Raw genomic sequence first — 55,869 nt, 5'->3', positions numbered from 1 at the left:
CTGCGACGTCACCTGGACCACGAAGCCGCCGGCGGACGGCCGCGGCTGCGCGGCGGCGCCCGCCGGAGCCGCGGCGCGCGGCGCCACCGCCGCGACCTGCTGAGGATCAGCGCGCTGAGGAGCGGGAGCCGGAGCCGGAGCCGCCGTCGAGCGGCTGACCGGAGCCGGCTGCTGCTGGGGTGGCGTCGCCGGCCGGGCCGCCGGGGTCGGCTGCGGCGCGGGACGGCTCGGGGCGGCGGCGAGACGCGGCGAGTCGCCGTCGGCGATGATGCCGTTGTCGAACTCGCTGCCGCGTGGAGCCTCACCGGTGCGGGCCGTCTCGGCGATCGGATCGCGCGAGGCGAGCTGCTGCGGCGCCGGGATCTGCGGGGTGGCGGGCTGGGGAGCGGCCACCGGCTGGTCGGGACGGATCGCGACCGTCTTCACGCGGCGCGGCTCGGATCCGTTGGTCGAGGGCGCGGTGGTCTCCGTCGAAGCGGTTCCGCCCGGCAGGATGATGCGGGAGCCGTCAGGACGCGGCTCGCTTGCGGGAGCGCGCGGCAGGTCCACCGGCTCCTCCTCGCGCGACACGACCTTGGACTTCGCCGGAGCGCCGCCCTCGACCCGGTCGTAGATCGCCTTGTTCTGCTGCTGCGACTCGGCGGACTTATCCGGCACGCTCTTGACCGGCTCGGTGTCGGCCTTGATCAGCGGCGGCTCGCCGCCGAACCCGCTCGAACCCATCATCTTGTAGCCGACCGCGCCGGCGCCGCCGACGATGGCGACCGCGAGCACCGCGCCGACCATCAACATGCCGCTGCGGCCGCCGCTTTTCAGGCTGCGGGGCTCCGGCTGATAGTAAAGCGGCTGGCCGGAATCGTCGAAGCCGTAGGGCTCTTCGGGGTTCGGCGCATAGGCGCGCGGATCGTAATCAGGCTCGGGCTCGCCCTGGGCGTGGCCGTAGCGCTGGCGATCGTAGTCGTCGCCATAGTGGTGGCCGGGACGCAGCTCGTAGCCGTCCTCCGCCCACTGGCCCTGCTGATCGTCGTAGCGTTGATCGTTCCGGCCGCCGGCCATCTCGCCGCGCCTCACCGCTTGGTTACGCATCCCGCAGGCCTCCCGCGGGCCCGTCCGACGGCCGGCGGAACGCCGGACGCCGTTGAGACAGAACCCGTAAACTCATCGCATCTCGTCAGGGGCCGAGACCCCCAGAATAGCAAGACCTGCCGCGAGCACCAGAGCGACGGCGTCCACCAAGCGAAGTCGAGCCTGAGACAACAATTCATTATTTTCCATAATGAAGCGTAAATCCGGCGAATCCTTGCCGCGGTTCCAGTGCGAATGCAGGTCGCTCGCGAGATCGTGCAGGAAGAACGCGATCCTGTGAGGCTGACGGGCGGCGGCCGCCTGCTCGACGGCGCGCGGCCAGGCCGCGATCCGCCGGATGAGGTCGAGCTCGCCCGGGTCCTGAAGCAACGAGAGATCCGGCTCGGACTTCGGGCTCCCGTGCATTTCGAGCCCGTTGCGAAGAATCGACTGGCAGCGCGCATGCGCATACTGGACGTAAAACACCGGATTGTCGCGGGACTGCTCGGCGACCTTGACGAAGTCGAAGTCGAGCACGGCGTCGTTCGAGCGGAACAGCATCATGAAGCGCACCGCGTCGCGGCCGACCTCGTCGACGACGTCGCGCAGCGTGACGAAGTCGCCCGCCCGCTTCGACATGCGCACCGGCTCGCCGCCGCGGAACAGGCGCACGAGCTGGCAAAGCTCGACGGTGACCTTGGCGGAGCCGCCGGACAGCGCCCGCCCGACGGCCTCCAGGCGCTTCACGTAGCCGCCGTGGTCGGCGCCGAGAACGAACACCATCTCCTTGAAGCCACGCTCATATTTGGAGCGGAAGTAGGCGACGTCAGCCGCGAAGTAGGTGTAGGAGCCGTCCGACTTCATGAGCGGCCGGTCGACGTCGTCGCCGAAGGCGGTGGCGCGGAACAGGGTCTGCTCGCGGTCCTCCCAATCTTCCGGAAGCTGGCCCTTGGGCGGGGACAGCCTGCCCTCGTAAATCAGAGCCTGACTCTTCAACGCCTCGACGGCCTCGACGATCGGGCCGCCGGGACCATGGAGGGTCGACTCAGAGAAAAAGACGTCATGGCGCACGCCGAGGCTCGCGAGGTCCTGGCGGATCATCTCCATCATGGCGGCGATGGTGGCGGCCTTGACGACCGGCAGCCACTGCGCCTCCGGCTTGTCCCGAAGTTCGGCGCCGTGCAGCGCGGCGAGCGCCTGCCCGACCGGCTTCAGATAGTCGCCAGGATAGAGGCCGTCGGGAATGGCGCCGATGTCCTCGCCCAGCGCCTCGCGGTAGCGCAGATGCGCCGAGCGGGCGAGCACGTCGACCTGGGCGCCGGCGTCGTTGATGTAATATTCGCGCGTGACGTCCTCGCCCGCGAAGACGAGGAGGTTGGCGAGCGCGTCGCCGAACACGGCGCCGCGGCAATGGCCGACATGCATCGGGCCGGTGGGGTTGGCGGAGACATATTCGACGTTTATCGGAGTCCGCTCGGCGGCGACCGGCTTGCCGAAGTCCTTTCCAGCCGCGAGAGCGGCGGCGAGCGCGCCGCGCCAATAGTCGCCCGAGAGCCGCATGTTGACGAAGCCCGGCCCGGCCACGGAAGCCGCCTCGACGTCCGGGTCGGCCTCGAGCTTCTTCGCGATCGCCTCGGCGAGGTCGCGCGGCCTCAGGCCGAGCTCCTTGGCCAGCACCATGGCGGCGTTGGTCGCAAGATCGCCGTGGCTGGCGTCGCGGGGAGGCTCCACCACCACGCGCGCGAGATCCGGCAGGCGGGCGATCGCGCCCTCCGCGCTGAGGCTGACGAGGATCGCGCGCAGCCGCGCGGCGAAGTCGGCGAAAACGTTTGAGACGTTCGAGTTCATGATTTTTCCGGGCGGGGGAACGTCCGGCGGCTAAAGCAAATCAGGGGTGAGGTCAAACAGCCGGCGGTGCTCGTCGATCGCGTAGCGGTCGGTCATGCCGGCGATGAAATCGGCGACGGCGCGGGCGTGGCTGGTCTCTCCGCCCATGCCCGCCTCACGCGCCCAGTCGGCCGGCAGCGCCGACGGATCGGCGAAATAGCGCCCGAACAGATCCGACACGATGCCCGCCGCGTCCTTCATCACCCGGTCGACGCGCGGATGACGGTACATCCGGGCGCGCAAGAAGCGCTTCACCTCGCGCTCTTGCTCCGCCATCGGCTTGGAGAAAGCGATCACGGGTTCGGCGGAGGCGCGGACGTCTTCGAGCGAGGCCGGCGCGAGCGCGTCGATCCGGCGCGCGCCTTCCGCGATCGCGTCCTCGACCAGCCGGGTGATGACGCGGCGCACGACCTCGTGGCCGGCCCGATGGTCGTCGAGGGCCGGATAGCGTCCGCGCACCTCGGAGAGGATGTCGCCGAGCAGCGGCGCGTCGGCGACATCGTCGAGAACGAACAGGCGCGCGCGCAGGCCGTCGTCGACGTCATGGGCGTCGTAGGCGATGTCGTCGGCGATGGCGGCGGCCTGCGCTTCGCCGCTCGCATGGCCGGCGAACGGCGCGCCAAGCCGCTCGGCGGCGTCCGCGATCGCGGCCTTCGGCGCGCCGAAGGCGTCGAGCGGGCCATTGTGCTTCAGCACGCCTTCTAGCGACTCGAAGGTGAGGTTCAGCCCGTCGAATTCGGCGTAGCGCCGCTCGAGCCGCATCAGCACGCGCAGCGTCTGGGCGTTGTGGTCGAAGCCGCCATAGGGCTCCATCAGGCCGTCGAGGGCGCGCTCGCCCGCGTGGCCGAAGGGCGGATGCCCGATGTCGTGGGCGAGCGCGATCGTCTCCGCCAGATCCTCGTCGAGGCCGAGCGCGCGGGCGATCGAGCGCGCGATCTGCGCGACTTCGAGCGTATGGGTGAGGCGCGTCCGGTAGTGGTCGCCCTCGTGATAGACGAAGACCTGCGTCTTGTGCTTCAGGCGCCGGAACGCGGTGGAGTGCAGCACGCGGTCCCGGTCGCGCTGGAAGTCGGTGCGCGTGGGGCTTGCGGATTCGGCCACGAGGCGTCCGCGGCTTTTCTTCGGATCGGCGGCGTAAGGGGCTCGCCGTCGTTCGATCCAGGCGGCGACGTCCACGGGGATGCGCTCCGGCAAGACGCCGTTTCGTTGACCGGCGCCGCGAGCGTGCTTACCTCTTCAACAAGACGAAAGGCAACGGCCGCAAACGACAGGCCGCGCCCGACATCATCTGGACAGGTTCGACATGACCACCGAAATTCCCGTCGTCGTCACCGACCGCGCCGTGGCCCGCATTCGCGAGATCCTCGCGACGGAGACGCCCGAGACCAAACTGCGCGTCAGCGTGCTCGGCGGCGGCTGCTCGGGCTTCCAATACGACTTCGGCTTCGACACCAGCGCCCAGCCCGACGATCTCGTCATCGCCAACGACGGCGCCACGGTGCTGATCGATCCCGTGTCCCTGCCCTTCCTCGCCGGCTCCCAGATCGACTTCGTCGACGAATTGATCGGCGCATCGTTCAAGATCACCAATCCGAACGCCACGGCGTCGTGCGGCTGCGGGACGAGCTTCTCGGTCTGATCGCGCTCTCGAAAGCGTGACAGCCGCCGGCGGCGGATTGTCCGCGGCCGACGCGAAATCGCGTCTGGCGGCCTCAAGTCATTACGACGCCCGTGATCGACGGGAACATCCTGATGGAGCGCCGCATGACCCGGAAGCCGTTGGCCCTCGCCTTGCTCGTCGCTCTGGCTGCGACCGAGGCGATGGCTCAGACCCCCTCCCCTTACGCGTCACGGCGCGTCGGGCCGGCCGCCGAACTCAAAGAGGGCGAGATCCTCGTCCAGGCCCGGCGCAGCGTCACGCTTCCCGTCGAACGCCTGGAGGACGCCGGAACGCGCCAGGACGATGCGGTGCGGATGATCTACCGGATGATCGATCGCGATTGCGGCCTCCTGCTCGAGACCATCGCTGAAACGTGCGAGCTCGCGAGCCTCAGCGTCACGTCCAGCTACGCCGACCGGACGACGATGCGGATCGGAGCGCAGCCGACGACCGGAGCCAGCGCCAACTTCGCGATGAAAGTCCGGCTGAAAGCCGCGACGGGCTCCGCGCGCTAAAGTCCCGCCGGGCGGTCTGACAGATCTATCATATGCAAGCCCCCCTTAAGTCCGTGGGCCCCGCGACACAGAGTCCCTGAAAGCGCGCGCATGGCGGTCATGCGTATTCGGCGCCTAGGAAAGTCCGCATTTTTAGACCAAGTGTTTCCTCGTGACGGCGCGCCCTTGGCCGCCGTTGCTGCCCTCTCGGGCGTTTCCTCCCTAGACTTGGGCCGCTCGATTTTCGGGCGGCCCTTTTTTCTTGCCCGGCTTTCCTCGCAAAGTCCGCGGGCCTAGGGTCGCGCGTCCATCGCCCGGAGCGCCCGCCTGTGCTGATCGCCACCTGGAACGTCAACTCGATCAAGTCGCGCATCGACCTGGCGGTCCGATGGCTCGAGGAGGCGCGCCCCGACGTCGTCTGCCTCCAGGAACTCAAATGCGTCGACGAGGCCTTTCCGCGCGAGGCGATCGAGGCGCTCGGCTACAACGTCGCGGTTCACGGACAGAAGACCTACAACGGCGTCGCGATCCTCTCGCGCTTTCCGATCGAGGACGTGACGGTCGGACTGCCCGGCGACGACGCCGACGAGCAGGCGAGATTCGTCGAGGCGGTCGTGTCGACCGGAGAAGGCGCGGTGCGGGTCGGCGGGCTTTACCTGCCGAACGGCAATCCCGCGCCCGGACCGAAATACGACTACAAGCTCGCCTGGATGGAGCGGCTGATCGCGCACGCCCGCGGCCGGCTCGCGCTGGAGGAGCCTTTCGTGCTCGCCGGCGACTACAACGTCATCCCGGCCAAGCAGGACGCCAAGCGTCCGGAGGTCTGGGTCAAGGACGCGCTGTTCCTGCCCCAGACCCGCGCGGCGTGGCGGCGGCTGCTGGCGCTCGGCTTCACCGAAGCGCTGCGCGCGACCGACGAGGCCGACGGCGTCTACACCTTCTGGGACTATCAGGCCGGCGCCTGGCAGAAGAACGACGGCATCCGGATCGACCACCTGCTGCTTTCGCCGCAGGCCGCCGACCGGCTGCTCGCAGTCCGGGTCGACAGACATGTGCGGAGCTGGGAGCGCCCCTCGGACCACGTGCCGGTGGTGATCGAACTCGCGGCCTGATCCGGCGTTGTCGCCGACCGTCTGCCGGACGGTCGAAAACGCGATCGTGACAAGCCCCCATGAAGATGATCGACCGCTCCGGAGGCCGACGCCCCTACCATCTTAGGGTTGCGTCGAGCCGGAGGGACGGACGTGCGGAAAATGATTGTGACGGCGTGCTACGCGCTGATGATCGGCGCGGGGCCCGCCTCCGCCGTCGAGCTGAAGGCGCTGACCGCCCAGGTCAATCCGAAGGCTGATGAGGACTACACGGTCTCGCAGCCAACCCTCACTGCGGATGGGTCGGGCGGCTTCGCCGTGGTCTGGCGCAAAGTCTCAAGCCCGGCTCCGGCAAGCGAGGTCTACGCTCGCTTCTATTCGTCGAAGGCGAAGCCCGTTGGCGGCCCGATCCGCGCCGACGGCCGCGTCGGCGACAGGACGCCCTCTTCCGCCAGCCTGCTCAGCGCCGCAGCGATCGGCGGAGCAGAATGTTGGCGACGTGGTCGGCCTCGGGGTTTCCCGACGGTTCTCCGTCCGAAGGCGTCGGCCGGTTCTTCGAGGGCGGCGAGCCCGCGGCGAAGATCACGCGGCTCGAAAATGAGGCGCAGGTGTCATTCGCCCGAACGACCGAAATCGCCGGCGGGCGGGCGATCGTCGGCTGGTCGCGGTCGACCGCCCCGACGTCCCTGATCGGACGCTTCGTCGAGCCGAACGGAACGCTCGGGAAGCCCAAGCTCGCCTTCGACGTCGCCGGAGCGAGCTCACGGCCGATTCTCTATCCGTTCGAAGACGGCGTGATCGCGGTCGCCTTCCGCACGGTCTTCGGTTCTCAGGTCGAGGTCGTGGGTCAGATCTACGACGGCGACGGGAAAACGCGAGGCGGCGTCATCGTGTTGATGGAGGCGTCGGCGACCCCGTCCTACAACACGCTGCCCATCGACCTTTCAAACGGCGAATTCGCCTTGCTGAACTGCTTCCCGCCGACGGGCCTGTCCGTCTGCGACGTCACCGCGCAGCGGTTCAACGAAAAGGGCAAGAAGGTCGGCAAGCCGAAGGTTTTGGCGCGCGGCGCCGAAAACCAATCGCTTATGGCGGTCGCCCTTGACGGAGCGGGCTTCCTGCTCGCGCTCGAAGAATACGACGCCGACCGCGTCAGCCGGATCGTCTATCGCCGTTTCAACAGCAAGTTCAAAGCGGCTGGCGCGTCGGCCCAGACAAAGTGGATCTCGGGCCAGCGGCGCGGACCGATGAAGCGGCTGGCCAACGGCGACGTGGCTGCGCTCGTCTCGGTGAACGACGGCGACCTGTTCGTCCAGACGCTCAAGCCGTAACCGGCGCGGCGTCTGGCGAAGAGGTCGCCGCGCAAGTCAGTCCCTGTCCTTGCTCCAGGCCTCGACATAGTCGGCGGCCTTGGTCTGCTCTTCGGGCGTCGCGGCCGCCGCGGCTTCGGCGTAGAGGTCGCGGATCCACTTGTCGCCCGAACCCGCGGCGGAATTGGCGAGCGTCAGCCACATCAGCCCGCGGGCCGACTGCTTCGGGATGTCGATCCCGTTGAACAGCATGTGGCCGAGCACGGCCTGCGCCTCGCGCTGGCCCTTGTTGGCCGCAAGGCCGAGCCACCGCGCGCCCTGACGGGCGTCCTTGGGCCCGCCGCCGTCGAGATACATCCGGGCGAGATTGTACTGCGCGTCCGGATCGCCGAAGTACGACGCGGCGTAGGAGAACATCTCCTTGGCGCGCGCCTGGTCTGCGCGGATCGGGCTGCCGGGAACGCCCTCGAGATAATAGTTCCCGAGAGCCACGAAGGCGTTGGCGACGAAGCGGGCCTGCACCGTGTCCGGCGCGTCGTCGGCGTGGGCGTTGGCGATCTGGCTGAAATAGTCGAACGCCTTGACGTCGTCCTTCTCGACGCCGTCGCCCTCGGCGTACATCCGGCCGAGCTTCCACTGGGCCATGGCGTGCCCGCGCTTGGCGGCGTCGAGCAGCGAATTGACCGCGCTCGCCTTGTCGCCCGCGATGTAGGCGCGGGCGCCGGCCCGGAACGCCTGATAGGGCGACTCCTGGTCCTTCTTCGAGGTCGTGCCCTCGAAGGCGAAGGCGACGCTGGCGAGGGTGAGCCCCGCCAGCGTGACCACCGCGAAGGCTCCGAGACGATCAGACGTCCGCATAGGTGCGCTGCTCGCCCTTGCCGCCGGGATGGGTGACGGCGCCGTAGCGGGCCGGACCGACCCCTTGCGCGAATTTCCAGATGGCGCCCGAGCCGAAGCCGTGGTCGCGCGGCGTCCAGTCCTTTGCGCGGGCGGCGAACTCCTCCTCGCTCACCGCGGCCTCGATCACGCCTTCGACGGCGTCGATCGTGATCATGTCGCCGTCCTTCAGGAGGGCGATCGGGCCGCCGACCGCCGCCTCCGGCCCGACATGGCCGATGCAGAAGCCGCGCGTCGCGCCCGAGAAGCGCCCGTCGGTGATGAGCGCGACCTTGTCGCCCGCGCCCTGCCCGTAGAGCGCGGCGGTGGTCGCGAGCATCTCGCGCATGCCGGGTCCGCCGCGCGGGCCCTCGTAGCGGATGACCAGGACTTCGCCGTCCTTGTAGTCGCGCTTCTGGACCGCCGCGAAGCACTCCTCCTCATTGTCGAAGCAGCGCGCCGGACCGGTGAACTTCAGGTTCTTGAGCCCCGCGACCTTCACGATCGCGCCGTCCGGGGCGAGGTTGCCCTTGAGACCGACGACGCCGCCGGTCCGGGTGATGGGCTTGTCGGCCGGATAGACGACGTCCTGATCCGGGTTCCAGCGCACCTTCTCGAGGTTCTCGGCGATGGTGCGGCCGGTGACGGTCAGGCAGTCGCCGTGCAGGAAGCCGTGGTCGAGCAGCGTCTTCATCAGCAGCGGGATGCCGCCGACCTCGAACATGTCCTTGGCGACGTATTTTCCGCCCGGCTTCAGGTCGGCGATGTAGGGCGTGCGCTTGAAGATCTCGGCGACGTCGAACAGGTCGAACTCGATGCCGCACTCATGGGCGATGGCCGGCAGGTGCAGCGCGGCGTTGGTCGAGCCGCCGGAAGCGGCGACGACCGTCGCGGCGTTTTCGAGCGCCTTGCGGGTGACGATGTCGCGCGGGCGGATGTTGCGGGCGATCAGCTCCATGATCTGCTCGCCGGCGGCGGCGCAGAACTTGTCGCGGAGCTCGTAAGGCGCGGGCGCGCCGGCCGAGTAGGGCAGCGCGAGGCCGATCGCCTCGGAGACGGTCGCCATGGTGTTGGCGGTGAACTGCGCGCCGCAGGCGCCGGCCGAGGGGCACGCGACCTGCTCGATCTCGTCGAGGTCCTCGTCGGACATCTCGCCGACCGAGTGCTTGCCGACCGCCTCGAACATGTCCTGCACGGTGACCTGCTGGCCGCGGAAGGTGCCGGGCAGGATCGAGCCGCCATAGATGAAGATCGACGGCACGTTGAGGCGCACCATCGCCATCATCATGCCGGGCAGCGACTTGTCGCAGCCGGCGAGGCCGACCAGCGCGTCGTAGCAGTGGCCGCGCATGGTGAGCTCGACAGAGTCGGCGATGACCTCGCGCGAGGCCAGCGAGGACTTCATGCCCTCGTGGCCCATGGCGATGCCGTCGGTGACCGTGATGGTGCAAAATTCACGGGGCGTGCCGTTGGCGGAGGCGACGCCCTTCTTCACCGCCTGCGCCTGGCGCATCAGCGAGATGTTGCAGGGCGCGGCCTCGTTCCAGCACGAGGCGACGCCGACCAGCGGCTGGTGGATCTGGGACTTGGTCAGCCCCATGGCGTAGAGATACGAGCGGTGCGGCGCGCGCGCCGGCCCTTCCGTCACATGACGGCTCGGAAGTTTCGTCTTGTCGAAGACCTTGGCGTCCATCCGCTTACGCACCCCTCGGAGGCGAACCGCCTCCATGACGGACGTTCCGGCGGACGCTTGGGCGAGCCGCCTCCGACCCCCCGGTCGACAGACGCCCAGACACGTTCGCAACCCGCTGACTTCGGAACGTCCCCGGCCCCCCGGCCGGCGTTAACCAAACTCGCGTTTTCTTTCAGCGGGTTACAGACGTTCTAGCCTCTCCTTTGTGGCGTAATGGCGGCGATTTGGTCGCAGTCTGAGGCGGAACGCGCTCCATTCCGAGGCTGTTGCGTTTGCGCCACTGGCCTTTCGGGGCGGGAAGTCAACCGGCCGCGGCGCCGCTCACGAGCTGGTCGAACAGCGACATCTGCTTTGGAAGACAAACGCTTGCAAGGTCGTAGCGCGAGACCGCGAAGTCGCGCGCAGCGCGGCGCATGGGCCCGAGCGTTTCGCGGTCCTGCAATGTCCGGCAAACGGCCTCGGCCAGCCCCGCGACGTCGAAGAAATCGAACAGGCGCCCGGTCACGCCGTCCTCCACCGCCTCGCGAACGGGCGCGGTGCCCGAGGCCACGATCGGCGCGCCGGCCGCCATCGCCTCGAGCAGCGACCACGACAGGACGAAGGGATAGGTCAGATAGACATGGGCGGTCGACACCTGGAGCATGGCGAGGAAATCGGGCTTCGGGATCTGGCCGAGGAAATGGACGCGGCTCATGTCGAGCCGGTCGCGCACCTCGTCGAGGAAGATGTCCTTCCAGCTCTTACCGTCCGGCGCCTTGCGCCCGTAGGAGACGCCGTCGCCGCCCACGATTAGGGCCTGGGCCTCCGGCCGCCGCCTGAGAATCTCCGGCAAAGCGCGCATGAAGACGTGATAGCCGCGATAGGGCTCGAGCTGGCGGTTGACGAAGGTGATCACCTCGTCGCGCGGACGCAGCTCCCGGCCGTCGGGAAGGCGGAAGCGGGCGTTCGCCTTCGGGGCGGCGGCGCGGGTGTCGATCCCGTCATGGGCGACCGCGATGCGGTCCCACAGGAAGCGGGGGTGCTGGCTCTTCTGCCATTCGGTCGGCGACAGGCCGAGATCGGCGGCCGCAAGCGCCGTCAGCATTCCGGCGTTCTTTGCCCGGATGCGCAGCGCCGTGCGCAGCCCCTGCTCCGGAAACTCGGGGTCGAAACCGACGTCGGCGCCCGACGCGTTGTAGAAAAACTCGCAGAAGGCGACGTGCCTTGCGTTCGGGAAGAGGTCGCGGGCGAACAGGGTCTCGCCCCAGCCCGTATGGCCGACGACGAGCGCGGGATCGCAGCCCATCTCCTTCTTCAGCCTCTGCATGGCGCCGGCGGCGAGCTCGCCGCGGATGACGTCTGAATTGAAGCGCTCGCCGAGCGGATGCCCGCCGCTCGGCGGCTTCTCGGGGATGCGGTAGGCGGCGAGCCCGACATGGGGCCGCGGCCGCGCGGTCGGACCGCCGACGCCGAACACCCTCACCCCCGGACGCCGCGCGAAGGCCTGCGCGGCGTGCACGAACTGGCCGGGGAAGTTGTTGTGAACGAACAGGACGTCCAAACGGCCCCTCCCCGCATCGCCCGCAGTCCGCAAGGACTCGCTACGCGCTCCGCGCGACCGGTATCCCGCCTTCGCCGTCCGGCCGCCATCGGACTTCGGTAGCGTGCCGCGCAGCTTGGACCGCCAACCTCAGCCCTCGCGCTTCCACGGAAACACCCAGGTTTCGGTGAGCGCCTTGTCTCCGACCTTCAGCACCGCGCGCAGCTGCGCCTCCTGGCCGGGCTGCTCGATGCGATGGTCGAGGAACAGGCGGAAGCCGCCGATCTCGCGGTTCGGGACCACATAGGCGGCCTCGATCTTGCCGAGGCTCGCGCCGGTGTCAGTGACGACGCGCTTCGGCTCGTCGAGCCAGTAGTCGAGCTCGCCGCCCTCGAAGTCCACGATGAAGCGGCGGACGTCCTGCGGGCCGGCGTTGGGATCGCCGGATGCGCGCGCTTCAGTGACGAAGGTGTGGATCGCCCTCGCCTTCGGCGTGAGTCGCTCGGCGAGCTTCAGCGAGCGGATCTTGTAGGAATAGCGCAGCGTCTCGCCGGCCTTCGGCGCAGCGTCCGGCGTCCAGTAGGCGACGACGTTGTCGAAGGTCTCGTTGTCGGTCGGCAGCTCCAGGAGCCTGACGCTCCCGGCGCCCCAGTCGCCCTCGCGCTCGATCCAGTAGCTCGGGCGCAGGTCGTAGCGGACCTCGAGATCCTGATAGTGTTCGAACAGCCGGTCGCGCTGCAGCAGGCCGAAGGCCTGGACGGCGGGCTCGGGATAGACCGAATTCTGCAGCGCCTTCGGGTTCGTCAGCGGCCGCCAGGTCCACTCGCCGACGCTGGTCCGGATGAGCAGGCCGTCGGAGTCATGCACCTCGGGGCGGAAGCCGCGATAATGCTCGCGGTCGTTCTCGCCATAGAAGAACATCGAGGTCAGCGGCGCGACGCCGAGCTTCGGCAAGTCGACGCGCGGGAACAGCGTGGAGCCCACCGCGACCGTGCTCTCCTCGCCCGGCCGGATCACCATGCGATAGGCGCCGGTGAGCGAGTGCCCGTCGAGCAGGGCGTGCACCACGATCTCGCTCGCGCCCGCCTGCGGCTCCTCCACCCAGAGCTCGCGGAAATCCGGAAACTCCTCCGGGGTCTGCTCGCCGGTGTTGACGCCGATTCCCCGCGCCGAGATGCCGTAATGCTGGCCTGCCCCGAGGAAGCGGAAATAGCTCGCGCCGAGGAAGACGGCAAGTTCGTCCATCACGCTTGGCTTGTTGAGCGGGAACAGGATGCGGATCCCGGCGAAGCCGAAGTCGATCGGCATGCGGCCGGGGATCTTGGTCGGCCCGAAATCGAAGAACGACGGATCGTAGGGGATCGGGGCCGGATTGCCCTCGCGCACGAGGTTCACGGTCACCGGGTTCTTGTAGAGGAAGCCGCGATGGAACAGCTCCATGCGGAACCCGCTTTTCGAACCGCCGAAATGCGCTCGGTCGCGCTTGAAGCGAACCGCGCGGAAGTCGTCGAAGGACAGCTTGTCGAGCGCCTCGGGGAGCTTCGCGTCAGGGGCCGCATAGGGCTGGAGCGAGAGCTGCCGCGCCTTCTCGATGACGACGCCGTGGTCGAACACTTTGCGCCCTCCCGCCGCCGCCTGCTCCTGCGCATGGGCGTTGATCGGCGCGAGCGCCCCCGCGCCGATCAACGCCATCGTGTCCCGCCGGGTGAGCATGTTTCTGAACTCCGCTACGCCCTCAATACGCGGAGATAGCGCGCGGGGCCGGGATGTTGATGCGGCGGGTTCGCGCAATCGGGGCGCAGGTGCGCGCTTCGAGACGCGGCCTCACGGCCGTCTCGAAGCACGCAGTTCGGCTTAGCTCGGCCGGTCAGTCGCCGAGCTGCTTCAGCGCCGCCTCGATCTTGGCGAGGCGCTCCTGATAGCCGGCGCGTTTCTCGCGCTCGCCCTCGACGACCTCCTCGGGCGCGCGGGCGACGAAGCTCTCGTTGGAGAGCTTGCCGTCGATGCGCCGGATCTCGCCGATCGCCTTGTCGCGCTCCTTCGAGAGCCGGTCCTTTTCGGCCGCGATGTCGACGACGCCTTCCAGCGGAACCGCCACCACCTCGCCGCGGATGATGAGCTGAATCGCGCCCTTGGGCGCGGCGTCCGCGAAGGAGACGCCCGAAACGCGCGCGATGCGGGCGAGCGTCGGCGCGGAGCGCTCGGCCCTGCCCTTCGTCGTCGCGTCGCCGCCCACGACCACGAGCGGCAGCGTCGCGCCGGCCGGCACGCCCATCTCGGCGCGGGCCGAGCGCAGCTCGGTCACGAGCTCGACCAGCCAGCCGATCTCGGCTTCGGCCTCGGCGTCGCCGAGCCCCTCAAGCGCCGGCCAGCCGGACAGCATCAGCAGACCGTCGCGGCCGGCGTCCGCCGCGCGCGCGGCCCAGAGCTCCTCGGTCACGAACGGCATGAAGGGGTGCAGCAGCTTCAACGACTGGTCGAGCACGAAGGCGAGCGTCGCGCGGGTCTCCACCGCCTCGCCGGTCTCGACCTCGGTCTGCAGCACGGGCTTGGCGAGCTCGACATACCAGTCGCAGACCACGTTCCACACGAAGCGATAGACCGAAGCCGCGGCCTCGTTGAAGCGATAGGCCTCCAGCGCCGCCGTCGTCTCGGCGGTCGCCTTCGCCGCCTCGCCGAGGATCCAGCGGTTGAGCGTCGCCTTGACGGTCTTGGCGTCGAAATCCGAGACCGGCGCCGAGCCGTTCATTTCGGCGAAGCGCGAGGCGTTCCAGAGCTTGGTCGCGAAGTTGCGGTAGCCCTCGACACGGCTCGTCGCGAGCTTGATGTCGCGCCCCTGCGCGGCCATCGCGGCCAGAGTGAAGCGCAGCGCGTCGGCGCCGTAAGCGTCGACGAGGTCGATCGGGTCAATGACGTTGCCCTTCGACTTCGACATCTTCGCGCCCTTCTCGTCGCGGACGAGGGCGTGGATGTAGACGTCGGCGAAGGGCGCGGTCCCGGTCACGTAGAGCCCCATCATCATCATCCGAGCGACCCAGAAGAAGATGATGTCGAAGCCGGTGACCAGCACCGAGGTCGGGTAATACTTTGCGAGCTCCGGCGTCTCGTCCGGCCAGCCCATGGTCGAGAACGGCCAGAGCGCCGACGAGAACCACGTGTCGAGCACGTCCTCATCGCGGGTCAACGCGGTTCTCGAGCCGTAATGCTTCTCGGCGGCGGCCAACGCCGCCTCCTCGGTCTCCTCGACGAAGATCGCGCCGTCCGGCCCGAACCAGGCCGGGATCTGGTGGCCCCACCACAGCTGGCGCGACACGCACCAGGGCTGGATGTTCTCCATCCACTCGAAATAGGTCTTGGACCAGTTCTCGGGGGTGAACTTGGTGCGTCCGTCGCGCACCGCCGCCATCGCCTCGACGGCGAGCGTCTTGGCGTCGACGTACCACTGATCGGTGAGGAACGGCTCGATCACGACGCCCGAGCGGTCGCCATGCGGCACCTGATGGACATGCGGCTCGGCCTCGAGCATCAGCTCGCGCTCTTCGAGCAGCGCCAGCACTTGCTTGCGGGCCTCGGCGCGGTCGATCCCCTGCATGGCCAGAACGAGATCGAGATCCGCAGACGCCGCGACGCCCGCGAGGAACGCCTCGTTGCCCGCGACCGCGAGCCGCCCTTCTGCGTCGAGGATGTTGATGAGCGGAAGGCCGTGGCGCTTGCCGACTTCGAAATCGTTGAAGTCATGCGCCGGGGTGATCTTGACCGCGCCGGTGCCTTTCTCCGGATCGGAGTACTCGTCGGCGACGATCGGAATGAGGCGGCCGACGAGCGGCAGCACGACGTTCTTGCCGACGAGATGCCTGTAGCGCTCGTCTTCGGGATGCACCGCGACGGCGGCGTCGCCGAGCATCGTCTCGGGCCGCGTGGTGGCGACCGTGATCGACTCGTCCGTGCCCTCGATCGGATATTTCAGGTGCCAGAGATGCCCCTTGGTCTCGATCGACTGGACCTCGATGTCCGAGATCGCGGTCTGGAGCTTGGGGTCCCAGTTCACCAGGCGCTTGTCGCGATAGATCAGCCCGTCGCGGTGCAGCCGCACGAACAGCTTGACGACCGCGCGGGACAGGCCCTCGTCCATGGTGAAGCGCTCGCGCGACCAGTCGGCCGAGGCGCCGAGCCGCTTCAGCTGGCTGAAGATCCGCCCGCCCGATTCCGCCTTCCACTCCCAGACGCGCTCGACGAACTTGTCGCGGCCCATGTCGCGGCGACCGGGCTCCTGACGCTCCATCAGCTGGCGCTCGACGACCATCTGCGTCGCGATGCCGGCATGGTCCATGCCCGGCTGCCACAGCACGTCGCGCCCGCGCATCCGCTCGAAGCGCGCCAGCACGTCCTGCAGCGTGTTGTTGAGCGCATGCCCCATGTGGAGCGAGCCGGTGACGTTCGGCGGCGGAATGACGATCGAATAGGGCGCGGCGCCGGGCTTTGAGCCCGCCCCGGCCTTGAAGGCCCCGGCCTCGTCCCAGCGGGAAGCGATCCGGGCCTCGATGTCGGCCGGCGAGTAGGTTTTTTCGAGCATCGTCTTCGCGATTACCGCCGCGCCCGAGGGTCGCGGCTCAAGGTTCCGATCGGGGAGCCGTTGAAGCGAAGCGCGCTCCGGGCGTCAAGGCCGCGACGCGTTGACCAGGCGTCTCACTGCTTGCGCTTGGCCGAACGCCGCTTGAGCGCGGCCTTCGCGCCCTTGGCGGCGGCGTCGAGCTGGCGGCGCAACTCCTCCACCGCGCGGTCGACCTCGGCCTCGCTCCGAAGGTCGAAGCTGATGAGGCGGTCGAGCTCGCCGCCGATCCGCACGCAGCGGTCGAGGCAGAGATAAACGACGTCGTTGCGCCGGGGATCGACCTTGTGGCCGAAATAAAGGGCTTCGTCCTTCATGACCCGCAGCTCCTCATGCGCACCGCCGGGAAAGGCGCTATCGCCCGCCCCTCGCCACCCGTTCGATCTCCTGACGGACGAGCCGCTCCACGAGCGGGGGCAGGTTGTCGTCGAGCCAGGCCTTCAGCATCGGGCGCAGCATCTCGCGCACGATGTCGTCGAGCGTGCGCGCGGAGCCCGCGAGCACCGTGTTGGCGAGGCTGCCGAAGGCGGCCTGCACCGACTCGTCCGTCCGGGGAGAAAGCAGCCGGTCGGTCTCGGCCGCGATCCGTTCGCGCAGCGCCGGAGCGGACATGGGCGCGGGAGCAGGCTCCGGTCGGGGCGGCGGCGGCGGCGCGACGGGCTCCTCCACCAGGTCTTCGGTGAGCTCGAGCACCTCGAGATCATCCTCGAGGTCGATCGGCGGCGGCGGCGCGGGCGGCGCCTTCGCTTCCGTCGGCGCGGCGTCCATCGCGGCGAACATCGCGTCGATGTCGTCCTGCCCGAGATCGGCGGCGGCCGGCTCGGGATCGGCGGCGGGCGCCGGCTTCGGAGCTTCCATGGGCTTCACGGCTTCGGCCTCGACGGGCTTCGACGACGGACGCGCGGCGCCGGGCTCGTCGTCGGAGATGATCCGGCGAATCGACGCCAGGATCTCCTCCATCGTGGGCTCGTGAGCCTTCGCCGGGCTGCTCATACGCTCTCCGCTCGGTTCATGGAGCCGCCCGAAGCGCCGCCGGCCACAAGCCTCCGGCGGAGCTCACGAATCGCTTCGGGACGCCGACCCCACATCCGCGTCGAGTATTGCATCGGAGCGCGTCAGAACAAGCGCCCGGACCCCGTCGCCCACAGCTGAGGCGAGCGGTTGGGCCGCCTTAGCGGCCGTCCGGCGTCCGCAGGCCGATCCACTTGTCGCGGACCTGCTCGTAATGGACGTTCGGGTCGTACTTGGCCACCGCCAGACCGAGCTTGGCGGCGGTGAGCCAGCCGACCGACGACATCAACGCATAGGAGGCGACGACCCGATCGTGCTGCGCCTGGATCAGGGTCACGCGCGAGTCGAGCACGAGCTGCTGAGCGTTGAGCACGTCGAGCGTGGTGCGCTGGCCGACCTTGGCCTCCTCGCGCACGCCGTTCAGCGCCACCTGGTTGGCCTCGATCTGGGCCTGGGCGGAGGAGATCTGCGCGGTCGTCGATTCGACGTTGCCCCAGGCCGAAACCACGGCCTGCCGCACTTGGTCGCGCGAGATGTCGGCCTCGAGGCGACGCTGCCCGGCCGTCTCCTTGGCCTGGCGGACGGACGAATATTCCGAGCCGCCCTGATAGATCGGGATGGTGAGTCGGCCGACGAGCGACCCGACGGTCGTGCGGCCGGGCTGCTGCAGGCTGTCGTCCCAGCGGCGGGAGAAGGCCGCCTCGACGCCGAGCTGCGGCAGCAGCGCGCCCTCGAGCACGCGGATCTGGAGCGTGGCGGCGTCGACGCCGTGGAAGGCGGCGAGAATCGCCGGATGCTGGGCCTGGCTCAGATTGATGGCGGAGCCGAGCGACTTCGGCAGCAGCTTGTCGATCGACTTCGCAGCGCGGGGGCGACCGATGTCCTCGCCGACGATCTGGCGATAGGTCGCGCGGCTGGTGTTGAGATTGGCCTCGGCCTGGCTGACCGCGGTGCGCGCGCCTTCCACGGCCGCTTCGGCCTGCGCGGTGTCGGTGCGCGTCACTTCGCCGACGTTGAAGCGCTCGCGCGCGGCGCGGAGCTCTTCCTGCAGCACGTCGACGTTGTTCTTGCGGACGTCGAGGATCGCGTAGTCGCGCAGCACGTCCATATAGGCCTGGGCGGCGTCGAACAGCACGTTCTGCTCGGAGTTCCGGAGCTGCTCACGGGCGCCGAGAATGTTCGATTCGGCGGTGCGGACCCGGTTGTAGGTCTGCTGGCCGTCGTAGATCGTCTGCTGGCCTTGAATGCCGACGCCGCGAGGGTAGGCGGTGCCCTTGGTCGGCGAGGAGCCTAGTTCCGAGAGCAACCCGCCGATCTGCGCGCGCTGGCGGCGGTTGAAAGCGCTGAGGTCCGGGATTGCGCCGCTGCCGCTGTCGTCGAGCTTGGTGCTGCTGCGTTGAACCCCGACGTCGCCGGTGGCGTTGATGATCGGCCGGTAGCCGGACAGCGCCTGCGGAACCTGCTCGTCGGTCGCGCGCACCGAAGCGCGCTGCGAGTTCAGCGTGGGATTCGCCAGATAGGCGCGCGACAGCGCCTGTTCGAGCGTCTGCGCCTGCGCGCTCGTATTCGCCAGCAGGCATGCGAACCCGAACGCGGCGGCGGCATAGAAATCCCCGCGGCGACGGACCTTAACGCTCGTCGACATTCAACTCACCGGATTGCGACCTCTCCCCGCCGGATTTTTCCGTGCGGTTCAGGTCCATGACGCGTCCCGGGGAGCAGCCTATCGTTCCGCGTCAGCGGGCGAAACGGCCGCTTTCGCATTGGCAAAAAGTAGCGGCCGGGTGGCGCAAAGCAGCCACACTGGCATGTCTCAAAACGCGAAGGCCTCGACCGGGCCAAAGCCCGGCAGCGTCGCGCCGGCAGCGTCGAAAAACGTCGCCGCCGCCAGGCCTTGGTCGGAACGCCGGAACACCGTGGCCCGCGTGGTGCGGCCCTGGCCGGCCGGCGCCACGAGCCGTCCACGGGGGGTAAGCTGCGCGCCCAGGCGATCCGCGCCGGTCACGATCGCGCCATCGCAGAAGATCAGGTCGTAGGGCCCGGCCTGCGGCGCGCCGTCGGCCAGCCGCCCCTCCACCACGTCGACCCCGACAAGGCGTTCGCGGGCGCCGCGCGCAAGGTCGGCCTCTTCTTCGAGCGCGACCACGTCGAGGCCGAGCGCCGCGAGCACTGCGGCGGTGTAGCCGAGCCCGCAGCCGACGACGAGCGCCCGCTCCCCCTCGACCGGAGCGGCGAGCTGAACCAATCGCGCGAGAATCATCGGTTCGAGCATGGCGCGCCCCGTCGGCCCGAGCGGGACGCGCGCGTCGAGATAGGCGAGGCCCTTGCGGGCTTCAGGCACGAAGGATTCGCGCGGCACGGACAGGAAGGCGCCGATCACGCGGTGGTCAGTGACGTCGGCGGTGCGGATCTGCCCGTCCACCATGCCGAGCCGCAGGCGCTCGAAATCCGTCATCGTCATCGTCCCTTCGGCCGCAGGACCCGCGGCGAGGACCGCAGGCGCTCGTTCGATCTTTTGCGGCAGCGCGCCGGCGCTTTCAAGCGGGCGCGACGCGCGCGCGCAAGCCTTGCGCTGCGTGTTGCGGGCGGGCGGCCCCTCCGCTATGGAGAGCGTCCCTTCCGCGAACGCCGATTTCTGAAGGTCGTATGACCTTCGAGACCAGCACACGGGGCCACGTGGCGGAATGGTTACGCAGAGGACTGCAAATCCTTGTATCCCGGTTCGATTCCGGGCGTGGCCTCCACCTCTTCTCCTATCAGCCGTCGAGATCGATCCGCCGGACAGACTGGCAGGCCGTCAGCGACTCGTGCGCGGCGGGCGCCCGCCGCGCGTCAAAACGCCATCCCTTGGAAACTCACCGAGAAGCGCGGGGAACTGTCGCCTCTGCGTTCCCCAAAGTTTCACCATGGCACCGCAAAGCGGCGAAACGGGCTGGCGCCGTCCGATTCCGTCTGCTATAGCGCCGCCCCTCGGGATGTGACGACGACGTCCGCCCGTTCCTCGGTAGCTCAGCGGTAGAGCCCTCGACTGTTAATCGAGTTGTCGCAGGTTCGAATCCTGCCCGAGGAGCCAGTTTCAAAAAGGGGTCGGCGCGCCGCGTCGGCCCCTTTTTCGTTGGCGACGTCACCTCCGATTCCCCGGACGCCGGCCAAGCGTGTCGATCACAGCGCGCCTGCTCATGATCCGGACCCCGACCTCCGTCGTAATGCCAACCGCGCGGCGGTCCGGAACGTCCGCGAGCGGAGCCCCATGGCCGATCGAACATCGTCGAGGAAAGACCAGCCGTCGGGCGCGCTCGTCTGGCTGCGCGAAGACCTGAGACTTGCGGACAATCCCGCTCTCGCGGCCGCGATCAAGGCCGGCGGTCCGGTCACCGCGCTCTACGTCCACGACGAGGAGACGGCGGCGATGCGTCCGCTCGGCGGCGCCTCGCGCTGGTGGCTCGCAAGATCGCTGAAGAGCCTCGCCAAGGACTGCGAGGCGATCGGCCTCCCCTTCGCGGTGCGCTGCGGCAAGACCGAGGAGGTGATCCGCGAGGCGGTCGACGAGGCCGGGGTCGGTTCGGCGTTCTGGAACCGGCGCTATTTCGAGGCCGGCGTGAAGATCGACGAGCGCCTGAAGTCGGCGCTGCGCGACGACGGGTTCGAGGCCGAAAGCTTCAACGGCCGCCTGCTCAACGAGCCTTGGGAGGTGAAGTCCAAGGCGGGAGAGCCGCTCAAGGTCTACACGCCCTACTGGCGCGCGGCCCAGGCGCGCGGGGGGCCGCGCCCGCCGCTGCCGAAGCCCACGAAAGCCAAGATCGAGGCCGGCAAGGCGCTCAAGGGCGTCAAGATCGACGACCTCGGCCTAGAACCCTCGAAACCCGACTGGGCCGGCGGACTGCGCGGGTCATGGACGCCCGGCGAGGCCGGAGCGCGCAAGGAGCTCCAGCGGTTTCTCGACGACAGCCTCAAGGGCTATGCGAGCGATCGGGACCGCCCCGACCGCGTCGGCACGTCTCGGCTCTCGCCGCATCTGTGTTTTGGCGAGGTCAGCCCCTTCCAGCTCTGGCACTCGGTCGAGCAGGCGCGCAGCGAAGGTCCGGCGAGCCCGAAGGACGTCGACACGTTTCGCGCCGAGCTCGGCTGGCGCGAGTTCAACCACCACATCCTGTTCTACAATCCGAAGCTTGCGACCGAGAATTTCCAGAAGCGCTACGACGAGTTCCCCTGGGGCGAACCGGACGCCGCGCATCGCAAGGCCTGGACGAAGGGCCTGACCGGCTACCCGATCGTCGACGCCGGCATGCGCCAGCTCTGGACCACCGGCTGGATGCACAACCGGGTGCGAATGATCACGGCCTCGTTCCTGATCAAGCATCTGATGATCCATTGGCGCGACGGCGAGGAATGGTTCTGGGACACGCTGGTCGACGCCGACCACGCCAACAATCCCGCCAACTGGCAGTGGGTCGCGGGCTCCGGCGCCGACGCCGCGCCCTATTTCCGCGTGTTCAATCCGACGACCCAGGGCGAGAAGTTCGATCCGAAGGGCGACTACGTCCGCGCCTTCGTGCCGGAGCTCTCGGAGATGCCCGCAAAGTGGATCCACACGCCGTGGGAAGCCCCCGACGACGTGCTCGCCAAAGCGGGCGTCACGCTGGGCCAGACCTATCCGAAGCCGATCGTCGACCACGCGAAGGCGCGCGGCCGCGCCCTCGCGGCGTTCGACAAGCTGAAGTCGAGGAGTTGATGAGCGTGGACATCGCCGAGGGACGCCGTCGGGTCGCGATCGTGGGAGCCGGCGTCGCCGGCAACGCCGCGGCATGGGCGCTCGACGGACTCCACGACGTCGTCCTCTATGAGAAGGAGCCGCGGCTCGGCGGACATTCGCACACGGTCGACATCGACTATGACGGCCGCGCGATCGCGGTCGACACCGGATTCATCGTCTACAACGAACTCAATTATCCGAACCTGACCTCGCTCTTCGCCGAGCTCGGCGTCGCGACCAAGGCGAGCGAGATGAGCTTCGGCCTGTCGCTCGACGGCGGGGCGTTCGAGTGGTCCGGCAAGACGCTCGGCACCCTGTTCGCGCAGCGCCGCAACATGGTCGCGTTGTCCTACCTGTGGATGCTGCGCGAGGTCCTGCGCTTCAACAAGCTGTGCCGCGCCGACCGCGCAGCCGGCCTGCTCTCCGGCCTCAGCCTCGGGGCCTGGCTCGACCGCCACGGTCTCTCCCGGCGGTTTCGCGACGACTACCTGATCCCGATGGCGGCCGCGATCTGGTCGACGCCTGCGATCCACGTGCTCGACTTTCCGGCCGAGAGCTTCATCGCCTTCTTCGACAACCACAAGCTCATCGACATGAACCGGCCGATCTGGCGAACCGTGGAGGGCGGCAGCAGATCTTACGTCGAGGCCATCTCCCGACACGGCGGCGAGATCCGCCGCGCGACGCCGGTGGTCTCGATCGAGCGCGACAGGAGCGGCGTCACGATCGTCGACGCGGCTGGCGGGCAGGACCGATTCGACGCCGTGATCGTCGCGGCCCACACCGACGAGGCGCTCGAGATCCTCGCCCAGCCGACGCCCGCCGAACGCGCGACGCTCGGCGCCATCACCTACCGCCCGAACGACGTGGTGCTGCATCGCGACGAGCGGCTGATGCCGAAGCGCAAGGCGGTCTGGTCCGCCTGGAACTATCTCGGCTCCCGCCGCGACCCGGAGGCGGCCGGCCGGGACGTCGCGGTGACCTATTGGATGAACGCGCTCCAGGGCCTTGACCCCGACCGCCCGCTGTTCATCACCCTGAACCCGCCTTTCGAGCCGGATCCCGCGAAGGTGTTCCGGCGGTTCAGCTACGCTCATCCGCAATACGACAAGAGCGCGCTCGCCGCGCAGCGGAGCCTCCCGGCCATACAGGGGCTGAACCGCACCTGGTTCTGCGGGGCCTGGGCCGGCAACGGGTTCCACGAGGACGGGCTCGTTTCGGGGCTGACGGTCGCCGAGAGCTTAGGGGCCTTCGCCCCGTGGCGGCGCCCTGACGCGCAGGCGGCCGAGTGAGCGGCCAGGCGTCCTTTCCACCGCCCGCCGCCGCGGCCTCGCTATATGTCGGCCCGGTGATGCACGCCCGGCTGAAGCCGAAGCCGCATCGTTTCGTCTATGACGTCTTCTCGCTGCTGATCGATCTCGACCGGCTGGAGCAGGCCGGCCGCGCCTCGCGGCTGTTCTCGGTCGGACGCCGCAATCTCCTCAGCTTCCATGAGGGCGACCACGGCGTCGGAAAGGGGCCGCTCAGCGACCAGATCCGCGCGGTCCTCGCCCGCGCCGGGGTCGAGATTGACGGCGGCCGCGTGCTTCTGCTCTGCTACCCGCGCATTCTCGGCTACGTCTTCAATCCGCTCGCGACCTACTGGTGTTACGGCGCGGACGGGGCGCTGAAGGCCGTCGTCTACGAGGTCACCAACACGTTCCATGAGCGCCACGCCTATGTGGCGCCCGTCCGCCCGGGCGAGCTGACGCCCGCGGGGCTGCGCCAGACGCGGGACAAGCTGATGTATGTCTCGCCCTTTCTCGACATGGGCATGAGCTATGCGTTCCGCTTGCGCCCGCCGGGCGAAAACGTGCGGCTGCGCATTCTTGAAAGCGACGCCGAAGGGCCGATTCTCTCAGCGACTTTCGCAGGCGAACGACGCGATCTGACGAGCCGCTCGCTCGCCGGCCTGCTCGTGAGGACGCCGCTGATGACCCTCAAGGTGACGGCCGCCATCCATTTCGAGGCGCTGCGGCTCTGGCTGAAGGGGATCGCCCTCGCCGACCATCCGAAGGCGCCGGCCGAGAAAACGAGCCTCGACGCGCCGGGACCAATCCGCCGCGCGCATGGACGCCTTCCGGAGGCAGCCGAATGACGGCGATCGACCTGCCCTCCCCGTCCCTGCGCGTGACCACCGAGTCCGTCGCCGCCGCTACGAAGGGGCTGCCGCTCGAGGTGAAGCTCGCGCTTCAGGTGGCGGCCCGGCTGAAGATCGGCGCGCTGACGGTCGTGTTGCCCGACGGGCGCAGTCTGGAGTTTCGCGGCGACGCTCCCGGCCCAGAGGCGACGCTGATCGTCAACCACCACCGCTTCGCCCGGCGCATCCTCCGGGACGGCGACATCGGCGTCGCGGACGGGTTTCTCACCGGCGACTGGACAAGCCCGGACCTCGCCAAGTTCCTCGAGCTGTTCTGCGTCAACGCCGACCACGTCAACGCCTATCTGCAGGCCAAGCCGCTCTACGGCCTGCTCCAGAACATCGGGCGCTGGATGAAGCGGAACACGAAGAAGGGCTCCAGGCGCAACATCGAGGCGCATTACGACCTCGGCAACGCCTTCTACGAGCAGTGGCTCGACCCCTCGATGACCTACTCCTCGGCGTTGTTCGAGGGCGAGGAGCGAGACCTCGGGAGAGGCCAGCGCCGCAAATACGCCGCGCTCGCCGAAGCCGCCGGCATGCGGACCGGCGACCACGTCTTGGAGATCGGCTGCGGCTGGGGGGGCTTCGCGGAGTTCGCGGCCAAGGAGGTCGGCGCGAAGGTGACAGGCCTCACCATCAGCCCCGCGCAGCTCGAATTCGCCCGCAGGCGCGTGTTCGAGGCCGGGCTCGCCGAACGCGTGACGTTCAAACTTCAGGACTATCGCGACGAGCGCGGATCCTACGACCGCATCGCCTCGATCGAGATGTTCGAGGCGGTGGGCGAACAGTGGTGGCCGGCGTTCTTCGGCCAGATCCGCGACCGGCTGAAGCCCGGGGGCGCAGCGGGCGTCCAGGTCATCACCATCCAGGACCGCTTCTTCGAGTCTTACCGGCGCGAGACCGACTTCATCCAGCGCTACGTCTTTCCGGGGGGCATGCTGCCCTCGCCGTCCGCGCTCCGGAAAGCTGCGGCCGGCGCGGGACTGGGCATCGCCGGCGAGCGCGTCTTCGGCCTCGACTACGCGGAGACTCTCGGCCTCTGGCGCGAGAGGTTCCGGGCGGCCTGGCCGACCATCCAGCCGCTCGGCTTCGACGAACGCTTCCGGCGTCTCTGGGAGTACTACCTCGCCTACTGCGAAGGCGGATTTCGCTCCGGCAACATCGACGTCCGGCAGGTCGTGTTCGCGCGAGCGTGAGCGGACGAGATCGAACAGCCGCCGCCCTCGTGTCCCGGCCGCAGAGCCGAGATCCAGATGCGCTACGGGCTGTGCGTAGAGCGCAAGCGGGAAGCGTCGTGCGTTTGAATTCCGGCTTAGCGCCTGGACGAGAAGTGGTGCGCCCGTGACGGGCCGCCGCGACCTCTCCTTGCTTGCGCTGGCGGCCTATGCGCTCCCGGCGATCCCGTTCGCGGTGCTGACGCTGCCGCTCTACATCGTGGTCCCGGCCTATTACGCCGAAGATCTCGGCCTGCCGCTCGCCGTCGTCGGACAGGCGCTGCTCGCGGTGCGCGTCGTCGACGCCCTCGCCGATCCGGCGGTCGGGCTGCTGGCCGACCGCTGGCGGCCGGCCTTCGGGCGACGGCGCCTGTGGTTCGCCGGCGCGGCTGTCCCCACCGCGATCGCCGCCTGGATGATCTTCTCGCCGCCCGACGGCGCCGGCGCCCTGCATCTCCTGTTCTGGGGCTCGGCGCTTTCGATCGCCTGGACCGCAGCGCTGGTCCCCTACTCGGCCTGGGGCGCGGAGCTCTCCACGACCTACGCCGGCCGCAGCCGCATCGCCGCCTGGCGCGAGACCGCCGCTCTCGTCGGCACGCTCGTCGCGCTGTCCCTGCAGGCGATCGCGCCGGCGGTCGCAGGCGGCGGCCAGAGCGCGGTGCTCGGTTCCTACGCCATCCTCGTCGGGATCGGCCTGCCGATCCTCACCCTCGTCGCCGTCGCCCTGACGCCAGAGCCTGAGGACCGCAGCCGAGCCCGCCTGAACATCGGCGAAGGCCTCAGGGCGATGCGCGCCAACGCCGCGTTCCTGCGGCTGCTCGCCGCCTTCTTCGTCAACGGCCTCGCCAACGGCCTGCCCGCGACCCTCTTCCTGTTCTTCGTCGCCGAGCGGCTCGGCGCCAAGGATCTCGCGGGACCATTCCTCGTCGCCTACTTCGCCGCTGGAATCGCGGGCGTGCCCTTGTGGCTCGCGCTTGCGCGGCGAACGTCGAAGCATCGAGCCTGGTGCTGGGCCATGCTGCTCGCCTGCGCCGTGTTCCTGTTCGCGCCGTTTCTCGGCCCCGGCGACGTGGCGGCGTTCGGCGCGATCTGCGTGCTGTCGGGTCTCGGGGTCGGGGCCGACCTCGTGTTGCCGCCGGCGATCCAGGCTGACGCGATCGACGTGGACACGGCGACCTCGGGAGACCAGCGCTCCGGTCTTTACCTCGCCGCCTGGGGCCTCGCCACCAAGCTCGCGCTCGCCGCCGCCGTCGGGATCGCGTTTCCCGTCCTGGCGCTCGCCGGCTTCGACCCGGCGGCGGGCGAGAGGTCGCCGGCCGGCCTCGAAACGCTCGCCTGGCTCTATGGCGGCCTGCCCGTGGCGCTGAAGCTCCTCGCCGTCGCGCTGATGTGGCGCTTTCCGCTCGACGAGGCCTCCCAGAACGAGCTCGCGCGAAAGATCGCCGCCGCGCGCTGAAGCCGGACCGTCAGCGTCGCTTGTCCCAGCCGGTCGCCTTCGCGACGAGCCGGAAATACAGCGGATAGGGCAGCAATCTCAGCGCCTTCAGCACATAGGTGAAGCGCTTGGGGAAGGTGATCTCGAACCCCTCCCCCAACCCGCGCACGATGCGCCTCGCCGCCTCGTCGACCTGCATGAGCGCCGGCATCGCGAACGCGTTCTTTTTCGTCGCCGGCGTGTCGACGAAGCCGGGATTGGCCACCTGGATGCCGACCCCGAGCTTGTCGAGATCGAACTTCAGCCCCTCCGCGAGGTTGATCAGCGCCGCCTTCGTCGCGCCGTAGGCCGCCGAGCTCGGCAGCCCGCCATAGCCCGTGACCGAAGCGACGATCACCACGTTTCCGGACCGCCGCGCCGTCATTCCCGGCAGAGCCGCCGCGAGGCACCCGACCGTTCCGCCGAGATTGACGTCGAAGGTTTTCCGGAACGCGCCGAGGTCGAAAGGTTCGGCCTTCACCGGGATGAACAGCCCGGCGTTGAGCACAGCGAGGTCGATCGCGCCGAGGCTCGCTTCGATCTCGGCCACGATCGACGCCATCGCCTCGGCGTCCGTCACGTCGCCGGGAAAGGCCGCCACGACGCCGCCGCGGCCGAGCGCCTCGGCCGCGAGCTCGGCGAGCGCGTCGGAGCGGCGCGCGGTCGCCGCCACCTTGACGCCCGAGGCCGCAAGTTCGAGCGCGACGGCGCGGCCGATTCCGGAGCTCGCGCCCGTCACCCAGGCGACGCGCACGCCCTTGACGACGATCTCGCCGCTCATCGGCCGAACATCTTCTGCAGGAGCCGACCGACCGGTCCCGTGAGGCGCAACGGTCCCTCGGTCACCGCGAAGCAGACGCAGGGCTCGTCGCGATCGGCCACCGGCCGGTGATCGATGGAGCCGTCGGCGACCGCGATGTCGCCGCGCGTGAAATGTCCGATCTCGTCGGTGAACGCGCCCTTGAGAACCAACGTCGCCTCCATGGCCGAATGGGTGTGCCTGGGCGCCCCCCGTCCGGGCGCGATCTTCAGCAGCGAGGCTTTCGTCGTCCCGTCGGCGAACACGACATGCTCCAGAACGCCTGCCGCCGCGAACCGCCAGGGCGCCTGCGCGAGACTCATCCCGATCAGCCGGTCGAGCGGCTCGGGAACGTCCGGATCGAATTTTTCGGGCTTCGGCCGGCCGTACCAGCCGCCCGCATAGATCGCTCCCAACACGGCGTCGCGCGCGGCCGGCTCATAGGGGCGGTGCTCGATCTGCTCGATCTCCTCGCCGATCTGCGCCTCCATGGCGCGGACGACGTCCCGGTGCTCGCCCGACAGGATGAGATGCGACTCCACCAACGCGTGGAGGTGAGGCCCCAGCGCGCCGGCCACATAGCCGGCGAGCAGGGCGTCGACCGGCCGTGGCGTCTCGGACGGCGTCAGGCCTGTGGGCGGTTCGAGCACGAGCAGTCCTTAAGGCGAGGCCCCGGCCTCGAGCCGGATGCGGTCGCCACATGCGCCGTCCCCCGGACACGACTTACGCCACGCCTGCAACCTCGGATCAATACGCCCTCGCATGCGCGTCGCGCTTCCCAAGGCGCGCGCCGGCGCCTAGATTGCGCGGCTCCAAAACCCGTCCCGATCCCTCTTCTTCCGGATAATCGCCCATGCAGATCCGCAGCGGTCTTGTCGACGCCATCGGCCGGACGCCGCTCATCCGGCTCGCGCGCGCCTCGGAGGCCACCGGCTGCGAAATCCTCGGCAAGGCGGAGTTCATGAATCCGGGCCAGTCGGTGAAGGATCGCGCCGCGCTCTGGATCATCGAGGACGCGGTGAAGCGGGGCGAGCTGAAGCCCGGCGGCGTCATCGTCGAGGGCACGGCTGGCAACACGGGCATCGGCCTTGCGCTGGTGGCCAACGCGCTCGGCTATCGCACCGTCATCGTCATTCCCGAGACCCAGTCGGAGGAGAAGAAGGCGATGCTGCGCCTCGCCGGCGCCGAGCTCGTCGAGGTTCCGGCCGTCCCCTACAAGGATCCGAACAACTACGTGAAACTGTCGGGCCGCCTCGCCGAGGAGCTCGCGAAAACCGAGCCCGCAGGCGCGATCTGGGCCAACCAGTTCGACAATGTCGCGAACCGGCAGGCGCACATCGATTCGACCGGCCCGGAGATCTGGGACGATCTCGAAGGCAAGGTCGACGGCTTCGTCTGCGCGGTCGGCACGGGCGGCACGCTTGCGGGCTGCGCCATGGCGCTCAAGGAACGCAATCCGGCGATCAAGGTCGCGATCGCCGATCCGCCCGGCGCCGCGCTCTACAGCTACTACACGAGCGGCGAACTGAAGGCGGAAGGCTCGTCCATCACCGAAGGCATCGGGCAAGGGCGCATCACCGCGAACCTCGAGGGCCTTACGGTCGACCACGCCTACCAGATTCCCGATTCCGAATCGGTCCAGGTGGTCTTCGACCTGCTCGAACATGAAGGGCTTTGCCTCGGCGGTTCGTCGGGCGTCAACGTGGCCGGCGCGATCCGGCTGGCGAAGGATCTCGGGCCCGGCCACACCATCGTGACCATCCTCTGCGACTACGGCACGCGCTATCAGTCGAAGCTGTTCGACCCGGCGTTCCTGCGCTCGAAGGAGCTGCCCGTTCCGGGCTGGCTGGAGCGCGCCCCCAAGGTCGATCTCGCCAAGGTGACGCAGTGAGCAATCCCTATCTCGTCTCGACGGACTGGCTCGCCGACCGACTCGGCGACCCGACCCTGATCCCGGTCGACGGCTCCTGGCACCTGCCGGACGCCAAGCGCGACGGACGGGCAGAGTTTCTCGAGCGACACATCCCGGGCGCGGCGTTCTTCGACGTCGACGCGATTTCTGATCCGAGTTCGGGCCTGCCGCACATGCTGCCCTCCCCGCAGGCCTTCGCGGACGCGGTGGGCGGCCTCGGCGTCGGCGGCGGCGCGACCATCGTGGTCTACGACGCGAGCGGCCTGTTCTCCGCGCCTCGGGTCTGGTGGTCGTTCAGGACGATGGGCGTCGAGACCGTCTACGTGCTCGACGGCGGTCTCCCGAAGTGGCTCGCCGAGGGCCGCCCGACCGAGACCGGCCCCTCGGCCCGCAAGCCCGAGACGTTCAAGGCGCGTTTCGACGCCTCCGCGGTGAAATCGGCCGACGAGGTCGCGGCCGCGCTCGATGCTTGTTCGGGCCAGGTGGTCGATGCCCGATCGGGTCCACGCTTCCGCGGCGAGGCCGCCGAACCGCGGCCGGGCCTCGCATCCGGCCACATGCCGGGGGCCCTGAACCTGCCGTTCTCCGAGCTCGTCGCAAACGGCCGGCTCAAGGACGACGAGGAACTGCGCGCCGCCTTCGAGGCGGCCGGCGTCGACGTCGCGCAGCCGATCGTCACGACCTGCGGCTCGGGCGTGACGGCGGCCGTGCTGGCCTTCGCGCTCGAAGGCCTCGGCAAGTCCGCCGACGGCCTCTACGACGGCTCCTGGGCGGAATGGGGCGCGGGCGGACGACCCGTGGCGACGGGCCGCGCATAGCGTCTGAAAGCGTTCAAAACTGCGTTCTTTGCAACGCGATGTTGCATCGCCGATACTGTCATGACTTGGTCATCTGCGGTACCTTTTGACAGGTAACCGACAGCCTCCGTTCGACCCGCGGACGGCGGCCTTGATCCAAGAGCATGACGATGGTCGACCTCGCACAGCCTTTGAAGGCGAAAAAGCCGAAGCGCAGCTTCATCTATCGGACGGGCAAGAAGCTTCGGCCGTGGTTCGACGACATCCTCGCGAAGTCCTCAGCGGTGGGAAATCCTCCGGTCTTCGATCCCGCGACCTTTCCCTGGACGGCCGAGCTCGAGGCGAACTGGGACAAGATTCGGGTCGAAGCGCTGAAGGTGCTCGAGTTCGAGGACATTCCCGTCCTGCCCGACATTTCCCCCGACCACGGACGGCTGGGCGCGGACCGGAAGTGGAAATCGTTCTTCCTCTTTGGCTACGGCTATCGGGTCGACGACAATTGCGCGAAGGCCCCGGTGACGGCGGAGATCGCGAGCCGCGTGCCCGGGCTCAACAGCGCCTTCTTTTCGATTCTCGCGCCCGGCGCCCGAATCCCGCGTCACCGCGGCGTCACCAAAGGCCTCATCACCTGCCATCTCGGCGTGGTGGTGCCGAAGGACTGGAGGTCCGTCCGCATGGCGGTGCACGACCAGATGGTGCACTGGCATGAGGGCAAGTGCCTCGTGTTCGACGACACCTATCACCACGAGGTCTGGAACGAGACCGACGAGACCCGCGTGGTGCTGCTCGTCCAGTTCGAGCGCCCGATGCGCCAGCCCGGCCGAGCCATCGGCCGCGCCTTCATGGGCGCGGTGCGTCGCAGCCCGTTCGTGCAGGAAGCCCGAAAGAACTTCCTCGCTTGGCAGGGCGCTCAGAACAAGATCGACGGGCACTGAGCGAGTTGTCGTCCACGCCTTGGACGGCTTACAGGGCGAGAGTTTCTCGCCCTGAGAGTTCGCTGCGTGGGGTTCCATCACTCTCTGTCATCCAGCGGTCAAACTCATTTGAGGTTGCGCGCGGTTTAATTTCGCATGCCGCACCCCAGTTCATCTCCCAAGAGGCGGACGACTTTTGTCCGCCATGACGACAGGAGATTTATATGAGGACCTTGATCGCAGCCGCTGGCGTGTTGGCGCTCTCCACGGGCGCGGCCTTCGCACAGTCCGCCGTCATTCAGGAGCAAGGCGCCTACGGCTATGCGCCCGACGGCGAGACCGTCGCCTCGTATGATGAGGTCTACAGCCCGAGCCAGGGCACGAATTACGAGTTCCACGATGACGGCTACGTCACGCCGGCGCCCGGCTTCTCGGGCCAGAACACGTCTGAGGCGCTCGACAGCACGCCGAACATGGGCGCGGGCACCAGCCGAAGCTCGAACGCCAACAGCGGCTGACGCCCGGCGGCCCCAGAACCACGACAGAAGGCCGGAGGCTTCGCGCCTCCGGCCTTTCTTGCATGGTCAGTCATCATCGTCGGCGAAGTCGTGTCCCATCGACTTCGCGATCCGGCGCGGCAGTACGAGCACGAGCAATGTGAGCGCCGCCGCGAACCCGATCAGCGGCCAGCTGGCGAGCGCGCAGGCGACTCCGAGAGCGGCGGTCGCCCAGACCGCGGCGGCCGTGGTCAGCCCGCGGACGCGGCTGTCGCCCGGGAGCTTCAGGATCACGCCGGCGCCGATGAAGCCCACGCCGGTCATGACCCCCTGAAGAACGCCCTGCACGACGCGGCTCATCGCGTCGGGCTCGGAGCGAAGCGCTTCGTGCTGAAGCCCGACCAATGCGACGAGGCACGCGCCGAGCGCCACGAGGCCGAGCGTGCGCATGCCGGTGGGCTTGTGCTTCAGGTCACGGTTGAAACCGACCGCGAGGCCGCAGGCGGCCGCGGCAAGGAGCCTCAGGGCGGCGTCGATCTCGAACGGCGTCAGACCCCACATCGGGGCGCTCCGGAAAGACCGCGCGTCAGATCCCGAGCTTGCGCTTCAGGATGTCGTTGACGGCCTGCGGATTGGCCTTGCCGCCGGAGGCCTTCATCACCTGCCCCACGAACCAGCCGGCGAGCGTCGGCTTGGCCTTGGCCTGCTCGACCTTGTCGGGATTGGCGGCGATGACCTCGTCCACCACCTTCTCGATCGCGCCGGTGTCGGTGACCTGTTTCAGGCCGCGGCTCTCGACCAATTCGCGCGGGTCGCCGCCCTCGGTCCAGAGGATCTCGAACAGGTCCTTGGCGATCTTGCCCGAGATCGTGCCGTCGGCCACGAGCTTCACCAGCCCGCCGAGCTGGGCGGCCGAAACCGGGCTCTCGGTGATCGGCGTCCCGTCCTTGTTGAGGCGGCCGAACAGCTCGTTGATGACCCAGTTGGCGGCCGTCTTCGGGTCGCCGCGCTTGGCCACCTGCTCGAAGAAGTCCGCCGACTCGCGCTCGAGCGTCAGCACCATGGCGTCATAGGGCGTGACGCCGTAGTCGCGGATGAAGCGCGCCTTCTTGTCGTCCGGAAGCTCCGGAAGGCCCGCCGCGAGTTCGTCGACCTCCGACTGCTCGACCACGAGCGGCAGCAGATCGGGATCGGGGAAATAGCGGTAGTCGTGCGCCTCTTCCTTGGAGCGCATCGCCCGCGTCTCGCCCTTCACCGGGTCGAACAGCCGCGTCTCCTGGTCGATCGCGCCGCCGTCCTCGAGAATCTCGATCTGGCGGCGCGCCTCGGTCTCGATCGCCTGGCCGATGAAGCGGATCGAGTTGACGTTCTTGATCTCGCAGCGCGTGCCGAACGGCGCGCCGGGCTTTCGCACGGAGACATTCACGTCCGCGCGGAGGTTGCCCTTGTCCATGTCGCCGTCGCAGGAGCCGATGTAGCGCAGGATCGTGCGGAGCTTGGTGACGTAGGCCTTGGCCTCGTCCGAGGAGCGCATGTCGGGCTTCGACACGATCTCCATCAGCGCGACGCCGGAGCGGTTGAGATCCACGAAGGACAAGCGCGGATCCTGGTCATGGATCGACTTGCCCGCGTCCTGCTCGAGATGGATGCGCTCGATGCCGACGGAGATCTGCTCGCCCTCGCCCATGTCGACGATGACGACGCCCTCGCCCACGATCGGGCTCTTGTACTGCGAGATCTGGTAGCCCTGCGGCAGGTCCGGATAGAAGTAGTTCTTCCGGTCGAAGGTCGAGGTCAGATTGATCTGCGCCTTGACTCCGAGCCCGGTGCGGATCGCCTGCCGGACGCATTCGTGGTTCAGCACCGGCAGCATGCCGGGCATGGCGGCGTCCACGAGGCTGACATGGGAGTTCGGGCTCGCGCCGAAGCCGGTCGAGGAGCCTGAGAACAGCTTCGCCTCGGAGGTCACCTGCGCGTGGATCTCGAGCCCGATCACGATCTCCCAGTCGCCGGTGGCGCCGGCGATGAGCTTGGACGAGGCGGGGATCTTGGAGGGGGCGTTCATGGGGCTCGCACCTTCGGGCGGCGAAGTCTTGGACGTTTTTACCGCGCCGCCTTTTGACGACGCAACGACGCTCAGTCTTGCGCCGCTTCCATCAGCTTGCGCTCATGAGCGATGAACTCGCCCATCATCGCGCGCCAGAGCGCTTCGGCGAGGTCCGGGTCGATGTCATGGCCTGACGCGAGCTCCCGGGCATGCGCCGCGACCTGCTCGACGCGCCAAGGCACCAGCGCGATCTCGGGATCGCCCTTGATGCGCGCCGCCTCGGCGATGCAGTGCGCGCGGGCCGCCATCAACGGCATCAGTTCGGCGTCGAGGGCGTCGATCGCGGCCCTCACCTCGCTCATGTCGCGATAGGTCGGACGAGCGCTCACCACCAGCGGTCCGCCGTGAAGCGGCCGTTGGCGTCCTCGATGACGGCGGCGGTCGCGAACAGCGTCTCCTCGTCGAACGGCCGGCCGATCAGCTGCAGCGCGAGCGGCAGGCCCTCGGCCGAGAGCCCCGCAGGCACCGAGACGCCCGGCAGTCCCGCCATGTTCACGGTCACCGTGAAGACGTCGTTGAGATACATCTCGACGGGCGAGGCGTTCGCCATCTCGCCGACGCCGAAGGCGGCCGAGGGGGTCGCGGGCGTGAGGATCGCGTCGACGCCGGCGGCGAAAACCGTCTCGAAATCCTGCTTGATCAGCGTCCGCACCTTCTGGGCGCGGACGTAATAGGCGTCGTAATAGCCCGCCGAGAGCACATAGGCGCCGATCATGATGCGGCGGCGCACCTCGCTGCCGAAGCCCGCCGCGCGGGTGTTCTCGTACATCTCGGTGATGTCGCGGCCGGCGACGCGCGCGCCGTAGCGCACGCCGTCATAGCGGGCGAGGTTCGACGAGGCCTCGGCCGGGGCCACGATGTAATAGGCCGGCAGCGCATACTTCGTGTGCGGCAGCGAGACCTCGACGATCTCGGCGCCGGCCGCTTTCAGCTGCTCGGCGCCCTGGCTCCACAGCTTCTCGATCTCGGCCGGCATGCCATCGACGCGGTATTCCTTCGGCACGCCGATCCGCAGCCCCTTCACGGAGCGGCCGACCGCGGCCTCGTAGTCCGGCACGGGGGTGTCGACCGAGGTCGAGTCGCGCTTGTCGTAGCCGGCCATCGATCCCATCAGGATCGCGGCGTCTCGCACGTCGCGGGCGATCGGTCCCGCCTGGTCGAGCGAGGACGCGAAGGCGACGATCCCCCAGCGCGAGCAGCGGCCGTAAGTCGGCTTCACGCCGACCGTGCCGGTGAAGGCCGCCGGCTGGCGGATCGAACCGCCGGTGTCGGTCGCGGTCGCGCCGAGGCAGATGCGCGCGGCGACCGCCGCGGAGGAGCCGCCCGACGAACCGCCCGCCACGAGCTTGGCGTCAGAGCCCTTGCGGCGCCAGGGATTGACCGGCGTGCCGAACGCCGAGGTCTCGTTCGACGAGCCCATGGCGAACTCGTCATTGTTGAGCTTGCCGAGCATCACCGCGCCGGCGGAGCGCATCAGCGAGGTGACATGGCTCTCGTAGGGCGGCGTGAAGTCGCCGAGGATCTTCGAGCAGGCGGTCGTGCGCACGCCTTCGGTGCAGTAGAGGTCCTTCACGCCGAGCGGCAGGCCCTCGAGCGCCCCGGCCTCGCCGCGGGCGATGCGGGCGTCGGACTCCGCGGCGCGCTCCAGCGCGATTTCGGGGGTCTCGAGCACATAGGCGTTGAGGCCGCGCGCAGCCTCCATGGCCTCGAGATAAGCCTTGTTCAGCTCGACGGCCGAAAACTCCTTGGCGGCGAGCGCCTTGCGGGCTTCGGCGAAAGTGAGATCGCAGAGTTCGGTCATCGGATCGGACGGCTCGGTTCGGAGTGCGGACGGCTGCGGCGAAGCAGAGCCGCGGTCATTCGACGACCTTCGGGACGACGTAGAAATCAGCCTCGCGCGCCGGCGCGTTCATGAGCACCTTTTCGGCGTCCTCGCCATCGTTGACGACGTCGTCGCGCAGGCGCGCCGTGGCCGGGATCACGCTCGTCATCGGCGGGACGCCCTCGACGTCGAGCTCCGACAGCTCCTCCACGAAAGCCAGGATCGCGTCGAGCTCGCCCTTGAGCTTGGACACTTCGTCGTCCGCGACCGCGATGCGGGCGAGCCGCGCGACGCGGCGGACGGTGTTTTCATCGACGGACATTCGGGCCCTTCGGCAATTTTCGGGCCTGCGAATTCAAGGCCCGGCGACGAAGGGCGGCTTAGCACAGCGCTCTTCGCGCCCGCAACGCACTGCTTGCTTCGAGACGCGGCCTTAGTGCGCGCTTCGAGACGGCCCTTCGGGCCTCATCGAGCCATGAGGACGGTTTGTGTAGCCCAAACGATCCTCATGCTGAGGAGCCGTCCGAAGGACGGCGTCTCGAAGCGCGCAGTTGACTGCGCCAGCCTGCGGCGGCGGTTCACCAGCCCGCGTCCGGCGGGACGGGCGACACCGTCGCCTTCCGGGTCTTCTTGACGAACAGGCACAGCATCGTCTCGCGCGTTCCCTTCATCCGGCCGCTGGCGATCTGCCCCGCGACCCGCGTCACCGAGTGCAGTTCGAAGTCGACGGACTTGAGGGTCCTGGCCTTGGCGAGGCCCGAGGCCTTCGCGCAGGTCTTCGCCACCTCCGCCTCATGAGCGGCCCAGGCGTCCGGCGAAGCGGCCACGGCCGGAAACGCCGCGAGACAGAAGGCGGCGGCGAGGAGAGCCCTCACCCCTCGGCCTCGAACTCCACCCCGACCTCGGGAACCTTCACGGTCGTTCCGCGCACGCTGTCCATGAGGGCGGTGAACTTCTCCGCGCTCGGATCGATGATCGGGAAAGTGCCGTAGTGGCAGGGCACGACGAGGTCGAAGTCGAAGAAGTGCCGGCAGGCGTAGGCCGCGGTCTTGGCGCCCATGGTGAAGCGGTCGCCGATCGGCACGAAGCCGACGTTCGGGGCGTAGAGCTCGTTGATGAGCTTCATGTCGCCGAAAATGCCGGTGTCGCCCATGGCGTAGACCACCGGCTCGTCCTCGCCCTCCGGGGCGATGATCAATCCGTGCGGGTCGCCGAGATAGATCGAGACGCCGTTGTCCAGCAGCTTGCCGGACGAGTGGAACGCCTGGGTCATGGTGACCTTGAAGCCCGGCAGCATGACCGAGCCGCCGGTGTTCATCGGCTCCAACTTCTCGACGCCCTGGGAGACGAGCCACTGGCCGAGGTCGAAGTCGGCGACCAGCGTCGCGCCGGTTCGCTTGGCGATCTCGACCGTCTGGCCGACATGGTCGAAATGGCCGTGGGTCAAGAGAATGTGGGTCGTCCCGGCGGTCGCTGCTGCGATGTCGCCCTTGAACACCCCGTTGTCCAAGAAGGGATCGACCAGCACCACCGAGGAGCCGAAGGCGAGCTTGAAGGCCGAGTGACCATACCAGGTGATCCGCATTGTGGCTTCGCGACCTCCGTCGTCCGGGCGAGCATCGAGCTTGGCGCGACACATAAGCGCCGGGCCGCCCCCGGCAAGCGGACGAAACGTCATGGATGGCGCGGCCCTTCATCGCCGTGCTAGCCAAGCGGCATGCCAGCCGCCGTGTTCCAGTCCTTCGAGGAGTTCGCCCGAACGCTGCCCCCCATGGGCGCGCTGGCGGGGCTCGACCTCGGGACCAAGACCATCGGCGTCGCGGTGTCGGATCCCGCGCGGCGCGTCGCCTCGCCGCTCGAAACGGTCATGCGCAAGAAATTCACGCCGGACGTGACGCGCATGCTGGAGATCGCGGCCAGCCGGAAGGTCGCGGGGCTCGTGCTGGGCCTTCCCGTCAACATGGACGGCACCGAGGGCCCTCGCGCTCAGGCGACCCGCGCCTTCGCCCGCAACCTCGCGCCGCTGACCGAGCTTCCGATCGCCTTCTGGGACGAGCGCATGTCGACGGCGGCGGTCGAGCGCATGCTAATCTCGTTCGACACCAGCCGGAAGCGTCGCGACGAGGTCGTGGACAAGCTCGCGGCGGCCTACATCCTGCAGGGCGCTCTCGACCGGATGTCGTATCTCGCCCGCAACGACGCGCCGTGATCGTCGCGATCGAAAGCCTTCTGCCCTCGCTTCTCCTGATCGGACTCGGCTCCGGCCTCGTCAGGACCGCGATCATGTCGCGCGAAGGCTGGGAGGGCGTCGAGCGGCTGAACTACTACCTGCTCTATCCGGTGCTGTTGTTCGTGAGCGTGGTGCGGGCCGACCTCAGATCTGCGCCCGTCTTCTCCGCGGGAGCCGCGATGGCGCTCGGAGTCGCGACCGTCGCGGCGCTCATGATCGTGTCGCGACGCCTCTGGCCGCGTCTGGGAGCTGCGGACGGCCCGGCCTTCACCAGCCATCTGCAGGGCGCGATCCGCTACAACACGGCGGTGGCGCTCGCGGTCTCCGGCGCGCTGTTCGGCGCCGAAGGGCTTGCGCTCGCGGCGCTCGGCGCGGTCGCGATCGTGCCGCTCATCAACGTCCTGTGCGTCAGCGCGCTCGCGACATGGGCCTCCGCCACGCCGCCGCGGGCCGCGGGTCTGGCGAAGGAGATCGCGCTCAATCCGCTGATCATCGGCACGGTCGCGGGCGCGCTGGTCAACGCGTCGGGCCTTGCGCTCTACAAGCCGCTCGTCGAGACCTTCGATCTCGTCGGCCGGGGCGCGCTCGGGCTAGCGCTGCTCCTTGTCGGGGCGGGCTTGCGCCTGCAGGCGCTTGCGCCGCGCGTCGACGTCGCGGCCTCGACGGCGCTGAAGCTCGTGCTAATGCCGGTCGCGATGACGTCCTACGCGATCGCCCTCGGCGTCGAAGGCGCGGCGCTCGCGGTCGTGGCGATCACCGGCGCGACGCCGACGGCGAGCAGCGCCTACGTCCTCGCGCGACGAATGGGCGGCGACGCGGAGCTCATGGCCACCCTCATCACCACCCAGACGATCCTGGCGTTTGCGACCTTGCCGGTCGCCGTCTGGCTCGCCGGCGGGGCCGGCGCCCCGCCGTGAGCGGGGCCGCAGCTCCGCCGTGAGCGCGTCGTCGGCTCGCCTCAGCAGGGCCGGTAGCGGATGACCTTGACCGGCCGGCCGCTGGCGTCGCGGCGCTTGCTGATCACCTGGCACTCCGCGCCCGAATAGACGCGGCGCGGGGCGTAGTCGTAGCCGCCGTCGTCGTAATAGTCGTCGTAGTAGTACGGGCTCGCGAGAGCCGCGCCGGCCGCAAGGCCCACCACGCCGGCCGCGTAGTAGCCGCCGCGCCGCCAGCCGTAGCGCCCGCCGCGATAATAGCCGCCGCGCCAGCCGCGGTAGCCGCCGCGATAGGCGTAGCGTCCGCCGCCGCGCCAGCTGCGGCCGCCCCAGCTGCGGCCGCCGAACGATCGACCGCCGCCGAACGACCTGCCGCCGCCGAAGCTGCGCCCGCCGCCGCCCCAGCCGCCGCCGCCGCGGCGGCCGACTGGCTGGATGTCCTTCATGGCGTAGCCGCCGACGGTCGCGCCGGACGCAGCGTTCTTCGAAGCGGCGTTGGCCGGCGAAGCCAGCGCCGCGACGCCGAGCGCGCAGGCGCCGGCGATAACGACATTCTGAAGCGGATTCATGTGACTCGAAGCCTCCTGGCGAGCGTCTCGCCTTCTTGATGGAAGGTTAAACGCCGCGAACTGGCCGGCCTTGCGGCTACACGCCACAAAAAATGGCCGGCGCGCCCTCATGCCGGACGAGATGGCGCGTCTCAAACGGTGGGCAAGGGCGCCGCGGGCCTTGCGAAAGAGGTCTCCGGAGCCTTAAGAGACCGGCCTTGATGAGCCCAGAACCGAACCCGCCGTTCGCGTTCCCGCACCGACATCTGCTCGGGATCGCGGGTCTGTCGCCAAGCGACATCGAGGGCCTTCTGGCCTCGGCCGAGGAGGCGGTATCTCTGTCCCGCCAGGTCGAGAAGAAAAAATCGACTTTGCGCGGACGCACGCAGGTCAACCTGTTCTTCGAGGCCTCGACCCGAACGCAGTCGTCGTTCGAGATCGCGGGCAAGCGGCTGGGCGCCGACGTCATGAACATGTCGGTGGCCTCCTCCTCGCTGAAAAAGGGCGAGACCGTTCTGGACACCGCCCTGACGCTGAACGCGATGCGGCCGGACATCATCGTGGTCCGCCATCACGCGGCGGGCGCGGTGGCGCTGCTCGCCCAGAAGGTCGACTGCTCGGTGGTGAACGCCGGCGACGGCGCGCATGAGCACCCCACCCAGGCTCTGCTCGACGCCCTCACGATCAAGCGCGCCAAGGGGCGGATCGAGGGCCTCAAGGTCGCGATCTGCGGCGACGTCCTGCATTCGCGCGTGGCGCGCTCGAACATCATCCTGTTGAACGCGCTCGGCGCGGAGGTTCGCGTGGTGGCCCCTTCCACGCTGCTGCCCGCAGGCGTCGAGCGCATGGGAGTGACGCCCTTCCGCACCATGCGCGAGGGCCTTGAGGGCGTCGACGTCGTGATGATGCTGCGCCTGCAGCTCGAGCGCATGAACGGCTCCTACGTGCCGTCCGTGAAGGAATACTTCGCGCGCTTCGGCCTCGACGCCCAGAAGCTCGCCTACGCGGCGCCCGACGCGGTCGTCATGCATCCCGGTCCGATGAACCGCGGCGTCGAAATCGCCTCGGAGGTCGCCGACGGCCCGCAGTCGCTGATCCGCGAGCAGGTCGAGATGGGCGTCGCGGTCCGCATGGCGGTGCTCGAAGCGCTCGCGAGGCATCTTCCCAATGCGTGAGCACCAGCCCTCCGAGGCCCGCCCCACCCTGTTCGTCAACGCCCGGCTCGTCTGCCCGGCGACCGGGCGCGACGAGACCGGCTCGCTGCTGGTCGACGGCGGCCAGATCGTCGAGCTCGGGCCCAAGGTGCCGCCCGCCTCGCGCGCCGAAACGGTCGACTGTCGGGGCGCGGTTCTGGCCCCCGGCCTCGTGGATCTCGGCGCCTTCATGGGCGAGCCCGGAGCCGAGCATCGCGAGTCCATCGAAACCGCGAGCCTCGCGGCGGCGGCCGGCGGCGTCACCACGATCGTGGCCCGCCCCGACACCACGCCCCCCGTCGATTCGCCCGAGATCGTCGACCACCTGAAACGCCGCGCCCGCGACACGGCGAGCGTCCATGTCCATCCGATGGCCGCGCTCACCAAGGGGCTCGAGGGCCGCGAGATGACGGAAGTCGGGCTGCTGCTCGACGCCGGCGCGGTCGCCTTCACCGACGGGCCGCGCTCGGTCGCGAACGCCCGCGTTCTCCGCCGCGCCATGACTTACGCGCGCGATTCCGGCGCGCTGATCTGCTGCCATGTCGAGGACCCGGACCTCGCGTCCGGCGGCGCCATGAACGAGGGCGAATACGCCTCGCGCCTCGGCCTGCCGGGGCGTCCCTCGACGGCGGAGACGCTGATGCTGGAGCGGGACGTGCGCCTCGCCCGGCTCACCGGCGCGCGCTACCACGCCAACGTCGTCACCTGCTCGGAGAGCCTGGAGGTTCTGGCCCGCGCCAAGAAGGGCGCGCCGAACATCACCTGCGGGACCTCGATCGCGCATCTGACGCTCAATGAAAACGACGTCGGCGAGTACCGCACCTTCTTCAAGCTCGCGCCGCCTCTGCGCCATGAGGACGACCGCATCGCGCTCGTCCAGGCGCTCGCCGACGGGCTGATCGACGTCGTCTGCTCCGCCCATGACCCGCAGGACGTCGAGACCAAGCGCCGGCCCTTCGCCGAGGCCGAGGACGGCGCGATCGGGCTTGAGACGATGCTCGCCGCGGGCCTCCGGCTCGTCCATTCCGGCGACGTGCCGCTGCATCGCCTGCTCGCCGCCATGTCGACGAAACCCGCGGAGCTTCTGGGCCTTCCCGGCGGCGCGCTCAAGGTCGGCGCCCCCGCCGACCTCATCGTCTTCGACCCCGACGCCCCCTGGGTGCTGGACGCCACGAAGCTGCGCTCGAAGTCCAAGAACACGCCCTTCGACCAGGCCCGCTTCCAGGGCCGCGTGCTGCGCACGGTCGTTGCCGGGCGGACGGTCTACGCGTACGGTTGAGGCGCACGGGATCCTTGGACGAGCCAGGTGCGTGCTTCGAGACGCCCGCTCTCGCGGGCTCCTCAGCATGAGGGCGTTGAGAATGCCACGCGAAGGATATCTCATGCTGAAGAGCGGCCCGCAGGGGCGCGTCTCGAAGCACGCAGTTTCTTTCGTGCAGAGCGATAAAGCGTGACCGACCTCCTTCTCTCCGCCCTCATCGGATACCTGCTCGGTTCGATCCCCTTCGGCGTGATCGTGACGCGCCTCGGCGGAGCGGGCGACCTCCGCAAGATCGGCTCCGGCAACATCGGCACCACCAACGTGCTGCGCACCGGCCGCAAGGAGCTCGCGGCCGCCACCCTCCTCGGCGACATGTTAAAGGCGACCGTCGCGGTGCTCGTCGCGCGCCATTTCTGGGGCGAGACCGCGGGCCTCGTCGGCGGAGCCGCGGCCTTCCTCGGCCACGTCTTCCCCGTCTGGCTCAAATTCAAGGGCGGCAAGGGCGTCGCCACCTATCTCGGCGCCCTGATCGGCGTGTTCTGGCCAGTCGCGCTCGCTTTCGCAGGCGTATGGATCGCGGTGGCCAAGATCACGAAATACTCCTCGGCCTCCGCGCTCGCCGCGAGCCTCTGCGCGCCGCTTCTCCTCGCGATCTTCGTCGACTCGATCACAGCGATCGTTTTCGCCGGGCTTTCGATCGCGCTGTGGCAGCTTCACCACGAGAACATCGGCCGCCTGATGGCGGGCGAGGAAAGCCGGATCGGCGAGAAGTCGGCCGCGCCGGATCCCCAAAGCTAGGACGTTGAAGATGCCCGGGCTCAGCGACGCGCAGCGCATAGCCTGGCTCCGGCTCATCCGATCCGAGAACGTCGGCCCCCGCACCTTCCGCAACCTCGTCAACCACTTCGGCGGCGCGGCCGCGGCGCTAGAGGCCCTGCCCGACCTTGCGCGCCGCGGCGGGCGGACCATCCATGTCTGCTCGACCGCGGAGGCCGAGGACGAACTCGCCGAATGCGCCCGCCGCGGCGTCCGGATGATCGCGCTCGGGGAGCCCGACTATCCTGCGATCCTGGCCTCGACCGAGGGCGCGCCGCCCTTGCTCGCGGTCGCCGGCGCCGCCGGCTGCTTCAAACGGCCGATGGTGTCGATCGTCGGCGCGCGCAACGCCTCTTCGGCCGGTCGGAGCTTCGCGCAGCGGCTGGCCCACGAACTCGGCGGCGCGGGCTGGGTCGTTGTTTCCGGCCTCGCCCGCGGGATCGACGCCGCCGCGCACGCCGCCTCGGTCGAGACCGGGACGGTCGCGGTGTTCGCGGGCGGGCTCGATTGCCTCTATCCGCCCGAGCACGCGGATCTCGCCAGCCGCATCGTCGAGGACGGCGCGCTCGTCTCCGAGATGCCGATGGGCTGGCAGCCGCGCGGACGGGATTTTCCGCGGCGCAACCGCATCATCGCGGCGATGAGCCTCGGCGTGGTGGTGGTGGAGGCGGCGATGCGCTCCGGCTCGCTCATCACCGCCCGGCTCGCGACCGAGATCGGCCGCGAGGTCATGGCGGCGCCGGGCTCCCCGCTCGATCCGCGCTGCGAGGGCTCGAACGCGCTGCTGCGAGAGGGCGCCACCCTCATCACGCGCTCCGAACATGTGATCGAAGCGCTCGGCCCCCTGATCGACCGCGGGCCGCCTCCCCCGCCGCCGATCTCGCTCGCGCAGGCCGGCGCCGCCGGGTTCGAGACGCCGGCCGCGGCGGACGACGACCGGACGAAGGTCTTGGAACTGCTGGGTCCTTCGCCTGCGACGATCGACGATCTCGTACGGCAGTCGGGCGCGCAGCCGAGGATCGTGCAGGTGGTCTTGCTGGAACTCGAGCTCGCCGGCCGGCTCGACCGCCGAGAGGACGGCCGGGTCGCGCTAAGAAGCGTCGACGCCTTCGTCTGACGGAGCCCGGCGCGTGTCGTCCTGGTCGCCTTCGCGCGCGATGGTCTCGGCTTCAAGTCCCGCCATCTCGAGAAGATAGGCGAGCGTCGTCAGCCTGTTGCGTCTCGCGAGCGCGCTGAGGTCCCGGCTCATTCCGGCGATGTAATCCGCGACATGCTCGCCGCCCTTCGGGATCGTATCGCCGTTCTGATCTCGCACGTCGGGCCCCGGCTCAATTGGTTGTGTCGCTAATTTTCATAAACCATTGATTGCGTCGCCGCCACAACCTGGCGTGCGAGACGGGAGGCGACCGAAACCCGCCCGGCCGATCTCTCCAAAAAGCAGGCGACGACGCTCGGAAGCCTCTGTTCCGAGCCCGACCATCGCCTCGCCATTTGACACGCCCCTGCCGCTCTCCCATTTTCCGCCCGCCGCCGAAGGCAGCACGGCCGGCGAAAGGCTCTTTCCTCATGCACAGTCTCGTCATCGTCGAGTCGCCCGCAAAGGCGAAGACGATCAACAAGTATCTCGGCTCGAACTACGAGGTCCTCGCGTCCTACGGGCACGTGCGCGACCTGCCGGCGAAAGACGGCTCGGTCGATCCGGACGACGACTTCCGCATGATCTGGGAGGTCGACGGCAAGGCCTCGCAGCGCCTGAACGAGATCGCGCGGGCGGTGAAGAACGCCGACAAGCTGATCCTCGCCACCGACCCGGATCGCGAGGGCGAGGCGATCTCGTGGCATGTGCTGGAAGTGCTGCGGCAGAAGAAGGCGTTGAAGGACCAGCCGGTCGAGCGCGTCGTCTTCAACGCCATCACCAAGCAGGCGATTCTCGACGCGATGAAGAAGCCGCGCGAGATCGACGTCGCGCTGGTGGACGCCTATCTCGCCCGCCGGGCGCTGGATTATCTCGTCGGTTTCACGCTCTCGCCCGTGCTGTGGCGCAAGCTGCCGGGCGCGCGCTCGGCCGGCCGGGTGCAGTCGGTCGCGCTCCGCCTCGTGTGCCAGCGCGAGATGGAGATCGAGCGCTTCGTTCCGCGCGAATACTGGTCGCTGATCGCAAAGCTCGCGACGCCGAAGGGCGACGTGTTCGAGGCGCGCATCTCGGCCGCGGACGGCAAGAAGATCGGCCGCCTCGACATCGGCGACGAAAAGACCGCGACCGCGCTCAAGCAAGCGATCGAGGCCTCGAACCTCGTGGTGCGCGAGGTGGAGGCCAAGCCCGGCCGACGCAACCCCGCCGCGCCCTTCACCACCTCGACGCTTCAGCAGGAGGCGAGCCGCAAGCTCGGCTTCGCGCCGAACCGCACCATGCAGCTCGCCCAGCGGCTCTATGAAGGCGTCGACATCGGCGGCGAGACCACCGGCCTCATCACCTATATGCGGACCGACGGCGTCGACATGGACCCGAGCGCGGTCGCGGCCGTCCGCTCGCTCATCGGCGGCGACTACGGCTCCCGCTACCTGCCCGACAGCCCTCGCAAATACACCGTGAAGGCCAAGAACGCGCAGGAAGCCCACGAGGCGATCCGCCCGACCGATCCCACGCGCCTGCCCAAGGAGATGGCCCGCCGCCTCGACGAGGATCAGGCCAAGCTCTACGACCTCATCTGGAAGCGCACCGTCGCGAGCCAGATGGAGGCGGCGGAGGTCGAGCGCACCACGGTCGACATCGCGGCGAACGGCTCAGGCCGCGACGTCGAGCTGCGCGCCACCGGCACGGTCGTGACCTTCGACGGCTTCCTGAAGCTCTATCAGGAAGGCCGCGACGACGAGGGCGACGAGGACGGCGCCCGTCTGCCGCAGATGGCTTCGGGCGACCCGCTGAAGCGCGTCGCGCCGATCGAGTCCTCGCAGCACTTCACAGAGCCGCCGGCGCGCTATTCGGAGGCCTCGCTCATCAAGCGCATGGAGGAGCTCGGCATCGGGCGCCCCTCCACCTACGCCGCGACCCTCGCGGTGCTGCGCGACCGCGAATACGTCAAGCTCGACAAGAAGCGCCTCATGCCGGACGACAAGGGCCGGCTGGTGACCGCCTTTCTCGAGAGCTTCTTCGAGCGCTACGTGGAGTACGACTTCACGGCGAGCCTCGAGGAGGATCTCGACAAGATCTCCAACAACGAGCTCGACTGGAAAGAGGTGCTGCGGCGCTTCTGGAAGGATTTCACGGGCGCGGTCGACGCCACCAAGGAGCTGCGCGTCGCGCAGGTTCTCGACGCGCTCAACGAGATTCTGGGCCCGTATGTCTTCCCCGCGAAGGCCGACGGCTCCGACCCGCGCGTGTGCCCCACCTGCGGCGCCGGCCAGCTCTCGCTGAAGCTCGGCAAATACGGCTCCTTCATCGGCTGCTCGAACTATCCCGAATGCCGCTACACCCGTCCGCTCGGCGGCGAGATGAACGGCGAGGAGGGATCGGCCGCCGGCCCAGACGGCGTGAAGGTGCTGGGGACCGATCCCGAGACCGGCCTTGAGGTCAGCCTTCGCGACGGGCGCTTCGGCGCCTATGTGCAGCTCGGCGAGCCGGTCGAGAAGGAAAAACCCAAACGCTCCAGCCTGCCGAAGGGCTGGTCGGCGGCCGAACTGACGCTGGAAGACGCGCTGAAGCTTCTGGCGCTGCCGCGGCTCGTCGGCGCGCATCCGGAGACCGGCAAGCCCATCGAGGCGAATATCGGCCGCTACGGCCCCTACGTCGCCCATGACGGCGTCTACGCCAACCTCGAGACGGCCGAGGAGGTCTTCACCGTCGGCCTCAACCGCGCGGTCGCGGTCATCGCCGACAAGCTGGCCAAGCGCGGCGGCGGACGCGGCGCGGCGGCGGCTGGCCGCACGCTCGGCGACCATCCGGACGGCGGGCCGGTGACGGTCCATGCCGGACGCTACGGCCCCTACGTCAAGCACGGCAAGGTCAATGCGACGTTGCCCAAGGGCGTCGACGCCGAGTCGGTGACGCTGGAAGAGGCGATCAAGATCGTGGACGCCAAGGCGGCGCAGGGCGGAGGCGGAAAGAAGCCCGCCCGCAAGACCGCGGCGAAAACGGACAAGAAACCCGCGGCCAAGAAAGCCGCGGCCAAAAAGCCCGCCTCAAAGGCGGCTTCGGGGAAGGCCACAGCCAAGAAGGCCCCGGCGAAGAACGCCGCGGAATAGCCGCCTCGGGAGGGCGAGCAATGAGGCCGTTGAAACTTTTTGCGCTGGGCGCCGCGACGGCGCTCGGCCTGAGCGCCGGCGCGAACGCCAAGAACTACGTGGTGTGGGGCGTTGGCGCCAAGACCTGCGGGGCCTGGACCGAAGCCAGGCTCACCAACAAGGAACGGGCCGAGACCTTCCAGTCCTGGGTCCACGCCTTCATGACGGGCGCGGCCTACGGGCGCGAGGGGCTCGACATCCGGCGCGACGTGAAGTTCGAGGCCGAGGCGCTGACCGCCTGGGTCGACAAGTACTGCGAGGTTAATCCGCTGATGACGGTGGAACGTGCGGCGGTGGCCTTGCTCGATCACATCGCCGGGGAGCCGGAGGCTGCGAAGGCGGCGCCGAATTAGGCGCGCCGCTCATCGCCCCATCCTGAGGCCTACCCTCCCCTGTCCCAGGGGAGGGAGAGCCCCTTCGTCCGCAATCTCGTCGGAAAGCTCGCGGTTAAGGCGGATACGTCGTAGAGGTCGACCTTACTCCTTTCACAGGACAGGTCCGCCAACGCGATGGCGTCGAAGCCCTCACCTTTCAAGCCGAAATCCCGCAAGCCGGCCGGCGATCGCCTGCCGAAGGCGGTCGCCGCCATGCCGAAGCCCGGGCTGCCGTCGCGCGACGAACTCGTAGCCTTCATCACGCAGTCAGGCGGCAAGACCGACAAGCGCGAGATCGCGCGCGCCTTCCATGTGAAGGGCGACGAGCGCGTCGAGCTGAAGCGCATGCTGCACGAGCTCGAGGACGACGGCGTCGTGAACCGCCGCGGAAAGACGCTCGGCCGCGCCGGATACCTGCCGAACGTCACCCTCGCCGACGTCACCGGCCGCGACGGCCATGGAGAACTGATCGCCGAGCCCGCCGACTGGGACGAAGACGACTTGGGCAAGGCGCCCAAGATCCTTGTCCTGACGTCGTCGAGCGGGCGCAGGCCCGGCGTCGCGCCGGGAGTGGGCGACCGCGTGCTGATCCGCGTGACGCCGGTCGAGGACGCCGAGCCCGGCGAGCCGACGCACGAAGGACGGGTGATCAAGATCCTGTCGAAGCAGTCGGCCCGGGTGCTCGGCGTGTTCCGGGCGCTGCCGGACGGCTCGGGCCGCCTCCAGCCGGTCGACAAGCGCAACGCCGGCCGCGAATTGCAGATCGCCGCCGAGGACGCCGACGGCGCGAAGGACGGCGACCTCGTGGCCGCCGACCTGCTGAAGTCCCGCAAGCACTATGGCCTGCCCGCCGCCCGCGTTCGCGAAAAGCTCGGTTCGCTGTCCAACGAGAAGGCGGTCAGCCTCATCGCGATCCACGCGCACAACATCCCGCACGTGTTTTCGCGCGAGACGCTCGCCGAGGCCGAAGACGCCAAGCCCGCGACGCTGAAAGGCCGCGAGGACTGGAGGAAAATTCCGCTCGTCACCATCGATCCGGTCGACGCCAAGGACCATGACGACGCCGTCCATGCCGAGCCGGACGTGAGCCCGGACAATCCCGGCGGCCATATGGTCATCGTCGCGATCGCCGACGTCGCGTCCTATGTGCGGCCGAACTCCGCGCTCGACCGCGAGGCGCTCGACCGCGGCAACTCGGTCTATTTTCCGGACCGCGTCGTTCCGATGCTGCCCGAGCGCATCTCGAACGACCTCTGCTCGCTGCGCGAGGCCGAGAACCGCCCGGCGCTGGCTGTCCGGATGATCTTCGACAAGGACGGCCGAAAACTCCGTCACACCTTCCACCGCGTGATGATGCGATCGGCCGCGAAGCTCTCCTATCAGGCCGCGCAGTCGGCGATCGACGGGACGCCGGACGACAAGACCGGGCCGCTGCTCGAGCCGGTGCTGAAGCCGCTCTGGGCCGCCTATGACGCCCTGAAGCGCGCCCGCGACGCCCGTGGCCCACTCGACCTCGACCTGCCGGAGCGCAAGCTCGTGCTGACGCCGGACGGCGCGGTCGACCGAGTCGTCGTCCCGCCCCGCCTCGACGCCCATCGGCTGATCGAGGAGTTCATGATCCAGGCGAATGTCGCCGCGGCCGAGACGCTGGAAGCCAAGCGCACGCCGCTGGTCTACCGCGTCCACGATGCGCCCTCGCTCGAAAAGCTCGAGGCGCTGCGCGAGCTCCTGAAGACGCTCGACATCGAGCTGCCGAAATCCGGGAACCTGCGCCCGGCGCACTTTAACGGCATCCTGACCCGCGTCGCGGGTGAGGAGTCCTCCAGTCTCGTCAACGAGGTGGTGCTGCGCACGCAGGCGCAGGCCGAATACGCCGCCGAAAACTACGGCCATTTCGGCCTGAATCTCCGCCGCTACGCCCACTTCACCTCGCCGATTCGCCGCTACGCCGACCTCATCGTCCACCGGGCGCTGGTGCGGGCGCTCGACCTCGGGAGCGACGGCCTGCCGGACGCGGTCTCGGTCGAGGAGCTGAACGAGATCGGCACGCGCATCTCGGCCTCGGAGCGCCGCGCCATGGCGGCCGAGCGCGAGACCATCGACCGGCTGATCGCCCATTTCCTGTTCGACCGCGTGGGCGCGACCTTCACCGGCCGCATCGCTGGCGTCACGCGCTCAGGCCTCTTCGTAAAACTCGACGAGACCGGCGCGGACGGCTTCGTGCCGGTCGGCACGCTCGGGCTCGACTATTTCGTGCATGACGAAGCCGCCCGCGCGCTCGTCGGCTCGGCGACCGGCGAAAGCTACCGGCTCGGCGACCATGTCGAGGTGAAGCTCGTCGAGGCCGCGCCGGTCGCGGGGGCTCTCCGCTTCGAGATGCTGTCGGAAGGGCGCCAGGGAAAGCCAGTCGGCCGCGGCAAGCGGGGCATGCGGCGCGCCGGCGCTCAGTCCTTCGGCGCATCGAAAACGCGGTCGGGACCCGCTAAGTCGAAGCCGAAGGGCAAAAAAGGAAAGCGATGAGCGTCGACTACGCGCACGGGAGCGAAGCGGAAGCCGATCCGCCCGCGCGCCCCATCTGGCGCTCGATGCGGCGCGGCGCGGTCCTGCGTTGCCCCGCCTGCGGCGAAGGCCGCATGTTCTCCGCCTACCTCAAGGTCACGCCGGCCTGCGCATCCTGCGGCGAAGAGCTTCACCACCAGCGCGCCGACGACGCGCCGACCTACATCGTCATCACGATCGTAGCCCATGTGGTGGTGGGGGCCCTCCTGTGGGTCGAGGTCGCCTACCAGCCGCCTGTGTGGCTGCACATGGCGATGTGGCTGCCGCTCACCGTCATTCTGTCGCTCGCGCTGCTGCCGCCCGTGAAGGGCGCGCTGGTCGGCCTGCAATGGGCGCTCAGGATGCATGGTTTCGGCGGCGAAGACGACGACATGCCCCCCGACGGCGGCCTCAAGCCCGAGCAGACACAGTGACCGAGACAGCAAAGCCAAAGCCCCAGCCGATCCGCGACGCCGGCACGCTGATCCTGATCGACCGATCGGAGACCGAACCCAAGGTGCTGATGGGCAAGCGCCATTCGGCCTCGCCCTTCATGCCCGGAAAGTTCGTGTTCCCGGGCGGGCGCGTGGAAGCCGCCGACGGCAAGGTCAACGTCGCGGGCGTCTATGCGCCCCATGTCGAGCGCCGCTTGCAGGAACGCGTGCAGCGCCCCTCGATCAGTCGCGCCCGCGCCTATGGCCTCGCGGCGATCCGGGAGCTTGCGGAAGAGACCGGCATCCTGGTGGGCGACCGCGAATCGGGCCCCTTTGCCTCGCCTGGCTCGACCTGGGATTCCTTCGCCGAAGCGGAAGTGTTTCCGTCTCTCGAAAGCCTCACGCTGATCGCCCGCGCCATCACCCCCACGGGCCGCCCTCGCCGCTTCGACGCGCGCTTCTTCGCCGCCGACGCGAGCGCGATCGGGGCGCGGAAGGAGGGCGTGGTGACGCCGGACGCAGAGCTCGTCGAGCTCGTCTGGGTGACGCTCGCCGAAGCCCGGACACTCGACCTGCCGAACATCACCGCGACGGTGCTGGGAGATCTCGCCGAGCGCATAGAGGAAGGCCTCGAGCGGGATCTCGCCGTGCCGTTCTATCCGAAGGGCTCTTCGGGCGTGCGGGAGCTGCTGTGACTTCGTGAGGCGCGGGTCTCTCCCCTCCCCCTTGCGGGGAGGGGTCGGGGGTGGGGGTGGCTCCGAAAGAGGCTCAGACGGTCACGCCGTTCTACGCCGGCGCAGAACGCTCGATCCTGAACCACCCCCACCCTTACCCTCCCCGCAAGGGGGAGGGAGCGGTTGGCGTGGCGTGCGCCGTCTCCACAGCAGCGGCATTTTTCCCATTGCGCCCGAGACACTGGCGTTCCGCCCCGCGCCGTGCTCCAGACAGCGCGCCATGACCGCCCGCACGAGCTTCAAAAGCCTCCTCACTCCCCCGATCATCGCCGCGATCGCCTGCATCACCACTGCGGGCGTGAGCCTTGCACTGTCGGTGCCACTGCTCGCCTTCGCCATGGAGGCGCGCGGGGCCTCGGGAACCTTCATCGGCGCCAACACCGCCATGGGCGGAGTCGCGGTGCTGGCGGCGACGCCCCTCATCCCCCGCGCGGCCGCGATACTCGGCGTGCGCCCTCTCCTGTTCCTCGCGCTCGCGCTCGGGGCGGCGACCATGCTCGGCTTCGCGGCCCCCTGGCCGCTCTGGACCTGGTTTCCGCTGCGCTTCGCGCTTGGGGTCAGCCTCGGCGCGATGTTCGTGCTGTCGGAGTTCTGGATCACCTCGCTCGCCCCGCCCCAGCAGCGCGGCGTGGTGATGGGGGCCTACGTCACCGCACTGTCTCTCGGCTTCGCCGCGGGGCCAGCGATTCTCGTGATGACCGGGACCGCGAGCCTCCTGCCCTATCTCGTCGGCGCGGCGCTGTTCGTCGTCGCCATGGTCCCGATTCTCCTGTTCGGGGCCGGCGCGCCGACGATCGAGAAGCCCGAGCCCGGCCGCGGCGTGCTGTTCTTCATCCGCCTCGCGCCAGCCGCAACGCTTGCGGGCTTCACCTTCGGAGCGATCGAGACCGGAGCCTTCACCTTCCTGCCGCTCTACGGGGTGCGCACCGGGCTTGACGCCGACGCCGCCGCGCTCATCGGCTCGGCGGTCGCGCTCGGCAACGTCGTGTCGCAGATCCCCATGGGCCTGCTGTCGGACCGGATGGACCGGCGCAAGCTTCTGATCCTCATCGGCGCGGGCTGCGCGGTGGGCGCGGCGGCGATCCCGCTGACGCAAGGCTCGATCATCGCCTATTTCGCGCTGGCCACCGTCTGGGGCAGCGTCATCACGGGCCTCTACACCGTTGGTCTTGCGATGCTGGGCGAGCGATTCTCAGGGGTCGACCTCGCCACCGCCAACGCCGCCTTCGTGATGATGTACGCCTTCGGCATGCTGGTCGGCCCGCCGGTGCTTGGCGTCGGCATGGACGTCTGGAATCCGCACGGCGCCCCGGCCCTGATCGCGCTGATGCTGGCGGCTTACGCGGCCGTCGCCGCCTTCGGCGCCAAAGCCGCCCGGGCGCCTTGACTTCCGGGCGTTCCTGAGTAGCTTGCGCGCTCCAATCCAGACCGTCTGGACGTCAGACTTTTCGCGGGCGCGACGTCCGCCCGTTCGAGGACTTCTCACATGGCGAAGGCCGCCAACATCAAGATCAAACTGCTGAGCACCGCCGACACCGGCACCTTCTACGTGACCAGCAAGAACTCGCGCACCAAGACCGAAAAGATGGTCATGAAGAAGTATGACCCGGTCGTGCGCAAGCACGTCGACTTCAAGGAAACCAAGATCAAGTGATCCTGGGTTCTCTGGACTGAACGCCAAAAGGCGCTCTTCGGAGCGCCTTTTTCGTTTCAGCGCGCCCGCGTCAGCCGCAGCAGGCGCGCCTTGGGCCCGTCGGTCAGCACGAGGATCGAGCCGTCGGGCGCGACCTTCACGTCGCGGATCCGCTCGCCACGTTCGGCCAGAAGCAGGTCCTGCCCCACGATGCGGCCGCCCTCGCGCCTCACGCGCCGCACCGCCTTCTCCTTCAGCGCCGGCACCAGTAGGTCGCCGCGCCAGCCCGGGAACAGGTCGCCATCGTAGATCGCGAGGCCCGCAGGCGCGATTGAGGGCGTCCATTCGAGGAGCGGCGGCTCATAGCCGGGCAAGTCCCGAAACGGCGAGACGCGCGCGAAGGTGTAGTCGAGTCCGCCGGTGACGATCGGCCAGCCGTAGTTCTTGCCCGGCGACACGCGGTTGATCTCGTCGCCCCCGCGCGGCCCGTGCTCGGAGATCAGGATCGAGCCGTCCGCGGGATCGACCACCACGCCCTGCACGTTGCGGTGCCCGAGGCTGAACACCTCCGGCGCGGCGCCCGCGCGCGCGACGAACGGGTTGTCGGCCGGGGCCCTGCCCTCGCGATCGAGGCGCACGAGCTTGCCGAGATGGTTCGACAGGTCCTGAGCGTCCTCGCGCCGGTCGAAACCGTCGCCGAGCGTCAGGAGCAGCGTCCCGTCCGGCAGGAAGGCGATGCGGCCGCCGTAATGCGAATTCCCCGCCTTGGGCGTCGCGCTGAACAGCACGCGCATGTCACGGAGCGCGTCGCCGTCGAGCCGCGCGCGGACGAGCCGGGTGTTGTTGGCCTCGCGGCGTCCATAGGCGAACGTCAGGTAGATCAGGCCGTTGGAGGAAAACTCAGGATCGGCCGCGACGTCCATGAGGCCGGTCTTCTTCGTGAAATAGACGTCCGGAAGAGATCCGATCCGGATCGCGGTTCTGGACCCGTCCGTCTCGAGCGCCATGAGGCGCCCGCCGAGTTCCGTCACGAGGCGGCGGCCATTGGGGAGAACCGTGACCGACCACGGCATGAGGAACCCGTAAACGACCGTCTCGACGCGGTAGGTGGAGGGATCGACGCGCGGGATGGGCTCGGCCCGCGCCGGCGGGAACGCCGCTGCGGCCATGATTGAGACGGCGAGAAGGATCAGTCGCAAGGGATGCTCCGCGCCGCGAACGCCGGAGCGGCTCGCGGCGGATATGGCGAGCAGGACGTGAAAGCCCAATCAAGTCCCGGAGAGGCGGGCTTTCGGCTGGAGGAGATCACGCTAGAACGGCGTGTCGATCGACTCGTGAACCTCCCGTCATGCCCGCGTCTTCCCGCGGGTATCCACGACTTTGCAAGCGCTGCGTTCGACGACCAAGTCGTGGATGCCCGGCTCCACCGGGCATGACCGCAGTGGGCGATGAACGTTCGCCACATGTTAGAAAGCCGCCTTTGACCCTCGCCCGCCTTGCCCGAGTCGCCATCGCCTTCCTCGCGGCCGTCGCGGCGACGGCGGTTTTGGGGAGCGTCCTGCAGACCCAGATCAACATCGCGGCGATCGAGTCGATCGGGCCGGCCGTGCCGCTCGGCCTTCGCGCCGCCACCACCGCAGAGGACATGCTGGGCTTCGGGCCCGTGATGGCCGCGATCGCCGGCGCCGCCATGGCTCCGGCGTTTCTCGTCGCGGGCGTTTTCGTGTGGCTCGCCGACAGAAGCCCGACGATCCTGTTTTCGCTCGCCGGCGTGCTGGGATTGTTCGCCGCCTTCGGGCTGATGGGGCACTTCACCCCGATGCCGACGCTCGTCGGTGCCGTGCGAGGCCCGTTCGGCCTCGCGGCGATGTGCGCGACGGGCCTGGTCGGCGGCCTCGTATTCTCCCGGCTCGCGACGAAGCCTAGCGGCTGACGATCAGCGCCTCGCCCTTGCCGGCGATGTTGAGGTCGCCGGCGTAGCGGCGCGCCTTGGTCACGTCCTTGCCGAGGAACGCCGCAAGCTCCGGCGAACGGCGGACCAGCACGCGCAGCATGACGAGGTCATGGTCGCCGGCGTCATGGAACCCCGACGCGAGGCCATCGGCGGAACGCAGGAAGAGCGTCCCGCGCTTCATGCCGCGGCCGGCGTTCGCGCCCAACTTGCCCGCGACCGCGAGCGACCCCGCTATGAGGTCGGTCGCGGCTTCTTCCGCGACGTCGCCGCCCACCACCACCACGCCGCCGCGCAGGCGCTCGCAGGCGCGGCGGCCGGCCGAGCCCGCCACCACCACCACGCCGCCGCTCATGCCGCGCCGGGAGCCGTCACCCGCCGCGCCGAGATGCGCGCCGACTGAGCCCGCCACCGCGACCTTTCCGCCGGAAATCTCCGCCGCAGTGAAATCACCTGCGGAGCCGTCGACCACGATCGCCCCGCCGGTCATGCGCGAGCCCAGCGAATGCCCGACATCGCCCTTCACGACGATTTCGCCTTCAACCAGCCGCGCGCCGACGCGGTCGAGCCGCCCGCCGCCTTCGATCGTCAGACGGCCATTGGCTGAGCCCGACACGTCGAACAATTCGCCAAGCTCCACCGTCGATCCGCCATAGCCGATCTTGTGCTTGGCCAGATCCGCCATGCCCGGCAGCATGCCGCCGAGATCGACGCGCGCCTCGAACTCTTCGCGCGGGGTGAGGACGAGCCCGGTCACTTCATGATCTCCCGGAGCTTGAAGTGGAACGGCCCGAGATTGCCGCCGTAATTGCCGGCGTCGATCGCCACCACGCCCTTGGCGCGGCCGAGCGCGACGACCGCCTCGATGCCCGCCCGCGTGCAGTCCGACACCGCCTTCTCCGAGACGCCGTCGATGACGATCTCCATCACCGAGGCGACCTCGGGCGGCAGCGCGGTCTGACCCTGAGCGCGCAGCGTCGGGCAGTAGGCGTTGTTGGTCGAGGCGAACATGCCGGCGTATTTCGAGCCGACCTTCGAGCCCGAGCGCACTATCCCGCCGGGGAACGGCAGGATGTTGCCCGGCACCTTGCTCATCGCTTCCGCAGCGGCTTCCGCCGCCTGCAGCGCCTCGCCGCGCGAGGTCGCGAGGATCAGGATGTTGCCGCCCCCGACGCCCGAGACCGAGCCGGTCTCATGGTCGCAGACGAACTCGCCTTCCATGACGGGGATACGCCAGATGCGCTTGCCGTTGACG

General features: G+C 68.9%; 53 protein-coding genes and 2 tRNA genes (2 of these 55 only partly in view). 29 read left to right on the top strand and 26 right to left on the bottom strand.

Features of this window, described 5'->3' with window-relative positions; all coding sequences use genetic code 11:
- From ACFOWB_RS15660 to ACFOWB_RS15650, 3 genes are all read right to left on the bottom strand, one after another.
- On the bottom strand, positions 1-1,086 hold the 5' portion of the coding sequence (locus tag ACFOWB_RS15660) for an SPOR domain-containing protein (RefSeq protein WP_261403111.1). 219 nt of this gene lie to the left of the window's left edge; 1,086 of the gene's 1,305 nt are visible here — the first part of the coding sequence; it begins with the start codon at positions 1,084-1,086; its stop codon lies off the left edge, out of view.
- 72 nt (positions 1,087-1,158) lie between these two features.
- On the bottom strand, positions 1,159-2,913 hold the full coding sequence (gene argS, locus ACFOWB_RS15655) for an arginine--tRNA ligase (RefSeq protein ID WP_261403110.1): 1,755 nt from the start codon (positions 2,911-2,913) through the stop codon (positions 1,159-1,161).
- 30 nt (positions 2,914-2,943) lie between these two features.
- Positions 2,944-4,128 (bottom strand): deoxyguanosinetriphosphate triphosphohydrolase, encoded by a 1,185-nt coding sequence (locus tag ACFOWB_RS15650; RefSeq protein WP_378148175.1) that lies wholly within the window; start codon positions 4,126-4,128, stop codon positions 2,944-2,946.
- Between the two features lie 127 nt (positions 4,129-4,255).
- On the opposite strand from ACFOWB_RS15650, the gene erpA reads away from it, so the two are divergent.
- From erpA to ACFOWB_RS15630, 4 genes are all read left to right on the top strand, one after another.
- A complete protein-coding gene (gene erpA, locus ACFOWB_RS15645) occupies positions 4,256-4,591 on the top strand; it encodes an iron-sulfur cluster insertion protein ErpA (protein ID WP_261403109.1) in 336 nt (111 codons plus the stop codon).
- 125 nt (positions 4,592-4,716) lie between these two features.
- Positions 4,717-5,127: a hypothetical protein gene (locus ACFOWB_RS15640; RefSeq protein WP_378148171.1), complete on the top strand. Its 411-nt coding sequence runs from the start codon at positions 4,717-4,719 to the stop codon at positions 5,125-5,127.
- Positions 5,128-5,435: 308 nt separating this feature from the next.
- Complete coding sequence (xth, locus tag ACFOWB_RS15635; protein ID WP_261403107.1) at positions 5,436-6,218, top strand: exodeoxyribonuclease III; 783 nt, start codon at positions 5,436-5,438, stop codon at positions 6,216-6,218.
- Positions 6,219-6,688: 470 nt separating this feature from the next.
- Positions 6,689-7,528: a hypothetical protein gene (locus ACFOWB_RS15630; protein ID WP_378148168.1), complete on the top strand. Its 840-nt coding sequence runs from the start codon at positions 6,689-6,691 to the stop codon at positions 7,526-7,528.
- A gap of 36 nt (positions 7,529-7,564) precedes the next feature.
- Here ACFOWB_RS15630 and ACFOWB_RS15625 read toward each other — a convergent pair whose 3' ends face one another.
- From ACFOWB_RS15625 to ACFOWB_RS15585, 9 genes are all read right to left on the bottom strand, one after another.
- Positions 7,565-8,365, bottom strand: coding sequence for a tetratricopeptide repeat protein (locus ACFOWB_RS15625; protein ID WP_261403105.1), 801 nt, complete (start codon positions 8,363-8,365; stop codon positions 7,565-7,567).
- Complete coding sequence (ilvD, locus tag ACFOWB_RS15620; protein ID WP_261403104.1) at positions 8,352-10,076, bottom strand: dihydroxy-acid dehydratase; 1,725 nt, start codon at positions 10,074-10,076, stop codon at positions 8,352-8,354. The genes ACFOWB_RS15625 and ilvD overlap by 14 nt, the downstream gene beginning before the upstream one ends.
- Before the next feature lie 301 nt (positions 10,077-10,377).
- Entirely contained in the window at positions 10,378-11,616 is a 1,239-nt protein-coding gene (locus ACFOWB_RS15615) for a glycosyltransferase (protein ID WP_261403103.1), read from the bottom strand.
- Positions 11,617-11,745: 129 nt separating this feature from the next.
- Positions 11,746-13,308, bottom strand: a complete 1,563-nt coding sequence (locus tag ACFOWB_RS15610; RefSeq protein WP_378148164.1) for a glucan biosynthesis protein — start codon at positions 13,306-13,308, stop codon at positions 11,746-11,748.
- Positions 13,309-13,462: 154 nt separating this feature from the next.
- Positions 13,463-16,168, bottom strand: coding sequence for a valine--tRNA ligase (locus ACFOWB_RS15605; protein WP_378148162.1), 2,706 nt, complete (start codon positions 16,166-16,168; stop codon positions 13,463-13,465).
- Between the two features lie 113 nt (positions 16,169-16,281).
- Positions 16,282-16,521: a hypothetical protein gene (locus ACFOWB_RS15600; protein WP_378148160.1), complete on the bottom strand. Its 240-nt coding sequence runs from the start codon at positions 16,519-16,521 to the stop codon at positions 16,282-16,284.
- A 37-nt stretch (positions 16,522-16,558) separates the two neighbouring features.
- Positions 16,559-16,816, bottom strand: a complete 258-nt coding sequence (locus ACFOWB_RS15595) for a PopZ family protein (protein WP_261405841.1) — start codon at positions 16,814-16,816, stop codon at positions 16,559-16,561.
- A 559-nt stretch (positions 16,817-17,375) separates the two neighbouring features.
- Positions 17,376-18,860, bottom strand: coding sequence for a TolC family outer membrane protein (locus ACFOWB_RS15590; protein ID WP_261403101.1), 1,485 nt, complete (start codon positions 18,858-18,860; stop codon positions 17,376-17,378).
- Between the two features lie 168 nt (positions 18,861-19,028).
- Entirely contained in the window at positions 19,029-19,670 is a 642-nt protein-coding gene (locus tag ACFOWB_RS15585; RefSeq protein WP_261403100.1) for a protein-L-isoaspartate O-methyltransferase family protein, read from the bottom strand.
- Positions 19,671-19,885: 215 nt separating this feature from the next.
- Between ACFOWB_RS15585 and ACFOWB_RS15580 the strand changes: the two genes are divergently transcribed.
- The 7 genes from ACFOWB_RS15580 to ACFOWB_RS15550 all read left to right on the top strand — a co-directional run bounded on the left by ACFOWB_RS15580 (position 19,886) and on the right by ACFOWB_RS15550 (position 26,820).
- Positions 19,886-19,959, top strand: a tRNA-Cys gene (locus tag ACFOWB_RS15580).
- A gap of 254 nt (positions 19,960-20,213) precedes the next feature.
- Positions 20,214-20,288, top strand: a tRNA-Asn gene (locus ACFOWB_RS15575).
- A gap of 177 nt (positions 20,289-20,465) precedes the next feature.
- A complete protein-coding gene (locus ACFOWB_RS15570; protein WP_261403099.1) occupies positions 20,466-21,947 on the top strand; it encodes a cryptochrome/photolyase family protein in 1,482 nt (493 codons plus the stop codon).
- Positions 21,947-23,260 carry an NAD(P)/FAD-dependent oxidoreductase gene (locus ACFOWB_RS15565; protein WP_378148157.1) on the top strand — a complete coding sequence of 438 codons (1,314 nt, stop codon included), beginning with the start codon at positions 21,947-21,949 and terminating at the stop codon, positions 23,258-23,260. Before ACFOWB_RS15570 ends, ACFOWB_RS15565 begins: the two co-directional genes overlap by 1 nt.
- A complete protein-coding gene (locus ACFOWB_RS15560) occupies positions 23,257-24,105 on the top strand; it encodes a DUF1365 domain-containing protein (protein ID WP_378148155.1) in 849 nt (282 codons plus the stop codon). Before ACFOWB_RS15565 ends, ACFOWB_RS15560 begins: the two co-directional genes overlap by 4 nt.
- Positions 24,102-25,346 carry a class I SAM-dependent methyltransferase gene (locus tag ACFOWB_RS15555; protein ID WP_378148153.1) on the top strand — a complete coding sequence of 415 codons (1,245 nt, stop codon included), beginning with the start codon at positions 24,102-24,104 and terminating at the stop codon, positions 25,344-25,346. Before ACFOWB_RS15560 ends, ACFOWB_RS15555 begins: the two co-directional genes overlap by 4 nt.
- 145 nt (positions 25,347-25,491) lie before the next feature.
- The gene (locus ACFOWB_RS15550; RefSeq protein ID WP_378148151.1) at positions 25,492-26,820 is read left to right on the top strand and encodes an MFS transporter; all 1,329 of its coding nucleotides are present in this window, start codon (positions 25,492-25,494) and stop codon (positions 26,818-26,820) included.
- A gap of 10 nt (positions 26,821-26,830) precedes the next feature.
- Here ACFOWB_RS15550 and ACFOWB_RS15545 read toward each other — a convergent pair whose 3' ends face one another.
- Entirely contained in the window at positions 26,831-27,619 is a 789-nt protein-coding gene (locus ACFOWB_RS15545) for an SDR family NAD(P)-dependent oxidoreductase (RefSeq protein WP_261403097.1), read from the bottom strand.
- Complete coding sequence (locus tag ACFOWB_RS15540) at positions 27,616-28,287, bottom strand: ChrR family anti-sigma-E factor (protein WP_378148148.1); 672 nt, start codon at positions 28,285-28,287, stop codon at positions 27,616-27,618. Before ACFOWB_RS15540 ends, ACFOWB_RS15545 begins: the two co-directional genes overlap by 4 nt.
- A gap of 203 nt (positions 28,288-28,490) precedes the next feature.
- Here ACFOWB_RS15540 and ACFOWB_RS15535 point away from each other — a divergent pair, with 203 nt between their 5' ends.
- The 4 genes from ACFOWB_RS15535 to ACFOWB_RS15520 all read left to right on the top strand — a co-directional run bounded on the left by ACFOWB_RS15535 (position 28,491) and on the right by ACFOWB_RS15520 (position 31,778).
- Positions 28,491-29,528: a cysteine synthase A gene (locus tag ACFOWB_RS15535; RefSeq protein WP_378148146.1), complete on the top strand. Its 1,038-nt coding sequence runs from the start codon at positions 28,491-28,493 to the stop codon at positions 29,526-29,528.
- Entirely contained in the window at positions 29,525-30,367 is an 843-nt protein-coding gene (sseA, locus tag ACFOWB_RS15530; protein ID WP_261403095.1) for a 3-mercaptopyruvate sulfurtransferase, read from the top strand. The genes ACFOWB_RS15535 and sseA overlap by 4 nt, the downstream gene beginning before the upstream one ends.
- A gap of 149 nt (positions 30,368-30,516) precedes the next feature.
- Positions 30,517-31,281, top strand: coding sequence for an aspartyl/asparaginyl beta-hydroxylase domain-containing protein (locus ACFOWB_RS15525; protein WP_261403094.1), 765 nt, complete (start codon positions 30,517-30,519; stop codon positions 31,279-31,281).
- Positions 31,282-31,484: 203 nt separating this feature from the next.
- Entirely contained in the window at positions 31,485-31,778 is a 294-nt protein-coding gene (locus tag ACFOWB_RS15520; RefSeq protein ID WP_378148144.1) for a hypothetical protein, read from the top strand.
- A gap of 66 nt (positions 31,779-31,844) precedes the next feature.
- Here ACFOWB_RS15520 and ACFOWB_RS15515 read toward each other — a convergent pair whose 3' ends face one another.
- From ACFOWB_RS15515 to ACFOWB_RS15485, 7 genes are all read right to left on the bottom strand, one after another.
- Positions 31,845-32,318, bottom strand: coding sequence for an MgtC/SapB family protein (locus ACFOWB_RS15515; protein ID WP_378148141.1), 474 nt, complete (start codon positions 32,316-32,318; stop codon positions 31,845-31,847).
- 25 nt (positions 32,319-32,343) lie between these two features.
- The gene (gatB, locus tag ACFOWB_RS15510) at positions 32,344-33,822 is read right to left on the bottom strand and encodes an Asp-tRNA(Asn)/Glu-tRNA(Gln) amidotransferase subunit GatB (protein ID WP_261403093.1); all 1,479 of its coding nucleotides are present in this window, start codon (positions 33,820-33,822) and stop codon (positions 32,344-32,346) included.
- Between the two features lie 71 nt (positions 33,823-33,893).
- Positions 33,894-34,193 (bottom strand): chorismate mutase, encoded by a 300-nt coding sequence (locus ACFOWB_RS15505; RefSeq protein ID WP_378148139.1) that lies wholly within the window; start codon positions 34,191-34,193, stop codon positions 33,894-33,896.
- On the bottom strand, positions 34,190-35,665 hold the full coding sequence (gene gatA / locus ACFOWB_RS15500; RefSeq protein WP_261403091.1) for an Asp-tRNA(Asn)/Glu-tRNA(Gln) amidotransferase subunit GatA: 1,476 nt from the start codon (positions 35,663-35,665) through the stop codon (positions 34,190-34,192). Before gatA ends, ACFOWB_RS15505 begins: the two co-directional genes overlap by 4 nt.
- A 55-nt stretch (positions 35,666-35,720) precedes the next feature.
- Complete coding sequence (gene gatC / locus ACFOWB_RS15495; protein WP_261403090.1) at positions 35,721-36,008, bottom strand: Asp-tRNA(Asn)/Glu-tRNA(Gln) amidotransferase subunit GatC; 288 nt, start codon at positions 36,006-36,008, stop codon at positions 35,721-35,723.
- 256 nt (positions 36,009-36,264) lie between these two features.
- A complete protein-coding gene (locus tag ACFOWB_RS15490) occupies positions 36,265-36,561 on the bottom strand; it encodes a hypothetical protein (protein WP_261403089.1) in 297 nt (98 codons plus the stop codon).
- Complete coding sequence (locus ACFOWB_RS15485) at positions 36,558-37,271, bottom strand: metal-dependent hydrolase (RefSeq protein WP_261403088.1); 714 nt, start codon at positions 37,269-37,271, stop codon at positions 36,558-36,560. Before ACFOWB_RS15485 ends, ACFOWB_RS15490 begins: the two co-directional genes overlap by 4 nt.
- A 132-nt stretch (positions 37,272-37,403) precedes the next feature.
- Between ACFOWB_RS15485 and ruvX the strand changes: the two genes are divergently transcribed.
- Together ruvX and ACFOWB_RS15475 are read left to right on the top strand one after the other, a co-directional pair.
- Positions 37,404-37,895: a Holliday junction resolvase RuvX gene (ruvX, locus tag ACFOWB_RS15480; protein WP_378148135.1), complete on the top strand. Its 492-nt coding sequence runs from the start codon at positions 37,404-37,406 to the stop codon at positions 37,893-37,895.
- Complete coding sequence (locus tag ACFOWB_RS15475; protein WP_378148133.1) at positions 37,892-38,833, top strand: AEC family transporter; 942 nt, start codon at positions 37,892-37,894, stop codon at positions 38,831-38,833. The genes ruvX and ACFOWB_RS15475 overlap by 4 nt, the downstream gene beginning before the upstream one ends.
- Positions 38,834-38,874: 41 nt before the next feature.
- On the opposite strand, the gene ACFOWB_RS15470 is transcribed toward ACFOWB_RS15475, so the two are convergent.
- Positions 38,875-39,420 (bottom strand): hypothetical protein, encoded by a 546-nt coding sequence (locus ACFOWB_RS15470; protein WP_378148131.1) that lies wholly within the window; start codon positions 39,418-39,420, stop codon positions 38,875-38,877.
- A 200-nt stretch (positions 39,421-39,620) separates the two neighbouring features.
- On the opposite strand from ACFOWB_RS15470, the gene ACFOWB_RS15465 reads away from it, so the two are divergent.
- The 4 genes from ACFOWB_RS15465 to dprA all read left to right on the top strand — a co-directional run bounded on the left by ACFOWB_RS15465 (position 39,621) and on the right by dprA (position 43,786).
- Positions 39,621-40,574 (top strand): aspartate carbamoyltransferase catalytic subunit, encoded by a 954-nt coding sequence (locus ACFOWB_RS15465; RefSeq protein WP_261403085.1) that lies wholly within the window; start codon positions 39,621-39,623, stop codon positions 40,572-40,574.
- On the top strand, positions 40,567-41,871 hold the full coding sequence (locus ACFOWB_RS15460; protein WP_378148128.1) for a dihydroorotase: 1,305 nt from the start codon (positions 40,567-40,569) through the stop codon (positions 41,869-41,871). Before ACFOWB_RS15465 ends, ACFOWB_RS15460 begins: the two co-directional genes overlap by 8 nt.
- Before the next feature lie 171 nt (positions 41,872-42,042).
- Complete coding sequence (plsY, locus tag ACFOWB_RS15455) at positions 42,043-42,651, top strand: glycerol-3-phosphate 1-O-acyltransferase PlsY (protein WP_261403084.1); 609 nt, start codon at positions 42,043-42,045, stop codon at positions 42,649-42,651.
- A gap of 10 nt (positions 42,652-42,661) precedes the next feature.
- Positions 42,662-43,786 carry a DNA-processing protein DprA gene (gene dprA / locus ACFOWB_RS15450; RefSeq protein WP_261403083.1) on the top strand — a complete coding sequence of 375 codons (1,125 nt, stop codon included), beginning with the start codon at positions 42,662-42,664 and terminating at the stop codon, positions 43,784-43,786.
- On the opposite strand, the gene ACFOWB_RS15445 is transcribed toward dprA, so the two are convergent.
- On the bottom strand, positions 43,760-43,984 hold the full coding sequence (locus ACFOWB_RS15445) for a hypothetical protein (RefSeq protein ID WP_261403082.1): 225 nt from the start codon (positions 43,982-43,984) through the stop codon (positions 43,760-43,762). The two genes, dprA and ACFOWB_RS15445, sit on opposite strands and share 27 nt — an antisense overlap.
- A 251-nt stretch (positions 43,985-44,235) precedes the next feature.
- Between ACFOWB_RS15445 and topA the strand changes: the two genes are divergently transcribed.
- The 7 genes from topA to rpmG all read left to right on the top strand — a co-directional run bounded on the left by topA (position 44,236) and on the right by rpmG (position 52,684).
- Entirely contained in the window at positions 44,236-46,911 is a 2,676-nt protein-coding gene (gene topA, locus ACFOWB_RS15440; protein ID WP_378148125.1) for a type I DNA topoisomerase, read from the top strand.
- Between the two features lie 20 nt (positions 46,912-46,931).
- Positions 46,932-47,303: a hypothetical protein gene (locus tag ACFOWB_RS15435; RefSeq protein WP_261403080.1), complete on the top strand. Its 372-nt coding sequence runs from the start codon at positions 46,932-46,934 to the stop codon at positions 47,301-47,303.
- Positions 47,304-47,537: 234 nt separating this feature from the next.
- The gene (rnr, locus tag ACFOWB_RS15430; protein ID WP_261405840.1) at positions 47,538-49,844 is read left to right on the top strand and encodes a ribonuclease R; all 2,307 of its coding nucleotides are present in this window, start codon (positions 47,538-47,540) and stop codon (positions 49,842-49,844) included.
- Positions 49,841-50,296 (top strand): DUF983 domain-containing protein, encoded by a 456-nt coding sequence (locus tag ACFOWB_RS15425; RefSeq protein ID WP_261403079.1) that lies wholly within the window; start codon positions 49,841-49,843, stop codon positions 50,294-50,296. Before rnr ends, ACFOWB_RS15425 begins: the two co-directional genes overlap by 4 nt.
- The gene (locus tag ACFOWB_RS15420) at positions 50,293-50,991 is read left to right on the top strand and encodes an NUDIX hydrolase (protein WP_261403078.1); all 699 of its coding nucleotides are present in this window, start codon (positions 50,293-50,295) and stop codon (positions 50,989-50,991) included. Before ACFOWB_RS15425 ends, ACFOWB_RS15420 begins: the two co-directional genes overlap by 4 nt.
- A gap of 259 nt (positions 50,992-51,250) precedes the next feature.
- Entirely contained in the window at positions 51,251-52,417 is a 1,167-nt protein-coding gene (locus ACFOWB_RS15415; protein WP_378148121.1) for an MFS transporter, read from the top strand.
- 99 nt (positions 52,418-52,516) lie between these two features.
- Positions 52,517-52,684, top strand: coding sequence for a 50S ribosomal protein L33 (rpmG, locus tag ACFOWB_RS15410; protein WP_261403077.1), 168 nt, complete (start codon positions 52,517-52,519; stop codon positions 52,682-52,684).
- A gap of 56 nt (positions 52,685-52,740) precedes the next feature.
- Here rpmG and ACFOWB_RS15405 read toward each other — a convergent pair whose 3' ends face one another.
- Positions 52,741-53,862 (bottom strand): PQQ-dependent sugar dehydrogenase, encoded by a 1,122-nt coding sequence (locus tag ACFOWB_RS15405; RefSeq protein WP_378148119.1) that lies wholly within the window; start codon positions 53,860-53,862, stop codon positions 52,741-52,743.
- Positions 53,863-54,143: 281 nt separating this feature from the next.
- Here ACFOWB_RS15405 and ACFOWB_RS15400 point away from each other — a divergent pair, with 281 nt between their 5' ends.
- Positions 54,144-54,596 carry a hypothetical protein gene (locus ACFOWB_RS15400; RefSeq protein ID WP_261403075.1) on the top strand — a complete coding sequence of 151 codons (453 nt, stop codon included), beginning with the start codon at positions 54,144-54,146 and terminating at the stop codon, positions 54,594-54,596.
- On the opposite strand, the gene ACFOWB_RS15395 is transcribed toward ACFOWB_RS15400, so the two are convergent.
- Both ACFOWB_RS15395 and fhcD read right to left on the bottom strand, forming a co-directional pair.
- Positions 54,586-55,371 carry a formylmethanofuran dehydrogenase subunit C gene (locus tag ACFOWB_RS15395; protein WP_261403074.1) on the bottom strand — a complete coding sequence of 262 codons (786 nt, stop codon included), beginning with the start codon at positions 55,369-55,371 and terminating at the stop codon, positions 54,586-54,588. The two genes, ACFOWB_RS15400 and ACFOWB_RS15395, sit on opposite strands and share 11 nt — an antisense overlap.
- Positions 55,368-55,869, bottom strand: the 3' portion of a protein-coding gene (gene fhcD, locus ACFOWB_RS15390) for a formylmethanofuran--tetrahydromethanopterin N-formyltransferase (RefSeq protein ID WP_261403073.1). 395 nt of this gene lie beyond the right edge of the window; 502 of the gene's 897 nt are visible here — the last part of the coding sequence; its start codon lies beyond the right edge, outside the window; its stop codon occupies positions 55,368-55,370. The genes ACFOWB_RS15395 and fhcD overlap by 4 nt, the downstream gene beginning before the upstream one ends.

Source organism: Chenggangzhangella methanolivorans, from assembly GCF_042648545.1.
GTDB lineage: Bacteria > Pseudomonadota > Alphaproteobacteria > Rhizobiales > Methylopilaceae > Methylopila > Methylopila methanolivorans.
The sequence above is the reverse complement of the archived record's forward strand: the minus strand, read 5'-3'. Positions and strand labels throughout refer to the sequence as shown.

Excerpts from the sequence above, each read along its gene's own strand:
- gatB (WP_261403093.1), bottom strand. The coding sequence starts at position 33,822 with ATGAACGCCCCCTCCAAGATCCCCGCCTCGTCCAAGCTCATCGCCGGC.
- ilvD (WP_261403104.1), bottom strand. The coding sequence starts at position 10,076 with ATGGACGCCAAGGTCTTCGACAAGACGAAACTTCCGAGCCGTCATGTG.
- ACFOWB_RS15600 (WP_378148160.1), bottom strand. The coding sequence starts at position 16,521 with ATGAAGGACGAAGCCCTTTATTTCGGCCACAAGGTCGATCCCCGGCGC.
- ACFOWB_RS15570 (WP_261403099.1), top strand. The coding sequence starts at position 20,466 with ATGGCCGATCGAACATCGTCGAGGAAAGACCAGCCGTCGGGCGCGCTC.
- rnr (WP_261405840.1), top strand. The coding sequence starts at position 47,538 with ATGCCGAAGCCCGGGCTGCCGTCGCGCGACGAACTCGTAGCCTTCATC.
- ACFOWB_RS15595 (WP_261405841.1), bottom strand. The coding sequence starts at position 16,816 with ATGTCCGCTCCGGCGCTGCGCGAACGGATCGCGGCCGAGACCGACCGG.
- ACFOWB_RS15565 (WP_378148157.1), top strand. The coding sequence starts at position 21,947 with ATGAGCGTGGACATCGCCGAGGGACGCCGTCGGGTCGCGATCGTGGGA.
- ACFOWB_RS15425 (WP_261403079.1), top strand. The coding sequence starts at position 49,841 with ATGAGCGTCGACTACGCGCACGGGAGCGAAGCGGAAGCCGATCCGCCC.
- ACFOWB_RS15555 (WP_378148153.1), top strand. The coding sequence starts at position 24,102 with ATGACGGCGATCGACCTGCCCTCCCCGTCCCTGCGCGTGACCACCGAG.
- ACFOWB_RS15545 (WP_261403097.1), bottom strand. The coding sequence starts at position 27,619 with ATGAGCGGCGAGATCGTCGTCAAGGGCGTGCGCGTCGCCTGGGTGACG.
- ACFOWB_RS15585 (WP_261403100.1), bottom strand. The coding sequence starts at position 19,670 with ATGACGGATTTCGAGCGCCTGCGGCTCGGCATGGTGGACGGGCAGATC.
- topA (WP_378148125.1), top strand. The coding sequence starts at position 44,236 with ATGCACAGTCTCGTCATCGTCGAGTCGCCCGCAAAGGCGAAGACGATC.
- dprA (WP_261403083.1), top strand. The coding sequence starts at position 42,662 with ATGCCCGGGCTCAGCGACGCGCAGCGCATAGCCTGGCTCCGGCTCATC.
- rpmG (WP_261403077.1), top strand. The coding sequence starts at position 52,517 with ATGGCGAAGGCCGCCAACATCAAGATCAAACTGCTGAGCACCGCCGAC.
- ACFOWB_RS15525 (WP_261403094.1), top strand. The coding sequence starts at position 30,517 with ATGGTCGACCTCGCACAGCCTTTGAAGGCGAAAAAGCCGAAGCGCAGC.
- ACFOWB_RS15470 (WP_378148131.1), bottom strand. The coding sequence starts at position 39,420 with ATGAATCCGCTTCAGAATGTCGTTATCGCCGGCGCCTGCGCGCTCGGC.
- erpA (WP_261403109.1), top strand. The coding sequence starts at position 4,256 with ATGACCACCGAAATTCCCGTCGTCGTCACCGACCGCGCCGTGGCCCGC.
- ACFOWB_RS15435 (WP_261403080.1), top strand. The coding sequence starts at position 46,932 with ATGAGGCCGTTGAAACTTTTTGCGCTGGGCGCCGCGACGGCGCTCGGC.
- ACFOWB_RS15640 (WP_378148171.1), top strand. The coding sequence starts at position 4,717 with ATGACCCGGAAGCCGTTGGCCCTCGCCTTGCTCGTCGCTCTGGCTGCG.
- ACFOWB_RS15590 (WP_261403101.1), bottom strand. The coding sequence starts at position 18,860 with ATGTCGACGAGCGTTAAGGTCCGTCGCCGCGGGGATTTCTATGCCGCC.
- ruvX (WP_378148135.1), top strand. The coding sequence starts at position 37,404 with ATGCCAGCCGCCGTGTTCCAGTCCTTCGAGGAGTTCGCCCGAACGCTG.
- ACFOWB_RS15485 (WP_261403088.1), bottom strand. The coding sequence starts at position 37,271 with ATGCGGATCACCTGGTATGGTCACTCGGCCTTCAAGCTCGCCTTCGGC.
- gatA (WP_261403091.1), bottom strand. The coding sequence starts at position 35,665 with ATGACCGAACTCTGCGATCTCACTTTCGCCGAAGCCCGCAAGGCGCTC.
- ACFOWB_RS15625 (WP_261403105.1), bottom strand. The coding sequence starts at position 8,365 with ATGCGGACGTCTGATCGTCTCGGAGCCTTCGCGGTGGTCACGCTGGCG.
- ACFOWB_RS15605 (WP_378148162.1), bottom strand. The coding sequence starts at position 16,168 with ATGCTCGAAAAAACCTACTCGCCGGCCGACATCGAGGCCCGGATCGCT.
- ACFOWB_RS15520 (WP_378148144.1), top strand. The coding sequence starts at position 31,485 with ATGAGGACCTTGATCGCAGCCGCTGGCGTGTTGGCGCTCTCCACGGGC.
- ACFOWB_RS15515 (WP_378148141.1), bottom strand. The coding sequence starts at position 32,318 with ATGTGGGGTCTGACGCCGTTCGAGATCGACGCCGCCCTGAGGCTCCTT.
- ACFOWB_RS15460 (WP_378148128.1), top strand. The coding sequence starts at position 40,567 with ATGCGTGAGCACCAGCCCTCCGAGGCCCGCCCCACCCTGTTCGTCAAC.
- ACFOWB_RS15465 (WP_261403085.1), top strand. The coding sequence starts at position 39,621 with ATGAGCCCAGAACCGAACCCGCCGTTCGCGTTCCCGCACCGACATCTG.
- argS (WP_261403110.1), bottom strand. The coding sequence starts at position 2,913 with ATGAACTCGAACGTCTCAAACGTTTTCGCCGACTTCGCCGCGCGGCTG.
- ACFOWB_RS15610 (WP_378148164.1), bottom strand. The coding sequence starts at position 13,308 with ATGCTCACCCGGCGGGACACGATGGCGTTGATCGGCGCGGGGGCGCTC.
- ACFOWB_RS15415 (WP_378148121.1), top strand. The coding sequence starts at position 51,251 with ATGACCGCCCGCACGAGCTTCAAAAGCCTCCTCACTCCCCCGATCATC.
- ACFOWB_RS15535 (WP_378148146.1), top strand. The coding sequence starts at position 28,491 with ATGCAGATCCGCAGCGGTCTTGTCGACGCCATCGGCCGGACGCCGCTC.
- gatC (WP_261403090.1), bottom strand. The coding sequence starts at position 36,008 with ATGTCCGTCGATGAAAACACCGTCCGCCGCGTCGCGCGGCTCGCCCGC.